At 71.8% G+C, this 55,374-nt stretch carries 55 protein-coding genes and 1 tRNA gene (2 of these 56 cut by a window edge); 28 read left to right on the plus strand and 28 right to left on the minus strand.

Annotated features, from left to right (window positions below):
• On the minus strand, positions 1-423 hold the 5' portion of the coding sequence (locus E5083_RS26455; protein WP_135788182.1) for a site-2 protease family protein. 954 nt of this gene lie to the left of the window's left edge; only the first 423 of its 1,377 coding nucleotides appear in the window; the start codon lies at positions 421-423; its stop codon lies beyond the left edge, outside the window.
• A 165-nt stretch (positions 424-588) separates the two neighbouring features.
• Here E5083_RS26455 and E5083_RS26460 point away from each other — a divergent pair, with 165 nt between their 5' ends.
• Positions 589-1,518, plus strand: a complete 930-nt coding sequence (locus tag E5083_RS26460) for a RecB family exonuclease (RefSeq protein ID WP_135788183.1) — start codon at positions 589-591, stop codon at positions 1,516-1,518.
• Positions 1,519-1,533: 15 nt separating this feature from the next.
• Positions 1,534-2,205, plus strand: coding sequence for a response regulator (locus tag E5083_RS26465; RefSeq protein WP_031180020.1), 672 nt, complete (start codon positions 1,534-1,536; stop codon positions 2,203-2,205).
• A gap of 62 nt (positions 2,206-2,267) precedes the next feature.
• On the opposite strand, the gene E5083_RS26470 is transcribed toward E5083_RS26465, so the two are convergent.
• From E5083_RS26470 to metH, 4 genes are all read right to left on the minus strand, one after another.
• Positions 2,268-3,842, minus strand: coding sequence for an ABC transporter substrate-binding protein (locus E5083_RS26470; protein ID WP_425276752.1), 1,575 nt, complete (start codon positions 3,840-3,842; stop codon positions 2,268-2,270).
• A 69-nt stretch (positions 3,843-3,911) separates the two neighbouring features.
• Complete coding sequence (locus tag E5083_RS26475; RefSeq protein WP_135788185.1) at positions 3,912-5,516, minus strand: ABC transporter substrate-binding protein; 1,605 nt, start codon at positions 5,514-5,516, stop codon at positions 3,912-3,914.
• A 436-nt stretch (positions 5,517-5,952) separates the two neighbouring features.
• Positions 5,953-6,654, minus strand: coding sequence for an HAD family hydrolase (locus E5083_RS26480; protein WP_135788186.1), 702 nt, complete (start codon positions 6,652-6,654; stop codon positions 5,953-5,955).
• Positions 6,655-6,793: 139 nt separating this feature from the next.
• Positions 6,794-10,312, minus strand: coding sequence for a methionine synthase (metH, locus tag E5083_RS26485; RefSeq protein ID WP_135788187.1), 3,519 nt, complete (start codon positions 10,310-10,312; stop codon positions 6,794-6,796).
• Positions 10,313-10,605: 293 nt separating this feature from the next.
• Between metH and E5083_RS26490 the strand changes: the two genes are divergently transcribed.
• From E5083_RS26490 to E5083_RS26510, 5 genes are all read left to right on the plus strand, one after another.
• The gene (locus E5083_RS26490) at positions 10,606-11,370 is read left to right on the plus strand and encodes an IclR family transcriptional regulator (RefSeq protein WP_135788188.1); all 765 of its coding nucleotides are present in this window, start codon (positions 10,606-10,608) and stop codon (positions 11,368-11,370) included.
• A 219-nt stretch (positions 11,371-11,589) separates the two neighbouring features.
• The gene (locus E5083_RS26495; RefSeq protein WP_135788189.1) at positions 11,590-12,381 is read left to right on the plus strand and encodes an MIP/aquaporin family protein; all 792 of its coding nucleotides are present in this window, start codon (positions 11,590-11,592) and stop codon (positions 12,379-12,381) included.
• Between the two features lie 89 nt (positions 12,382-12,470).
• On the plus strand, positions 12,471-14,009 hold the full coding sequence (gene glpK, locus E5083_RS26500) for a glycerol kinase GlpK (protein WP_135788190.1): 1,539 nt from the start codon (positions 12,471-12,473) through the stop codon (positions 14,007-14,009).
• A 53-nt stretch (positions 14,010-14,062) separates the two neighbouring features.
• Positions 14,063-15,679, plus strand: coding sequence for a glycerol-3-phosphate dehydrogenase/oxidase (locus E5083_RS26505; RefSeq protein ID WP_135788191.1), 1,617 nt, complete (start codon positions 14,063-14,065; stop codon positions 15,677-15,679).
• A gap of 153 nt (positions 15,680-15,832) precedes the next feature.
• A complete protein-coding gene (locus E5083_RS26510) occupies positions 15,833-16,828 on the plus strand; it encodes a PAC2 family protein (protein WP_135788192.1) in 996 nt (331 codons plus the stop codon).
• 57 nt (positions 16,829-16,885) lie between these two features.
• Here E5083_RS26510 and mshC read toward each other — a convergent pair whose 3' ends face one another.
• The 4 genes from mshC to E5083_RS26530 form a co-directional block, all read right to left on the minus strand.
• Positions 16,886-18,115, minus strand: coding sequence for a cysteine--1-D-myo-inosityl 2-amino-2-deoxy-alpha-D-glucopyranoside ligase (mshC, locus tag E5083_RS26515; protein WP_135788193.1), 1,230 nt, complete (start codon positions 18,113-18,115; stop codon positions 16,886-16,888).
• A gap of 111 nt (positions 18,116-18,226) precedes the next feature.
• Positions 18,227-19,072 (minus strand): SCO1664 family protein, encoded by an 846-nt coding sequence (locus tag E5083_RS26520; RefSeq protein ID WP_135788194.1) that lies wholly within the window; start codon positions 19,070-19,072, stop codon positions 18,227-18,229.
• Entirely contained in the window at positions 19,036-19,626 is a 591-nt protein-coding gene (locus E5083_RS26525) for a DUF3090 domain-containing protein (protein WP_031180007.1), read from the minus strand. Before E5083_RS26525 ends, E5083_RS26520 begins: the two co-directional genes overlap by 37 nt.
• A 105-nt stretch (positions 19,627-19,731) precedes the next feature.
• Positions 19,732-20,418 (minus strand): histidine phosphatase family protein, encoded by a 687-nt coding sequence (locus E5083_RS26530; RefSeq protein WP_135788195.1) that lies wholly within the window; start codon positions 20,416-20,418, stop codon positions 19,732-19,734.
• A 99-nt stretch (positions 20,419-20,517) separates the two neighbouring features.
• On the opposite strand from E5083_RS26530, the gene corA reads away from it, so the two are divergent.
• On the plus strand, positions 20,518-21,516 hold the full coding sequence (corA, locus tag E5083_RS26535) for a magnesium/cobalt transporter CorA (RefSeq protein ID WP_135788310.1): 999 nt from the start codon (positions 20,518-20,520) through the stop codon (positions 21,514-21,516).
• A 1-nt stretch (position 21,517) separates the two neighbouring features.
• Here corA and E5083_RS26540 read toward each other — a convergent pair whose 3' ends face one another.
• Together E5083_RS26540 and E5083_RS26545 are read right to left on the minus strand one after the other, a co-directional pair.
• A complete protein-coding gene (locus E5083_RS26540) occupies positions 21,518-22,306 on the minus strand; it encodes a ferritin-like domain-containing protein (protein ID WP_135788196.1) in 789 nt (262 codons plus the stop codon).
• 209 nt (positions 22,307-22,515) lie between these two features.
• Positions 22,516-23,571 carry an LLM class F420-dependent oxidoreductase gene (locus tag E5083_RS26545; RefSeq protein WP_135788197.1) on the minus strand — a complete coding sequence of 352 codons (1,056 nt, stop codon included), beginning with the start codon at positions 23,569-23,571 and terminating at the stop codon, positions 22,516-22,518.
• 161 nt (positions 23,572-23,732) lie between these two features.
• On the opposite strand from E5083_RS26545, the gene E5083_RS26550 reads away from it, so the two are divergent.
• Together E5083_RS26550 and E5083_RS26555 are read left to right on the plus strand one after the other, a co-directional pair.
• A complete protein-coding gene (locus E5083_RS26550) occupies positions 23,733-24,716 on the plus strand; it encodes an aldo/keto reductase (protein ID WP_135788198.1) in 984 nt (327 codons plus the stop codon).
• Complete coding sequence (locus tag E5083_RS26555; RefSeq protein WP_425276753.1) at positions 24,713-26,941, plus strand: helix-hairpin-helix domain-containing protein; 2,229 nt, start codon at positions 24,713-24,715, stop codon at positions 26,939-26,941. Before E5083_RS26550 ends, E5083_RS26555 begins: the two co-directional genes overlap by 4 nt.
• 57 nt (positions 26,942-26,998) lie before the next feature.
• Here the strand turns inward: E5083_RS26555 and E5083_RS26560 are convergent, their stop codons facing one another.
• Positions 26,999-27,694, minus strand: a complete 696-nt coding sequence (locus E5083_RS26560) for a hypothetical protein (RefSeq protein ID WP_130339587.1) — start codon at positions 27,692-27,694, stop codon at positions 26,999-27,001.
• 47 nt (positions 27,695-27,741) lie between these two features.
• Between E5083_RS26560 and E5083_RS26565 the strand changes: the two genes are divergently transcribed.
• Entirely contained in the window at positions 27,742-27,930 is a 189-nt protein-coding gene (locus E5083_RS26565; RefSeq protein ID WP_031179999.1) for a DUF5703 family protein, read from the plus strand.
• A gap of 77 nt (positions 27,931-28,007) precedes the next feature.
• Here the strand turns inward: E5083_RS26565 and E5083_RS26570 are convergent, their stop codons facing one another.
• The 3 genes from E5083_RS26570 to E5083_RS26580 all read right to left on the minus strand — a co-directional run bounded on the left by E5083_RS26570 (position 28,008) and on the right by E5083_RS26580 (position 30,675).
• Entirely contained in the window at positions 28,008-28,847 is an 840-nt protein-coding gene (locus tag E5083_RS26570; protein WP_135788199.1) for a chaplin, read from the minus strand.
• Positions 28,848-28,968: 121 nt separating this feature from the next.
• Entirely contained in the window at positions 28,969-29,202 is a 234-nt protein-coding gene (gene chpH / locus E5083_RS26575) for a chaplin ChpH (RefSeq protein WP_135788200.1), read from the minus strand.
• A gap of 147 nt (positions 29,203-29,349) precedes the next feature.
• Positions 29,350-30,675, minus strand: a complete 1,326-nt coding sequence (locus E5083_RS26580; protein ID WP_135788201.1) for a M20/M25/M40 family metallo-hydrolase — start codon at positions 30,673-30,675, stop codon at positions 29,350-29,352.
• Positions 30,676-30,863: 188 nt separating this feature from the next.
• Between E5083_RS26580 and E5083_RS26585 the strand changes: the two genes are divergently transcribed.
• Positions 30,864-30,951: transfer RNA gene (locus tag E5083_RS26585), tRNA-Leu, on the plus strand.
• A gap of 74 nt (positions 30,952-31,025) precedes the next feature.
• The gene (locus E5083_RS26590; protein ID WP_135788202.1) at positions 31,026-31,439 is read left to right on the plus strand and encodes a YchJ family protein; all 414 of its coding nucleotides are present in this window, start codon (positions 31,026-31,028) and stop codon (positions 31,437-31,439) included.
• Between the two features lie 17 nt (positions 31,440-31,456).
• Here E5083_RS26590 and E5083_RS26595 read toward each other — a convergent pair whose 3' ends face one another.
• On the minus strand, positions 31,457-32,158 hold the full coding sequence (locus tag E5083_RS26595; protein ID WP_135788203.1) for a FadR/GntR family transcriptional regulator: 702 nt from the start codon (positions 32,156-32,158) through the stop codon (positions 31,457-31,459).
• Between the two features lie 141 nt (positions 32,159-32,299).
• Between E5083_RS26595 and E5083_RS26600 the strand changes: the two genes are divergently transcribed.
• The 3 genes from E5083_RS26600 to E5083_RS26610 all read left to right on the plus strand — a co-directional run bounded on the left by E5083_RS26600 (position 32,300) and on the right by E5083_RS26610 (position 35,092).
• Positions 32,300-32,812 (plus strand): gluconokinase, encoded by a 513-nt coding sequence (locus E5083_RS26600; protein ID WP_135788204.1) that lies wholly within the window; start codon positions 32,300-32,302, stop codon positions 32,810-32,812.
• A 104-nt stretch (positions 32,813-32,916) separates the two neighbouring features.
• Positions 32,917-34,314, plus strand: coding sequence for a GntP family permease (locus E5083_RS26605; protein ID WP_135788205.1), 1,398 nt, complete (start codon positions 32,917-32,919; stop codon positions 34,312-34,314).
• Positions 34,315-34,327: 13 nt separating this feature from the next.
• On the plus strand, positions 34,328-35,092 hold the full coding sequence (locus E5083_RS26610; RefSeq protein ID WP_135788206.1) for an SDR family oxidoreductase: 765 nt from the start codon (positions 34,328-34,330) through the stop codon (positions 35,090-35,092).
• Between the two features lie 10 nt (positions 35,093-35,102).
• On the opposite strand, the gene E5083_RS26615 is transcribed toward E5083_RS26610, so the two are convergent.
• Genes E5083_RS26615 through E5083_RS26625 form a run of 3 tightly spaced genes read right to left on the minus strand, consistent with a single transcriptional unit; the run spans position 35,103 to position 37,470 of the window.
• Positions 35,103-35,729, minus strand: a complete 627-nt coding sequence (locus E5083_RS26615) for a cytochrome b/b6 domain-containing protein (RefSeq protein WP_135788207.1) — start codon at positions 35,727-35,729, stop codon at positions 35,103-35,105.
• A complete protein-coding gene (locus tag E5083_RS26620) occupies positions 35,713-36,447 on the minus strand; it encodes a molybdopterin-dependent oxidoreductase (protein ID WP_135788208.1) in 735 nt (244 codons plus the stop codon). Before E5083_RS26620 ends, E5083_RS26615 begins: the two co-directional genes overlap by 17 nt.
• 48 nt (positions 36,448-36,495) lie before the next feature.
• The gene (locus tag E5083_RS26625; RefSeq protein WP_425276756.1) at positions 36,496-37,470 is read right to left on the minus strand and encodes a hypothetical protein; all 975 of its coding nucleotides are present in this window, start codon (positions 37,468-37,470) and stop codon (positions 36,496-36,498) included.
• Between the two features lie 325 nt (positions 37,471-37,795).
• Here E5083_RS26625 and E5083_RS26630 point away from each other — a divergent pair, with 325 nt between their 5' ends.
• The 4 genes from E5083_RS26630 to E5083_RS26645 are packed head-to-tail and all read left to right on the plus strand — an operon-like array spanning position 37,796 to position 39,981.
• Positions 37,796-38,707, plus strand: coding sequence for a DMT family transporter (locus E5083_RS26630; protein WP_208754160.1), 912 nt, complete (start codon positions 37,796-37,798; stop codon positions 38,705-38,707).
• A 33-nt stretch (positions 38,708-38,740) separates the two neighbouring features.
• A complete protein-coding gene (locus E5083_RS26635) occupies positions 38,741-39,256 on the plus strand; it encodes an NUDIX hydrolase (RefSeq protein WP_135788211.1) in 516 nt (171 codons plus the stop codon).
• A 21-nt stretch (positions 39,257-39,277) separates the two neighbouring features.
• Positions 39,278-39,670 (plus strand): YidH family protein, encoded by a 393-nt coding sequence (locus E5083_RS26640; RefSeq protein ID WP_031179986.1) that lies wholly within the window; start codon positions 39,278-39,280, stop codon positions 39,668-39,670.
• Entirely contained in the window at positions 39,658-39,981 is a 324-nt protein-coding gene (locus tag E5083_RS26645) for a DUF202 domain-containing protein (RefSeq protein WP_425276754.1), read from the plus strand. Before E5083_RS26640 ends, E5083_RS26645 begins: the two co-directional genes overlap by 13 nt.
• On the opposite strand, the gene E5083_RS26650 is transcribed toward E5083_RS26645, so the two are convergent.
• Positions 39,978-40,916 (minus strand): NADP-dependent oxidoreductase, encoded by a 939-nt coding sequence (locus E5083_RS26650; RefSeq protein WP_135788213.1) that lies wholly within the window; start codon positions 40,914-40,916, stop codon positions 39,978-39,980. The genes E5083_RS26645 and E5083_RS26650 overlap by 4 nt on opposite strands.
• Positions 40,917-41,048: 132 nt before the next feature.
• Between E5083_RS26650 and E5083_RS26655 the strand changes: the two genes are divergently transcribed.
• The 3 genes from E5083_RS26655 (at position 41,049) to E5083_RS26665 (ending at position 43,770) form a co-directional block, all read left to right on the plus strand.
• Complete coding sequence (locus E5083_RS26655; RefSeq protein WP_030812582.1) at positions 41,049-41,348, plus strand: hypothetical protein; 300 nt, start codon at positions 41,049-41,051, stop codon at positions 41,346-41,348.
• Positions 41,349-41,490: 142 nt separating this feature from the next.
• Entirely contained in the window at positions 41,491-42,513 is a 1,023-nt protein-coding gene (locus E5083_RS26660) for a phosphotransferase family protein (protein WP_135788214.1), read from the plus strand.
• Positions 42,514-42,519: 6 nt separating this feature from the next.
• Positions 42,520-43,770 carry an acyl-CoA dehydrogenase family protein gene (locus E5083_RS26665; RefSeq protein ID WP_135788215.1) on the plus strand — a complete coding sequence of 417 codons (1,251 nt, stop codon included), beginning with the start codon at positions 42,520-42,522 and terminating at the stop codon, positions 43,768-43,770.
• 55 nt (positions 43,771-43,825) lie between these two features.
• Here the strand turns inward: E5083_RS26665 and E5083_RS26670 are convergent, their stop codons facing one another.
• Positions 43,826-44,419 (minus strand): TetR/AcrR family transcriptional regulator, encoded by a 594-nt coding sequence (locus E5083_RS26670; RefSeq protein WP_135788216.1) that lies wholly within the window; start codon positions 44,417-44,419, stop codon positions 43,826-43,828.
• A gap of 97 nt (positions 44,420-44,516) precedes the next feature.
• Positions 44,517-45,290 carry an SDR family oxidoreductase gene (locus E5083_RS26675; protein WP_135788217.1) on the minus strand — a complete coding sequence of 258 codons (774 nt, stop codon included), beginning with the start codon at positions 45,288-45,290 and terminating at the stop codon, positions 44,517-44,519.
• A 184-nt stretch (positions 45,291-45,474) separates the two neighbouring features.
• Here E5083_RS26675 and E5083_RS26680 point away from each other — a divergent pair, with 184 nt between their 5' ends.
• A complete protein-coding gene (locus E5083_RS26680; RefSeq protein ID WP_135788218.1) occupies positions 45,475-46,716 on the plus strand; it encodes an exo-beta-N-acetylmuramidase NamZ family protein in 1,242 nt (413 codons plus the stop codon).
• Positions 46,717-46,756: 40 nt separating this feature from the next.
• Here the strand turns inward: E5083_RS26680 and E5083_RS26685 are convergent, their stop codons facing one another.
• Positions 46,757-49,549 carry a penicillin acylase family protein gene (locus tag E5083_RS26685; protein ID WP_135788219.1) on the minus strand — a complete coding sequence of 931 codons (2,793 nt, stop codon included), beginning with the start codon at positions 49,547-49,549 and terminating at the stop codon, positions 46,757-46,759.
• 256 nt (positions 49,550-49,805) lie between these two features.
• Here E5083_RS26685 and E5083_RS26690 point away from each other — a divergent pair, with 256 nt between their 5' ends.
• A complete protein-coding gene (locus tag E5083_RS26690; RefSeq protein ID WP_135788220.1) occupies positions 49,806-50,408 on the plus strand; it encodes a hypothetical protein in 603 nt (200 codons plus the stop codon).
• Between the two features lie 14 nt (positions 50,409-50,422).
• Positions 50,423-51,148, plus strand: a complete 726-nt coding sequence (locus E5083_RS26695; protein WP_167513641.1) for a 3-keto-5-aminohexanoate cleavage protein — start codon at positions 50,423-50,425, stop codon at positions 51,146-51,148.
• Here E5083_RS26695 and E5083_RS26700 read toward each other — a convergent pair.
• Both E5083_RS26700 and soxR read right to left on the minus strand, forming a co-directional pair.
• A complete protein-coding gene (locus E5083_RS26700) occupies positions 51,133-51,816 on the minus strand; it encodes a hypothetical protein (RefSeq protein WP_135788222.1) in 684 nt (227 codons plus the stop codon). The two genes, E5083_RS26695 and E5083_RS26700, sit on opposite strands and share 16 nt — an antisense overlap.
• Positions 51,803-52,279: a redox-sensitive transcriptional activator SoxR gene (gene soxR / locus E5083_RS26705; protein ID WP_135788223.1), complete on the minus strand. Its 477-nt coding sequence runs from the start codon at positions 52,277-52,279 to the stop codon at positions 51,803-51,805. The genes E5083_RS26700 and soxR overlap by 14 nt, the downstream gene beginning before the upstream one ends.
• A gap of 106 nt (positions 52,280-52,385) precedes the next feature.
• On the opposite strand from soxR, the gene E5083_RS26710 reads away from it, so the two are divergent.
• Positions 52,386-52,847 carry a MaoC family dehydratase gene (locus tag E5083_RS26710; protein ID WP_031179974.1) on the plus strand — a complete coding sequence of 154 codons (462 nt, stop codon included), beginning with the start codon at positions 52,386-52,388 and terminating at the stop codon, positions 52,845-52,847.
• Positions 52,848-52,869: 22 nt separating this feature from the next.
• Here E5083_RS26710 and E5083_RS26715 read toward each other — a convergent pair whose 3' ends face one another.
• The 3 genes from E5083_RS26715 to E5083_RS26725 all read right to left on the minus strand — a co-directional run bounded on the left by E5083_RS26715 (position 52,870) and on the right by E5083_RS26725 (position 55,092).
• Complete coding sequence (locus E5083_RS26715; RefSeq protein WP_135788224.1) at positions 52,870-53,493, minus strand: TetR/AcrR family transcriptional regulator; 624 nt, start codon at positions 53,491-53,493, stop codon at positions 52,870-52,872.
• A 59-nt stretch (positions 53,494-53,552) separates the two neighbouring features.
• Positions 53,553-53,864 carry a YiaA/YiaB family inner membrane protein gene (locus E5083_RS26720; protein WP_135788225.1) on the minus strand — a complete coding sequence of 104 codons (312 nt, stop codon included), beginning with the start codon at positions 53,862-53,864 and terminating at the stop codon, positions 53,553-53,555.
• A gap of 76 nt (positions 53,865-53,940) precedes the next feature.
• The gene (locus E5083_RS26725; protein WP_135788312.1) at positions 53,941-55,092 is read right to left on the minus strand and encodes an acyl-CoA dehydrogenase family protein; all 1,152 of its coding nucleotides are present in this window, start codon (positions 55,090-55,092) and stop codon (positions 53,941-53,943) included.
• Between the two features lie 106 nt (positions 55,093-55,198).
• Here E5083_RS26725 and E5083_RS26730 point away from each other — a divergent pair, with 106 nt between their 5' ends.
• Positions 55,199-55,374: the beginning of a TetR/AcrR family transcriptional regulator gene (locus E5083_RS26730; protein WP_135788226.1), read on the plus strand. The gene runs 466 nt beyond the window's last position; 176 of the gene's 642 nt are visible here — the first part of the coding sequence; the start codon lies at positions 55,199-55,201; its stop codon lies off the right edge, out of view.

The following is a 55,374-nucleotide window of genomic DNA, read 5'->3' on the forward strand; positions in this document are numbered from 1 at the left end:
GACGAGGACGGAGGCGTAGAAGGCGACCGCGAAGAAGAGGGAGACGAGGTAGCGCAGGGCGCCGAGTTCGGGCAGGACGCGGTCGAGCTGGCCGCCGAAGACCCAGGTGATGAGGGCGGCGACGAGGAACCAGCTCGGGGCGACGTAGACGGGTACGCCGAAGGGGCGGCCCATGAGGATGCCGCCGCCGGGTTCCTTGGGCCGCTCGGGGGGCGGGTCGGTGGGGGCGATGCCGGCGTGGGCGAGGGAGCGGTCGTGCTCGGTGCGGTCGGCGGTGTCGCCGGGTTCGGGCTTGTCGGGCCGGCCCTGGTCGCGTGCGGGCTCGTGTTCGGGGTCGGGGTTCGGGGTCGGAGGCGCTGGGGGGTGCTCGGCCGGGTGGTTCTCGTCCGGCCGCGGCTGCCCGTTCCCGCCGGTCACGTCCACGGTGTCCCCTCGTTCGATGCGTCTTCCGCGCCTGGCCGGGCGGAAGGGTCTCGGGTCGATGGTATGCGGCCCGGGTGGCGCGGTCCGCTCCGGCACCCTGGTGTTCCGGGGGCGTGCGGTGCGCGGCTGGGTCGCTGTCGGTGCCGGGCCGTATGGTCTTGGGTCATGGAGAGCAGCGGTGTGGACAGTGCCCCCGAGGGTGTTTCGGGTGGCGGGGGCGGCGCGGAGGGTGTCGCGCGGGCCGTCGTGGGGCCGTCGTCGCTGTCTCCGTCGCGGGCGAGTGATTTCATGCGGTGTCCGTTGCTGTACCGGTTCCGGGTGATCGACCGGCTGCCGGAGAAGCCGAGCGAGGCGGCGACGCGGGGCACGCTGGTGCACGCGGTGCTCGAGCGGCTGTTCGACGTGCCGGCGGCGGAGCGTACGGCGCCGGCGGCGAAGTCGTTGATCCCGGCGCAGTGGGACCGGTTGCGGGAGAGCCGGCCGGAGGTCTCGGAGCTGTTCGAGGGCGATCCGGAGGGTGAGCGGCTGGCGCGCTGGCTGGGTGAGGCGGAGCGGCTGGTGGAGCGCTGGTTCTCGCTGGAGGACCCGACGCGGCTGGAGCCGGCCGAGCGTGAGCTGTTCGTGGAGACGGAGCTGGATTCGGGGCTGCGGCTGCGCGGGATCATCGACCGGGTGGATGTGGCGCCGACGGGTGAGGTGCGCATCGTCGACTACAAGACGGGGAAGGCGCCGCGTCCGGAGTACGCGGAAGAGGCGCTGTTCCAGATGAAGTTCTACGCGCTGGTGGTGTGGCGGCTGAAGCGGGTGGTGCCGCGCCGGCTGCAGCTCGTGTATCTCGGCAGTGGTGATGTGCTGACGTACGACCCGGTGCCGGCGGATCTGGAGCGGGTGGAGCGCAAGCTGCTGGCGTTGTGGGCGGCGATCCGGGAGGCGACGGAGTCGGGGGTGTGGCGGCCCAGGCCGACGAAGCTGTGCGGCTGGTGCGACCACCAGGCGGTGTGCCCGGAGTTCGGGGGTACTCCCCCGCCGTATCCGCTCGCGCTGAGGGCGGCGGAGTCGGGCGGGGAGGACGCGGGCAGAATGGGGCCGGTCTAGCGAAGGAGTTCTCAGGTGGCCATCCGCGTCCTTCTGGTCGATGACCAGCCGCTGTTGCGTACCGGGTTCCGGATGATTCTGGAGGCGGAGCCGGATCTGGCGGTCGTCGGTGAGGCCGGTGACGGTCTGCAGGCGCTCGATCAGGTGCGTGCGCTGCAGCCGGATGTCGTGCTGATGGACATCCGGATGCCCCGGATGGACGGGGTGGAGGCGACCCGGCAGATCACGGGTCCGGAGCGGGACGGCCCGGCGAAGGTGCTGGTGCTGACCACGTTCGATCTGGACGAGTACGTGGTGGAGGCGCTCCGGGCGGGGGCGAGCGGCTTCCTGCTGAAGGACGCGCCGGCGGACGAGCTGGTGCAGGCGATCCGGGTGGTGGCGCAGGGCGAGGCGATGCTGGCGCCGAGCATCACGCGGCGGCTGCTGGACAAGTACGCGACGCATCTGCCGTCGGGCGAGGAGCCGGCGCCGAGCACGCTGCACACGCTGACGGACCGTGAGGTGGAGGTGCTGAAGCTGGTGGCGCGGGGCCTGTCGAACGCGGAGATCGCGGCGGATCTGTTCGTGAGCGAGACGACGGTGAAGACCCATGTGGGGCATGTGCTGACGAAGCTGGGCCTGAGGGACCGGGTGCAGGCGGCGGTGTACGCGTACGAGAGCGGTCTGGTGCGGCCGGGCGCGCAGTAGGTACGACTCGAGGGCGCCTCTCCTGGCGGAGGGGCGCCCTCGGTGTGTGCGGACGACGGGGGTCAGCTCTTGTTGAGTTCCCAGAAGCGGAAGACGGTGGAGGCGTCGAGGCAGTACTCGAGGCCGTAGACGCCGTCCCGGACGACGGCGTACTGCTTGGCCTGCCAGACGGGCAGGAGGGGCAGTTCGTCGGCGACGATGTCCTGGACCTGCGCGAAGTCCTTGTCGGTGGCGGCGCGGTCGCTCAGGGCGGCGGTGGCCGGGAGCAGGGTGCCGGTGAGGCGGCTGTTGTCGTAGTGGTTGGAGAGCACGTTGCCCTTGCCGAAGAAGGGCGCGGTGAAGTTGTCGGCGTCCGGGTAGTCGGGCACCCAGCCCTTGACGTAGACGCCGTACTTGCCGGCGGCGATGTCCTTCTCGTACTGGCCGAAGGGGACGGACTTGACGTCGGCTTGGAAGAGGCCGCTGGCGTTGAGCTGGGCGGCGACAGCGCGCAGTTCGGCGTCGGTGGCGGGGCCGTAACGGGCCGGGGTGGACCACAGGGTGAGCCTGACCTTGCCGGTGATGCCGTCGGCGTGCAGGGCCTGGGCGGCCTTGGCCCTGGAGGGGCGGGCGCCGTAGGTGTCGAAGAAGGCGGTGTTGTGGCCGACGATGCCGGCCGGGATGATCGAGTACAGCGGGGTGGCGGTGCCCTGGTAGACGTTGTGGATGAGGGCGTCGCGGTCGAGCAGGTGGGCGATGGCCTTGCGGACGCCGAGCTTTCCGGCGACGGGGTCCTTCATGTTGAAGACGAGGTGCTGGACCTCGGCGCTGCTGCCCTCGATGACGTCGATGCCCTTGGTGCCTTCCTGGGCGTCGATGTCGGTGATGTCGCCGGCGCTCAGGCCGCGGTAGGCGATGTCGATGTCGCCGCCGAGGAGGGCCTTCTTCAGGGCCTTCTGGTCGCCGTGGAAGAACTTGAGGGTGACGCCGGAGTTCTTGATGTCGGCGGTGCCCCGGTAGTGGGAGTTGACCGAGAAGACGGCCTGGCCCTTGTCGAAGGAGTCGAGCTTGTAGGGGCCGGAGCCGATGGCCTTGTTGTCGGTGCGCAGGGCGCCGGCGTCGTACTGGCGGTGGTCGACGATGGAGCCGGCGCCGGAGGCGATCTTGCTGGGGAAGGTCGCGTCGGGGGCGTTGAGGCGGAAGACGACCGTCTTGGCGTCCGGTGTCTCGACCCGCTCCAGCGTCGGGAACATGACGGCCGGACCGGCGGGGTCGTTGATCTTCAGCAGGCGGTCGAAGGAGAACTTGACGTCCTCGGAGGTGAGGGAGTCGCCGTTGCTGAACTTCAGACCGGGTTTGAGCTCGCACTTGAAGAGGGTGGCCCGGGTGTCACCGAAGGCGCAGGACTTGGCGAGTTCGGGCTCGGGCTGGGTGCCGCCGTTGGGGAAGCTGAGCAGTGACTGGAAGACGTTGTTGAAGAGCAGCCAGGAGCCGGGGTCGTAGCCCGATGCCGGGTCGGTGGCCAGGACGTCGTCGGACATCCCCATCACCATGGCCCGACCGGTGCCCTCGGCATCGTCGGTCCCGGAGCCGCAGCCGGTCAACAGGCCGCAGGCCAGCCCCGCCACCACGGGCAGGACCGGCCACTGGACGCTCATCTTCACAGCAGTGCCTTGTCGTCGGTTCGTGGCCCGGAGCCGCCGTCGCGGCTCCGGGTACGGGAGACGTCAGCCGCTCACACCACGGCCGAGCTCCCAAAGCTGAAGCGTCGACGAGGAGTTCAGGGCGTACGAGGTGCCCGTGATGTCGTCCCGCGCGGCGACGTACTGCTTGCCCTGCCACAGCGGCAGTACGGGGACGTCCTCGGCGACGGTGTCCTGGATGTCGGTGAGGCTCTTGGCGGCGTCGAGGCGGTCGGCCTCGCGGCGGGACTCGGGGATCAGCGTCCGCTCGATCGTGCTGTTGGTGTACGGCGAGCCGAGGAAGTTGTCCTTGTCGAGGAACGGCGCCAGGAAGTTGTCGGCGTCGGGGAAGTCGGGGAACCAGCCCATGCCGTAGACGTCGTACTGGCCCTTCTGCTCCGCGGGGCGGAAGGTGGCCCAGGGGTGGCCCTGGATGGTGACGTCGAACAGGCCGCTGTCGTTGAGCTGCTTCTGCAGGACCTCGAACTCCTGCTTGGTGGCGGAGCCGTAGTGGTCGGTGGTGTAGTGCAGCGTCAGCTTGAGCGGGGCGGTGACGCCGGCCTTGGTGAGCAGCAGCTTGGCCTTGGCGGTGCTCGGGTCGCCGTACTTGTTGAAGAACGAGTTGGAGTGGCCGGTCAGGGTGGCGGGCACCAAGGAGTAGAGCGGCTCGGCCTGGGTGCCGTAGACCTTGGAGACCAGTTCGCCGCGGTTGACGACCTGGGCGATGGCCTGGCGGACGGCCTTGTCCTTGACCGTCTGCGCGTTGGTGTTGAAGGCGAGGTAGCGGATCTCGAGACCCGGCATGTCGACGAGGTCGGCGTGCTCGTCGGAGCCACCGTCGAGCTTCTGGATCTGGCTCGGCGACATGGTGCGGCTCATCACGTCGATGTCGCCGCGGTCCAGGGCGGCGCCCATCGCGTCGGCGTCGTCGAAGGAGCGGATCTCCACCTTGTCGTTGTTCAGCTCGGAACTGCCCTTGTAGGAGGGGTTCTTGGTGAACGTGGCGCTGACCATGGCGTCGCCCTTGAGCTGCGCCTTGAAGGTGTACGGGCCGGAGCCGTCGACCTCGAAGCCGTCGCGCAGCTTGTCCTTGGCGTAGTCCTTGGGGTTCACGATGCCCGCGACCGGGGTGGACAGCTTGAACGGGAAGGTGGCGTCGGCCGTCTTCAGGTGGAAGATGACCTCGCGGTCGCCCTGGGTCTCGACGGTGTCGACGGTGTTCAGCAGGGCGGCGACACCGCTGTCGGCCTGGAGCTTGATGGCGCGGTCGATGGAGAACTTCACATCGGCGGCGGTGACCGGGTCGCCGGAGGCGAACTTGAGGCCGCTGCGCAGCTTGCAGGCGTAGCGCTCGTTGCCGGTGTCGGTGAAGCTGCAGCTGTCGGCGGCCTCCGGGACGGGGCTGCCCTCGCCCTTGGGCTGGGTCATCAGCGTCTGCACGGTCTGACGCAGGATGTTCCAGGTGCCGACGTCGTAGGCGTAGGCGGGGTCGAGGGGCGCGGGGGCGTCGCTCGTGGCCGTGAACCGGTCCGTGGTGCCGACGACGATGGGGTCGCCGTTCTTGGCCCCACTGTCGGTTCCGCCGCACGCGGCGAGAACCGGCGTGAGCAGGCCGGCCACTGCCGGCAGCACCAGAGTCTTGCGGTTCATGCGGGACGTTCTCCAGAGCTGTTCGATTCCGTGAACCCGGCAAGCTTCGGATGGGCGCGGCGGATCACGGGGGTTGCTGCGATGTTGTCGCGACGACATTAGTCCGCGCCCGCAGGGCGCTTCGCGGTCCCTTGAGTTGAGGGCTCATCACGCAGTGAAACCGGGTGTGGACGCACCGAAAAACCGACAGCGGCAGGATTCGTACAACGGTCCATCAATCAGGACACATGGGCCCGCGGACGGGGCGTTCGGCGCCGTTTTCTGCACACGCGGGGGGGCGTTGTCGAGACCGGTTCGAGTGGCGAACGTCACAGTGTCAACTGCGGTCCGGGATACCGGAATTCAACCGGTTCGGCGGGCGGGGAATTTCCGCCGGGGCGCAACTCCGGGGAATTGCGCCCCTGGTCAGCATTGTTTTCGCACGCTGGGTGAACGCCTAGTGCGTGAGCGTCATCAGGCCGCGCAGAAAAGACAGGTCGACCTGTTCCAGCGAGGGTACGACGGTGCGCCGTTCGGCCGGGACGATGGGGGCGATGGAGGGCACGGCGACCACATGGCAGCCGGCGGCCTCGGCGGCGGCGACCCCGGTGGCGGTGTCCTCGATGACGGCGCACCGGGCCGGGTCGGCGCCGAGTCCGGCGGCGGCCAGCAGGTAGGGGTCGGGGTGGGGCTTGGTGCGGGAGACCTCGTCGCCGCCGATGGAGAGGGCGAAGTGGTGCGGGCCGAGCGCGGTCAGCACGCGGTCGATGATGCGCCGGTGGGAGGCGGAGACCAGGGCGGTCGGGATGTCGTGCTCGTGGAGTTCGGCGAGCAGCCGGGCGGCGCCGGGCATCAGCGGGAGGTGGCTGCCGATGCGGGCCTCGAAGCCGTCGTTGAGGAGGACGGAGAGTTCGGCGAGGGTGATGGCGGCGCCGGTGGCCTCGATGAGGAAGCCGGCGCTGCGGGTCATGGGGCCGCCGACCACGACGTGCCGCCAGGACTCGTCGAGGGCGTGTCCGAGGGCGGCGAAGACCTCGACCTCGACGTCCCACCAGAAGCCCTCGGTGTCCACCAGGGTGCCGTCCATGTCGAGGAGCACCGCTTGAAGGGCGGAGCCCTCGGCCGTACGTGTTCCGAGCGCGGGGACCGTGCTGGTCATCCGGGCGCACCTCCTTGAGGGACGATCAGGCCGGTTCCCGTGACGGGAACCGGCCTGCGGTGGACCGACCAGCATACGTCGCCCGCGCCCGGAACGCCTGTTGTGCGCGCGTGTCTGCTGACCGGCCTGGTCAGCACGGTCAGCGGGCGTTGAAGTACTTCGCCTCGGGGTGGTGGATGACGATGGCGTCGGTGGACTGCTCGGGGTGGAGCTGGAACTCCTCGGAGAGGTGGACGCCGATCCGCTCCGGCTGGAGCAGATCCGCGATCTTGGCGCGGTCCTCCAGGTTGGGGCAGGCGCCGTAGCCGAGGGAGAAGCGGGCGCCCCGGTACTTCAGGGCGAACATGTCCTCGATGTCGGCGGGGTCCTCCCCGGCGAAGCCCAGTTCGGCGCGGACGCGGGCGTGCCAGTACTCGGCCAGCGCCTCGGCCAACTGGACGGAGAGGCCGTGCAGTTCGAGGTAGTCGCGGTAGGCGTTGGCCTCGAAGAGCTTGGCGGTCTCCTCGCCGATGCGGGAGCCGACGGTGACGACCTGGAGGCCGACCACGTCCCGCTCGCCGGACTCCTCCGGGCGGAAGTAGTCCGCGAGACAGAGCCGGCGGCCCCGGCGCTGGCGGGGGAAGGTGAAGCGGGTGCGTTCGTTGCCGTCCTCGTCCAGGATGATCAGGTCGTCGTCCTTGGAGACGCAGGGGAAGTAGCCGTGCACGACGGCGGCCTCCAGCAGGTTCTCCGTCTGGAGCCGGTCGAGCAGGCCGCGCAGCCGGGGCCGGCCCTCGGTCTCGGCCAGTTCCTCGTAGGAGGGGCCGTCGCCGGTGCGGGCCTGCTTCAGACCCCACTGCCCCTTGAAGAGGGCGCCCTCGTCCAGCCAGGACGCGTACTCCTTGAGCTGGATGCCCTTGACGACGCGGGTGCCCCAGAACGGCGGGGCGGGCACCGGGTTGTCGGTGCGCACGTCCGAGCGGACGTGGCCCTCCTCCGGCTTCTCCTCGGGGAGGTCCGCGGCGGGGGTGGCGCGGACCCGGCGCTGCTTCAGCTCGGGGAGCTGGGCGCCGGGCAGGCCGCGCTTGACGCCGATGAGGGCGTCCATCAGGCGCAGGCCCTCGAAGGCGTCGCGGGCGTAGCGGACCTCGCCCTCGTAGATCTCGTGGAGGTCCTGCTCGACGTAGGCGCGGGTGAGGGCGGCGCCACCCAGGATCACCGGGTAGTCGGCGGCCATGCCGCGCTGGTTCAGCTCCTCCAGGTTCTCCTTCATGATCACCGTGGACTTGACCAGCAGGCCGGACATGCCGATGACGTCGGCGCGGTGCTCCTCGGCGGCGTCCAGGATCGCGGAGACGGGCTGCTTGATGCCCAGGTTGACGACGTTGTAGCCGTTGTTGGACAGGATGATGTCCACGAGGTTCTTGCCGATGTCGTGGACGTCGCCGCGCACGGTGGCCAGCACGATGGTGCCCTTGCCCTCGGCGTCCGACTTCTCCATGTGCGGTTCCAGATGCGCGACCGCCGTCTTCATGACCTCGGCGGACTGGAGGACGAAGGGGAGCTGCATCTGGCCGGAGCCGAAGAGTTCGCCGACGGTCTTCATGCCGTCGAGCAGGGTGTCGTTGACGATGTCGAGGGCGGGGCGGTCCTGGAGGGCCTCGTCGAGGTCGGCCTCCAGGCCGTTGCGCTCGCCGTCGATGATGCGGCGCTTGAGGCGCTCGTCCAGGGGCAGCGCGGCCAGTTCCTCGGCCTTGCCGGCGCGCAGGGACTTGGCGGTCGCGCCCTCGAAGAGCGCCATCAGCTTCTGCAGCGGGTCGTAGCCCTCGGCGCGGCGGTCGTGGATGAGGTCGAGGGCGGTCTGCACCTCCTCCTCGCTGAAGCGGGCGATGGGCAGGATCTTGGAGGCGTGCACGATGGCCGAGTCCAGGCCCGCCTTGACGCATTCGTCGAGGAAGACGGAGTTCAGCAGGATGCGGGCGGCCGGGTTGAGGCCGAAGGAGATGTTGGACAGGCCCAGCGTGGTCTGGACGTCCGGGTGGCGCCGCTTGAGTTCGCGGATGGCGTCGATGGTGGCGATGCCGTCCTTGCGGGACTCCTCCTGACCGGTGCAGATGGTGAAGGTCAGGGTGTCGATGAGGATGTCCTCCTCGCGGATGCCCCAGTTCCCGGTGAGGTCGTCGATGAGCCGTTCGGCGATCTCGACCTTCTTCTCGGGGGTGCGGGCCTGGCCCTCCTCGTCGATGGTGAGCGCGATCAGGGCGGCGCCGTGCTCGCGGGCGAGCCGGGTGACCTTGGCGAAGCGGGAGTCGGGGCCGTCGCCGTCCTCGTAGTTCACCGAGTTGATCACCGCGCGGCCGCCGAGCTTCTCCAGGCCGGCCTGGATGACGTCGACCTCGGTGGAGTCGAGCACGATCGGCAGGGTGGAGGCGGTGGCGAGGCGGCCGGCGAGTTCGGCCATGTCGGTGACGCCGTCGCGGCCGACGTAGTCCACGCAGAGGTCGAGCATGTGCGCGCCCTCGCGGATCTGCTCGCGGGCCAGCTCCACGCAGTCGTCCCAGCGGGCCTGAAGCATGGCCTCGCGGAACTTCTTGGAGCCGTTGGCGTTGGTGCGCTCGCCGATGGCGAGGTAGGAGGTGTCCTGCCGGAACGGCACGGACTGGTAGAGCGAGGCGGCTCCCGCCTCGGGGCGCGGCTGCCGCTCGGAGGGGGTGAGGTCGCGGACCCGCTCGACGACCTGGCGCAGGTGCTCGGGGGTGGTGCCGCAGCAGCCGCCGACCAGCGAGAGGCCGTACTCGTGGACGAAGGTCTCCTGGGCGTCGGCCAGCTCGGGGGCGGTGAGCGGGTAGTGCGCGCCGTTCTTGCCGAGGACGGGGAGGCCGGCGTTGGGCATGCAGGCCAGCGGGATACGGGCGTTGCGGGCGAGGTGGCGCAGGTGCTCGCTCATCTCGGCCGGGCCGGTGGCGCAGTTCAGGCCGATCATGTCGATGCCGAGGGGTTCCAGCGCGGTGAGCGCGGCGCCGATCTCGGAGCCGAGCAGCATGGTGCCGGTGGTCTCGACGGTCACCGAGACGATGACCGGCAGGTCGATGCCGAGGGCGTCCAGGCCCCGGCGGGCGCCGAGGACGGCGGCCTTGGTCTGGAGCAGGTCCTGGGTGGTCTCGATCAGCAGCGCGTCGGCGCCGCCGGCGACCAGTCCCTCGGCGTTTCGCTGATAGGCGTCGCGCAGGGTGGTGTACGGGGCGTGGCCGAGGGTGGGCAGCTTGGTGCCGGGGCCCATGGAGCCCAGCACCCAGCGGGGGCGGCCGTCGCGGGCGGTGAACTCGTCGGCGACCTCGCGGGCGACGCGGGCGCCGGCCTCGGAGAGTTCGTGGACGCGCTCGGGGATGTCGTACTCGCCGAGGGCGGAGTGGTTGGCGCCGAAGGTGTTGGTCTCGACGCAGTCGACGCCGACCGCGAAGTACTCCTCGTGCACCGAGCGCACGATGTCGGGCCGGGTGAGGTTGAGGATCTCGTTGCAGCCCTCGAGCTGCTGGAAGTCGTCGAGCGTGGGTTCCTGGGCCTGGAGCATGGTGCCCATGGCTCCGTCGGCGACCACCACACGGGTGGCGAGTGCCTGACGGAGCGCGGACGCACGGGTCCGGCTGTCGGCGGAAGGGGACGTCGGCGACGAGGCCATGAAGGGGCTCCCTTGGATGCGACGGCTGTCGGCTATGCGCCCGCTCCGGCCGGGGCCGGGCGTGGGGCACGGCGCCAGAGTAACCGCCAGTGGGCTTGGATGGGCACAGGCGTCCACGACACGGACGCGGATGGCGGAGTCCGGCCGGTGGGTGCGGTGGCCGGAACCCGACGGGTGTTCCGGCGCTGCCCCGCTCATTGGCGGGAGATCGGCATGGACCGGTAATGTTCGGCATTGCCGAACGCGTGTGGGATGGCTCGGCGGTGGCCGATGCGGACGGAGGCAGGACGTCGATGGCACGGAACATCCAGTCGCTCGAACGGGCGGCCGCGATGCTGCGCCTGCTCGCGGGCGGCGAGCGGCGGCTCGGCCTCTCCGACATCGCCTCGTCGCTGGGCCTGGCCAAGGGCACCGCGCACGGCATCCTGCGCACCCTCCAGCACGAGGGCTTCGTCGAGCAGGACGAGGCGTCGGGCCGCTATCAGCTCGGCGCGGAGCTGCTGCGCCTGGGCACCACCTACCTGGACGTGCACGAGCTGCGCGCGCGGGCCCTGGTGTGGACCGACGACCTGGCCCGCTCCAGCGGGGAGAGCGTCTACCTGGGCGTGCTGCACCAGCAGGGCGTGCTGATCGTGCACCACGTCTTCCGCCCGGACGACAGCCGCCAGGTGCTGGAGATCGGGGCGATGCAGCCCCTGCACTCCACGGCGCTCGGCAAGGTGCTCTCCGCCTACGACCCGGTCGCCCACAGCGAGGCGCTGGACTCCTCCCGCAAGGCGTTCACCGACCGTACGGTGTGCACGCCGGAGGAGTTCGAAACCGTCCTGGACCTCACGCGGGCGCGCGGTTACGCGGCCGACCTGGAGGAGACCTGGGAGGGCGTGGCGTCGATCGCCGCGCCGATCCACGACCGGCGCCGGATGCCGGTGGGCGCGGTGGGGATCGCCGGCGCCGTGGAGCGGCTGTGCCGGGACGGCGAGCCGCGTCCGGAGCTGGTCGCGGCGGTGCGGGACTGCGCCCGCGCGGTCTCCCGCGATCTGGGCGCCGCCCGCTTCTGAGCACGGCCTTCGCGCGGGGGCCGGTCTGCTGTGCCCCCGTCCGTAACGATCCGGCGTTCTGTGCTTTTTTTCGCCCCCGGAACTCTTGACGCGTGCGCGGGCCGAAAGCGAGACTCCCGTCCATCGGTCGGCATTGTCGAACACCTATCGGTATTACGCGTTAGGGTGGGGCAGCGCCAAGGGCCGGGTTTCCCTGGACCAATGACAAAGGAGTCGCGGGTGTCCAGCTCCGACATCTTCATCGGCGAGACCATAGGTACCGCCGTACTCATCCTGCTCGGCGGTGGTGTGTGTGCCGCCGTGACACTGAAGGCGTCCAAGGCGCGCGGCGCCGGATGGCTGGCCATCGCCTTCGGGTGGGGCTTCGCCGTTCTGACGGCCGTCTACACCTCGGCGCCCCTCTCCGGCGCCCATCTCAATCCGGCCGTCACCCTCGCGCTGGCGATCAAGGACCACGACTACGGCACGCTGCCCGTCTACTGGGGCGGCCAGTTGCTGGGCGCGATGATCGGCGCGACGCTGGTCTGGGTGGCCTACCTGGGCCAGTTCCGCGTCCACCTGACCGACCGGGAGATCGTCGGCGGGCCCGGCGCGCAGGACACGGTCAAGGCGGTCGAGGCCGAGGAGGCGGCCGCGGGCCCGGTACTGGGCATCTTCTCCACCGGTCCGGAGATCCGGAACGCGGTGCAGAACCTTCTGACGGAGATCATCGGCACGGTCGTGCTGGTGCTGGCGATCCTCACGCAGGGCCTGAACAACGAGGGCAACGGTCTGGGCGCGGTGGGCGCGCTGATCACGGCCCTGGTGGTCGTCGCGATCGGTCTGTCGCTCGGCGGTCCGACGGGGTACGCGATCAACCCGGCGCGTGACCTGGGACCGCGCATCGTGCACGCCCTGCTGCCGCTGCCCAACAAGGGCGGTTCGGACTGGGCCTACGCATGGGTGCCGATCGTCGGTCCACTGATCGGCGGCGCGATCGCTGCGGGCATCTACAACGTCGCTTTTGCTTGATGAGTAACGATTTGCGCGAAAAGCACCGATCATTCGAGTAAGCGCCGTACACACCGCCACCCTCACCTCGGATCTCCCAGGAGCACACAGTGACCGACGCCCACACCGCAGGCCCCTTCATCGCGGCGATCGACCAGGGCACGACCTCCTCGCGCTGCATCGTGTTCGACAAGGACGGCCGCATCGTCTCCGTCGACCAGAAGGAGCACGAGCAGATCTTCCCCAAGCCCGGCTGGGTCGAACACGACGCGAACGAGATCTGGACGAACGTCCAGGAGGTCGTCGCCTCCGCCATCGCCAAGGCGAACATCACGCGGGACGACATCAAGGCCATCGGCATCACCAACCAGCGCGAGACGACCGTGCTGTGGGACAAGAACACCGGTGAGCCGGTCCACAACGCCATCGTCTGGCAGGACACCCGTACCGACGCGCTCTGCCGCGAGCTGGGCCGCAACGTCGGCCAGGACCGCTTCCGCCGCGAGACGGGTCTGCCGCTGGCGTCCTACTTCGCCGGGCCCAAGGCCCGCTGGCTGCTGGACAACGTGGAGGGCCTGCGCGAGCGCGCCGAGGCCGGGGACATCCTCTTCGGCACCATGGACAGTTGGGTCATCTGGAACCTGACCGGCGGTGTCAACGGCGGCAAGCACGTCACCGACGTCACCAACGCCTCGCGCACCATGCTGATGAACCTGCACACCATGCAGTGGGACAAGAAGATCTGCGAGTCCATCGGTGTGCCGGAGCAGATGCTCCCCGAGATCCGCTCCTCCGCCGAGGTCTACGGCGATGTCACCGGCGGCAGCCTCGGCGACCTGCTCGGCGGCATCCCCGTCGCCTCCGCGCTCGGCGACCAGCAGGCGGCCCTGTTCGGCCAGACCTGTTTCTCCGAGGGCGAGACCAAGTCGACCTACGGCACCGGCACCTTCATGGTGATGAACACCGGCGAGAAGATCATCAACTCCTACGCCGGGCTGCTCACCACCGTCGGCTACAAGATCGGCGACAAGCCGACCGTGTACGCCCTGGAGGGCTCCATCGCCGTCACCGGCTCGCTGGTGCAGTGGATGCGCGACCAGATGGGCCTCATCTCCACCGCCGCCGAGATCGAGACCCTCGCGCTCTCGGTCGAGGACAACGGCGGCGCCTACTTCGTACCGGCCTTCTCCGGCCTGTTCGCCCCGCACTGGCGTTCCGACGCGCGCGGTGTGATCGCCGGCCTGACCCGGTACGTGACCAAGGCGCACCTCGCGCGCGCCGTCCTGGAGGCCACCGCCTGGCAGACGCGGGAGATCGCGGACGCCATGACGAAGGACTCCGGGGTCGAGCTGACCACGCTCAAGGTGGACGGCGGCATGACCGCGAACAACCTGCTGATGCAGCAGCTCGCGGACGTGCTCGACGCCCCCGTGGTGCGCCCGATGGTCGCCGAGACCACCTGTCTCGGTGCCGCCTACGCCGCCGGTCTCGCCGTCGGCTTCTGGACCGGCACCGACGAGCTGCGCGCCAACTGGCGCCGCGCCGCCGAGTGGACCCCCCGCATGGACGCGGAGACCCGCGACCGTGAGTACAAGAGCTGGCTCAAGGCCGTCGAGCGGACCATGGGCTGGCTCGAGGACGAGAGCTGACCGGGCCGGCGCAGCCGCCAGGTCCGGCTCCGACGAGGAGTTAAGTACCCGACATGACCAGTCCCACCACCCTGCAGTCCGTACCCGCCCTGGGCACCCACCCGGCCTCCGGCGCCAACCCGAGCCGGGCCGAGACCCGGGAGCAGCTCGCGCGGGCGTCGTACGACCTCCTTGTGATCGGCGGCGGCATCCTGGGCATCTCCACCGCCTGGCACGCCGCGCAGTCCGGGCTCAGGGTGGCGCTGGTCGACGCCGGCGACTTCGCCGGAGCCACCTCCTCCGCTTCCTCCAAGCTGCTCCACGGCGGGCTCCGCTACCTCCAGACCGGCGCGGTCAAGCTGGTCGCGGAGAACCACTTCGAACGGCGCGCGGTCTCCAAGCAGGTGGCCCCCCACCTGGCGAACCCGCTCACCTTCTACCTCCCGGTGTACAAGGGCGGCCCGCACGGCGCGGCCAAGCTCGGCGCGGGCGTCTTCGCCTACTCCGCGCTCTCCGCGTTCGGCGACGGGGTGGGGCACCTGCTCTCCCCGGCCAAGGCCGCGCAGGACGTGCCCGAGCTGCGCACCGACAACCTGAAGGCCGTGGCCGTGTACGGCGACGACCAGATGAACGACGCCCGCATGGCGCTGATGACGGTCCGCGCGGCCGTCGACGCGGGCGCGGTCGTGCTGAACCACGCCGAGGTCACCGGGCTGCGCACCACGCGCGGCCGGGTCACCGGCGCCGAGCTGAAGGACCGGCTCACCGGCGAGGAGTTCGGCGTCGACGCCCGCCTGGTGCTGAACGCGACCGGCCCCTGGGTCGACCACCTGCGCCGGATGGAGGACCCGCACGCGGCCCCCTCGATCCGCCTGTCCAAGGGCGCGCACCTGGTCCTGAAGCGCACCGCCCCCTGGAAGGCGGCGCTGGCCACCCCGATCGACAAGTACCGCATCACGTTCGCCCTGCCCTGGGAGGACATGCTGCTGCTGGGCACCACCGACGAGGTGTACGAGGGCGACCCGGCGGACGTCTCCGTCACCGAGTCGGACATATCCCAGATCCTGGACGAGGCCGCGTTCTCCGTCCGGGACCAGCAGCTCCGGCGGGACCTGATCACCTACTCGTTCGCCGGGCTGCGGGTGCTGCCGGGCGGGCCCGGTGACACCGCGAAGGCCAAGCGGGAGACCGTGGTCACCGAGGGTCCGGGCGGGATGCTCTCGGTGGCGGGCGGCAAGTGGACCACGTTCCGGCACATCGGCCGGACCGTGCTGAAGAAGCTGGAGGAGCTGCCGGGCCGCCCGCTCGGCGACGACTTCGAGCCGGTGTCGGAGCTGCCCAAGCGGCTGCCGCTGCCCGGTGTGGCCAACCCGCGCGCGGTCGAGCACCGGCTGCTGGTGGACCGTCCGGCGCCCGGTCCGCGCATGGGCGCCGACACCGCCCGGCACCTGGCCACCCACTACGGCTCGCTGGCCTTCGACATCGCCCGCCTGGCCAACGAGCACCCGGAGCTGGCCGAGCGGGTCCACCCCGACGCGCCGGAGATCTGGGCGCAGGTCGTCTGGGCCCGCGACCACGAGTGGGCCGAGACGGAGGACGACGTGCTGCGCCGCCGCACCACGCTCACCATCCGCGGCCTGGCCACGGACGAGGTACGTGCCCAGGTGCGCGAGGTGCTCGACAAGAAGTAGACGGCCTCCCCGGCCCGGCCCGCCCCTCGGGTGTTCCGGGCCGGGGTTCGGGGCAGTGATCCGTTCAGCCCCTTGCGAGGGGGCTGCTGAGGCTCCTGCCGGACGCCGTAAGGTTGGGTGGTCAGGCGAGAGCACGTCGGAAGGAGGCACTGGGTGATCGAGCTGGAGGGTGTTCCCGAGCTGATCGACCCAGTCATGGTGGCCGCGTTCGAGGGCTGGAACGATGCCGGTGACGCCGCCTCCACGGCGGTCGCGCATCTGGAACGCGAGTGGAAGGGCGAGGTGTTCGCGGCGCTGGACGCCGAGGACTACTACGACTTCCAGGTGAACCGCCCCACGGTCTTCATGGAAGGCGGCGTACGCAAGATCACCTGGCCGACGACCCGGCTGTCGGTGGTCCGCGTCGGCGGGGACAAGCCCCGTGACCTGGTGCTGGTGCGCGGCATCGAGCCGTCGATGCGCTGGCGCTCGTTCTGCAACGAACTGCTGGGCTTCGCCCATGAGCTGGGCGTGGAGCTGGTGGTGATCCTGGGCGCGCTGCTCGGCGACACCCCGCACACCCGCCCGGTCCCGGTCAGCGGGGTCACCTCGGACGGTGACCTGGCGCGCCGGATGAACCTGGAGGAGACCAAGTACGAGGGCCCCACGGGCATCGTCGGCGTCCTCCAGGAGGCGTGCACGCACGCCGGGGTGCCCGCGGTCTCCCTGTGGGCGGCGGTGCCGCACTACGTCTCCCAGCCGCCCAACCCCAAGGCCACGCTGGCGCTGCTGAACCGGCTGGAGGACCTGCTGGACCTGCGGGTACCGCAGGGCGAGCTGCCCGAGGACGCGCGGGCCTGGCAGACGGGCGTGGACCAGTTGGCGTCCGAGGACAGCGAGGTCGCGGAGTACGTGCAGACGCTGGAGGAGGCCCGCGACACCGCCGAGCTGCCCGAGGCGTCCGGCGAGGCCATCGCGCGCGAGTTCGAGCGGTACCTGCGGCGCCGGGACGTCGGCGGGCCCGGCGGCCACGCCACGGCGGACGGTTCGGAGAGCGGGCCGTACCGCCGGGACGCGCCGAGCGGCCGTACCCGTCCGCCCAAGCCGCCGAAGCCGGAGGCACCGGGCGCGTCCGAGGGCGGCGACGAGCCGGACGGCTCGGAGGACTGAACAGAGAAGTGGGGGCGGTACCCGGCCGGGTACCGCCCCCACTTTCGTGCTGTCGGCTCAGAGCGCCACTCCGAGCAGCGCGTCCACGGTGCGGCTGACCAGGCCGGGAGCGCCGATGTCGGTGCCGCCCTCCGCCTCCTGACGGGCGGCCCAGCGGTCCACGGCCGCGAGCGCGGCGGGCGCGTCCAGGTCGTTGGCCAGGGCCTCGCGGACCTCGTCCACCAGCGCGTCGGCCGAGGGGCCGTCCGGGCGGGAGACGGCGGCGCGCCAGCGGCCGAGGCGGTCCACGGCGTCCTGGAGCACCTGGTCGGTCCACTCCCAGTCGGAGCGGTAGTGGCGGGAGTGCAGGGCGAGCCGGATGGCGGCCGGGTCGACGCCGTCGCGGCGCAGCGCGGAGACGAAGACGAGGTTGCCCTTCGACTTGGACATCTTCTCGCCGTCCAGGCCGACCATGCCGGCGTGCACGTACGCCTTGGCCATGGGGAACTCGCCGGTGAGCACCTGGGCGTGGGAGGCGCCCATCTCGTGGTGCGGGAAGGCGAGGTCGGAGCCGCCGCCCTGGACGTCGAAGGTCATGCCCAGGTGGTCCAGCGCGATGGCGACGCACTCGATGTGCCAGCCGGGGCGGCCCCGGCCGAGCGTGCCGCCGTCCCAGCTCGGCTCGCCGTCGCGGGCCGCGAGCCACAGCATCGGGTCGAGCGGGTTCTTCTTGCCGGGCCGGTCCGGGTCGCCACCGCGCTCGGCGGACAGCACGCGCATGGCGGCCGCGTCGAGGCGGGAGACCTGGCCGAAGTGCGGGTCGGCGTCGACGGAGAAGTAGATGTCGCCGTCGAGGTCGTAGGCCGCGCCGAGTTCCCGCAGCCGTTCCACGAGCGGGACGATGCCGGGTATGGCCTCGACGGCGCCTATGTAGTGCTGGGGCGGGAGCATCCTGAGGGCGGTCATGTCCTCGCGGAACAGGGTGGTCTCCTGCACGGCGAGGTCGGCCCAGTCGACACCGTCGCGGGTCGCGCGCTCCAGCAGCGGGTCGTCCACGTCGGTGACGTTCTGGACGTAATGGACCTGCCGCTTGGTGTCGAGCCACACGCGCTGCACGAGGTCGAACGCGTTGTAGGTCGCCGCGTGACCCATGTGGGTCGCGTCGTACGGCGTGATGCCGCAGACGTAGATCCGGGCGACGGGACCGGGGTCGAGGGTGACCGGACCGTCGGTCGCGGTGTCGTGAATCCTCAGGTCGCGGCCCTGACCAGGCAGGGCGGGGACCTCGGAAGCGGGCCAGGCATGCATGTACATGAGCGTAACCGGCCATGAGCTGGGGCTACGAACCGGATCGCGCCCAAGGCGGCCGGATGGCCGGATGGGCGCTCTTGCGCGGGGCGCCCGGCTGTGCCGCTGGGCTCAGACCGGGGGCCAGGGGATGGCGGGCCACTCGCCGGTGGGCTCGGGGTGGCGCCCGGTGGCGAGGAGGCGGTCGACGCGGGCGCGGGTGGCGTCGATCTCGGCCGGAGTGAGCAGCGGGGCCAGCTTCGCGGCCAGGGTCCCGCCCTCGGCGAGGGTGTCGCGCAGGCCCGCCAGCACCGCGAGGGCGTCCTCGGTGAGGGGTTCGCCGGCCCAGCCCCACAGCAGGGTGCGCAGCTTGTTCTCGGCGTTGAAGGAGACGCCGTGGTCGATGCCGTAGAGGTGCCCGGCGACGGTGGGCAGGAGGTGGCCGCCCTTGCGGTCGGCGTTGTTGATCACGGCGTCCAGGACGGCGAGGCGGCGCAGCCGGTCGTCGTCGGCGTGCACCAGCAGCGCGGTCCGCCCCTCGCCGACCTCGGCGAGGCCGATCGCCTTCCAGCCTTCTCCGGCCTCCTCGCCCTCGGCGAGCGCGAGGAGTTCGGCGTCGGTGCTGACCTCGATCCAGAGCTGGCACATGCCCTCGCCGTAGGGTCCGTCGCGCAGCACGGTCGGGGGGACCAGGCCCCAGCCCGTGGCCTCGGACACCTCGTAGGCGGCGACCTCGCGGCCGGCCAGGGTGCCGTCGGGGAAGTCCCACAGCGGGCGCTCCCCGGCGACCGGCTTGTAGATGCAGGTGGCCTCCCGGCCGTCGAGGGCGACGGTGCAGAACAGGGCGGCGTTGGAGGCGTCCCGGATGCGGCCGCGTACCGTCAGCTCGCCGTGGGCGAGCAGTTCGGCGGCGTCCGCGACGGTTCCCGTGTCCGCGGCGCTCACGCTCCCCGGCGGTATCCGTTCTGGCGCGGACATACGTGTCCTTCCGGGTCGAGCGGGAGGCTGCACAGCGGGCACGGCGGCCGCCCGGCGTTGACGACGTCCAGGGCGCGCTTGGCGAAGGCCCTGGCCTGCGCGCCGGTGAGCCGGACCCGCAGCATCGGGGGCCCGTTCTCCTCGTCCTGGAGGAGGCGTTCCTCGGCCTCGGCGAGGTCCTCGGCGGTCTCGGCGTCCAGTTCCACCAGGGCCTGGGCCTCGACGACCATGCGCTGTTCCTCGCCGTCCCAGGCGAGCGCCATGGTGCCGACGCGGAACTCCTCCTCGACGGGGCTGTCCAGCGGGCCGGTGTCGGAGATCTCGACGGGGGCCACGGCGGGCACCGCCGCGTTGCCGCCGCTGCGCCGCACGACCTCGTCCAGGAGTTCGTCCATGCGTTCGGCGAGCGCGGCGACCTGGGCCTTCTCCAGGGCCACGCTGGTCACCCTGGGGCCCGCGGTGGCCTGGAGGAAGAACGTACGGCGTCCGGGCAGCCCGACCGTGCCGGCCACGAAGCGGTCCGGCGGGTCGTAGAGGAACACCTGACGGGACACGTCCTGTCTCCATTGGGTTCGGGATCGTTCGAGCGGTTCAAGCGGTCGGTACGGGCGTGCGGGCACACCGTGCGGCCGACCGCCTCACCCTACTGCGGGCGGCGATCACGGTGCGCCCGCACCGCCCCCGACCGGTGCGTCGTCGTCCGGGGGCGTCTCGCGGGGGGCCAGCGAGGCGAGGTCGCCGGTCTCGCCGAGCCGGACGAGATAGGGCCGCAGCCGGGTGTAGCGGATCGCGGTGACCGAGCAGGGCTCCACCGAGACGCGCTGGAAGAGGTCGAGGTGGAGACCGAGGGCGTCGGCCACGATCGACTTGATGATGTCGCCGTGCGAGCACATCAGGTACACGGCGTCGGGGCCGTGCTCGGCCTCCACGCGCGCGTTCCAGTCGCGTACGGCGGCGACCGCGCGGGCCTGCATCTCGCGCATGGACTCGCCGCCGGGGAAGGCGGCGGCGGAGGGGTGCGTCTGGACGACCTCCATGAGGGGTTCGTCCTTCAGCTCGGCCAGTTTGCGGCCCGACCAGTCGCCGTAGTGGCACTCGCCGATCCGGTCGTCGGTGCGAGGGGTGAGGCCGGGGCGGGCGTCCAGCAGCGGCCGCATGGTCTCCTGGCAGCGCTGGAGCGGGCTGACGACGATCTCGGCCAGCGGCAGGCCGTCGAGACGGCCCGGCAGGGCGGCGGCCTGCTCGGTGCCGCGTTCGTCGAGGGCGACGCCGGGGGTCCAGCCGGCGAGGAGCCCCGCGGTGTTGGCGGTGGAACGGCCGTGCCTAACGAGGATCAGGGTGGGCATGCGGCCCAGCGTAGACCGGCGCCGCCGGGTGGTGATCCGGGGCGCACAATCATGGGGCCCCGAGTGCGTTCGGGGCCGGAGGACGGGAGAATGCAGTCCGTGATCTTCGACTGTGCCATCTACCGTGACGGGCATCGGACCGATTCGTCCGACGACCCGGCGAAAGCCCTGCGGGAGGCGCGCGCGGCCGACGGCGCGTTCGTGTGGATCGCGCTGCACGATCCGACGACGGACGAGTTCGAAGAGGTCCGCAAGGTCTTCGGGCTGCACCCGCTGGCGGTCGAGGACGCCCTGAAGGCCCACCAGCGCCCCAAGCTGGAGACGTACGACGACTCGCTGTTCGTGGTGCTGAAGCCGGTGTTCTACGAGTCGGCGCGCGACACCGTGACCACGGGCGAGGTCATGCTCTTCCTCGGCGACTCCTTCGTGGTGACCGTGCGGCACGGCGAGTCCTCCCCGCTGCCGGAGGTACGGCGGCGGCTGGAGGACGACCCGGACAAGCTGCGGCACGGGCCGACCTCGGTGCTGTACGCGGTGGCGGACGCCACGGTGGACCAGTACCTGGAGGTCGCGACCGAGCTGGGCACGGACCTGGACGAGCTGGAGGCGGAGGTGTTCTCCCCGTCCGACGCCGGGTCGCGGGACACCGCGTCCAAGATCTACCTGTTCAAGCGGCAGGTGCTGGAGTTCCGCCGGGCGACGGTGCCGCTGACGGTGCCGATGACCCGGCTCGCGGGGATGGGGCAGTCCGCGACCCAGGTGCCGTTCGTGGACGCCTCCGCGCGGCCGTTCTTCCGGGACGTCAACGACCACCTGACCCGCGTCAACGAGTCGGTGGAGGGCCTGGACCGGCTGGTGTCCGACATCCTCTCCGCGCATCTGGCGCAGATGGGTGTCCGGCAGAACGACGACATGCGCAAGATCTCGTCCTGGGCGGCGATGGCGGCGATCCCGACGCTGATAGCGGGCGTCTACGGCATGAACTTCGAGCACATGCCGGAGCTGCGCTGGGTGTGGGGCTACCCCACGGTGGTCGCGGTGATGGTGGTGCTGGAGCTGCTGCTGTACCGGAACTTCAAGCGGCGCGGCTGGCTGTAGCTCACACGAGTTCGGTCGCCCTGGGGGCGGGTCCGCCGAGGGCGTCGCGCCGCTCGGGCATCTCCAGGGTGACCATGCGGCGCCAGCCGACGGCCCGCTCCCACGCGTACAGGGCGTGGATGCCGGCCGCGAGGAGCGCGTTCCGCGCGGCGGACCAGCCCAGTACCCGGCCCATGTGGGCCATGACGGCGAGGCTGACGTCCCGGTAGATCCGGATCTCCGCGAGCGCGCTCTCGCGCAGGATGCGCTGGATGGTCCGGCCGTGGCCCCGGTACGCCAGGCGCAGGAGTTCCTCGTGGCAGTAGGCGAGGTGGTTGTCCTCGTCGTGGGAGATCATGCGCACCGCGCGGCCGAGGTCGGGGTGGTCGCCGAAGTGCCTGAGGAGCAGCCGCATCTGCTCGGAGGCCCGCTGCTCGGTGACCCGGCTGTGCGCGAGGTAGGTGACGATGTCCCGCTCGGTCAGCGGCCGGTCGGCCTTGAGCTTGTCGTGGGCGAGGCCGATGCCGCGCCGTTCGAGGAGCATCGTGTAGTCGGTGTCGGGCGGGACTTCGACGGGCTTCAGGCCGCGCTTGCGCAGCAGGGCCTCGAAGATGCGGCCGTGCTTGTCCTCGTCGGCGCCGTGCCGGGCGATCCGGGGCGCCAGGCCGCGCGCGCTCTCGGGGACCAGGGCGGCGATCCTGCCGTTCTCCCAGCCGCCCTGGGACTCGCCGCTGGCGGCGATGGAGCAGAAGAGCCGGAAGGCCGCGTCGTCGTCGAGGATCTCCTGGAACAGGCTCTTGGCCGAAAGCATCGCGGGCCCCTCTCTGCACACGATTCCGCAGAGAAGTAGTCAAATGCGGGTCAAGGGGGCGCGCAACAGGAGGCCGTCCGCGCTGGGCCGAAGGAGGGACGCGTGGGGGCGTAACCCCGTCCGGTCCGGCGCGTTGTTCCCCGTGACGGCCGTGGCGGGGAAGACCCCCGAGCCCCCACCACGGCCGCGAACCTCTCCCCCGGTCCCCGTCAGGCGAGGCCGGCGCGCTCCAGGGCCTCGGCACCGCCGCGCAGGGCCGCGAGCCGCTCCTCCAGGGTGAAGCCGGCCGGGGCGAGCGTGAGGGTGGTGACGCCGGCCGCCGCGTAGGCCGCCATCCGGTCGGCGATGCGGTCCACCGAGCCGAGCAGCGTGGTCTTGTCGATGAGGTCGTGCGGGATGGCGGCCGCGGCGCCGTCCTTGTCACCGGCCAGGTATTTGTCCTGGATCTCGGCGGCCTCCTTCTCGTACCCCATGCGCTGGGCGAGCCGGTTGTAGAAGTTCTGCTTGCGGCTGCCCATGCCGCCCACGTAGAGCGCGGTGTAGGGGCGGAAGGTGTCGGCGAGCCGGGCCACGTCCGCGTCCTCACCGAGCGCGAGCGGCACGGTGGGACAGATGTCGAAGCCGTCCAGGGTCTTGCCCGCCTTCTCCCGGCCCGCGCGCAGATAGGAGACGGCGGTGTCCTCCAGGTGCTCGGCGGAGGGGAAGATCAGCAGGGCGCCGTCGGCGATCTCGCCGGTCTGCTCCAGGTTCTTCGGGCCGATGGCGGCGATGTAGAGCGGGATGTGCTCGCGCTGCGGGTGCACGGTCAGCTTGAGCGGCTTGCCGGGGCCGCCGGGCAGCGGCAGCGTCCAGTGCTCGCCCTCGTACGACAGGCGGTCGCGGGTCATCGCCTTGCGGACGATGTCCACGTACTCGCGGGTGCGGGCGAGCGGCTTGTCGAACTTGACGCCGTACCAGCCCTCGGAGACCTGGGGGCCGGAGACGCCGAGGCCGAGGCGGAAGCGGCCGCCGGACAGGGAGTCCAGGGTGGCCGCGGTCATCGCCGTCATGGCGGGCTGGCGGGCCGGGATCTGGAAGATCGCCGAGCCCACGTCGATCCGCTCCGTCTGCGCGGCGACCCAGGTGAGCACCGTGGCGGCGTCGGAGCCGTACGCCTCTGCCGCCCAGCAGACGCTGTAGCCGAGCCGGTCGGCCTCCTGCGCCACGGCGAGGTTGTCCCCGTCCATCCCGGCGCCCCAGTAGCCGAGGTTGATCCCGAGCTGCATGCCGATCCCCTTACTCGCAAGTAACGTATCTGCGGCCGACCTTAGCGATCCTTTCCCGCGCGGCCCACCCCGGCCGGGGTGTTTCCCGTGGTGCCAGGGGCTCGGGTCCCGTTGTCCACAGGCAACCCACGGCAGCAGCTCTGGCCAGTAATCTCGCGCTCATGGAGCAGAGGCATCTCGGCCGTACCGGCCTGCGCGTGTCCCGGATCGGGCTCGGCACCCTCACCTGGGGCCGGGACACCGAGGAGCACGACGCCGCGGACATGCTGAAGGCGTTCTGGGAAGCGGGCGGCACCCTGGTCGACACCGCGGATGTGTACGGCGACGGGGCTGCCGAGTATCTGCTCGGGCGGCTGACGGACTCCCTGGTGCCCCGCGAGGACCTGGTGATCTCCACCAAGGCGGGCAGCGTGCCCGACCCCGACCGCCCGGCCGACGGCTCCCGGGGGCATCTGCTCGCCGCGCTCGACGCCTCGCTGGAGCGGCTGGGCACCGACCATGTCGACCTGTGGCACATCCACTGCCACGACCCCGCCACGCCGCTGGAGGAGACGCTCCAGGCGCTCGACCTCGCGGTCAGCAGCGGGCGCGCGCGGTACGCGGGGGTGTCCAACTTCTGTGGCTGGCAGCTCGCCAAGGCCGCCACCTGGCAGCTTGCCGCGCCGGGTGTCCGTACCCGGCTGGCCGGGACCCAGCTCGAGTACTCCCTGCTCCAGCGGGGCGCCGAGCGCGAGGTGCTGCCCGCTGCGCTCGACCTCGGCGTCGGTCTGCTGCCCTCTTCCCCGCTGGGCCGGGGGGTGCTGACGGGGAAGTACCGGGGCGGGGTGCCGTCCGACTCGCGCGGCGCCTCCGAGCACATGGCGCCCTTCGTCGAGCCGTATCTCGACGACACCGCGAGCCGGATCGTGGACGCGGTCACCACGGCCGCCGACGGGCTCGCCGTCACGCCGCTCCAGGTCGCCCTCGCGTGGGTCCGGGACCGGCCCGGCGTCACCGCCCCGGTCGTCGGCGCGCGCAACGCACGGCAGCTCGCGGCGGCGTTGTCGGTGGAGGCGCTTAGTCTTCCTGACGAGATCTGCCGGGCGCTGGACGACGTGTCGGCCCCGGTGCACCGCTACCCCGATCACGACTGGAGCACCCTGTGACCACGGAGCACACGCCCACCGGCGACCCGGAGGAGGCCACCTCCGGCGGACCGACGGAAGCCGGGCCGGGGGTTGCCGAGGGCAGCGGGTCTGAGGTGTCCGTGGGCGGCGAAGAGCCCCACGACCAGACGGCCGAGGCGGCTGCCGCCGGCCGGGACGATGCCGGGGCGCCGGCCGCCGAAGGGGCGGGGCCCGGAGCCGACGGCGGGGCATCGGGCGCTGCTGGAGGCGCGGGCGCTCCCTCTGAGGCTGAGGCTGAGTTGGCTGCTCAGCGGGTGGAGCGGGAGCGGATTGCTCGGCGGAAGGCGGAGCGGCAGGGGCCGGTGGAGAGTGGGGGGAAGCTGAGCGGCAAGGCGGCTGATCTGCTGGCCGCCGTGCGGGCTGTGGAGAGTGGGGAGAAGGCGGGCGCGCCCGTCTTTGTGGAACCCGCCCCGGCGCCTCGGCGGCCCGCGCCGGAGCCGGTGCGGCGGCCGGAGCCGGCCCCGATGGTGGCCGCGCCGGATGCCGAGTCCGTGGGGGCCGTGCGGGCCGTACTGGGTGAGGGTGGGGCGCCGGAGGCGTTGGCGGCGCAGGTGGCTGCCGCGCTCGGGGACGGGGCCGAGGACACGCTGCGTGCCGATCCCTGGCAGTTGTTGCGGGTCGCGGGGGTGCGGCCGGAGCAGGCGGACGGGTTCGCGCGGGCCCTGCTGGGCGCGGAGTGCCGTCCGGACGACGAGCGGCGCGGGCGCGCGCTGACGGTGTGGCTGCTGGAGCAGGCCGCCGTCGCCGGGCACACCGCGCTGGACCTCCCTGCCCTCACCGAGGCCCTCGGCAAGCGGGCGGTGCCGGACCCGGACGAGGCCGTACAGAGCGCGCTCGCGGAGGGCGACGCCCTGGTCTTCCAGGACGCCCTGGAGGAACCCGGAGCCCAGCCGACGGCCGGCGAGAACGAGCAGGAGGTTCCGGTCCGGGTCCTCGCCGGTCTGGAGCGGTACGCCCTCGCCGAGGAGAGCCTCGCGGACGCGCTGGCCCGGCTGGTCAACTCGGTGCCCAAGGAGACCGAGGAGCCCTGGGAGGCGGCCGTGGCCGCGCTGACCAGGGGCGCGGCGGACCTCGCCCGCCAGGTCGCCGGGCACGGCCTGGTGCTGCACACCGGCGGCGAGGCGGCCCGTACCGAACCCGCCGCGCTGCTCGGTGCCGCCCGCGCGGCGGGCCTGCGCGCGTTCGCGGTCTGCCACACCCCCGACGGCGCCCGCCGCTTCGCCGCGCACCTGGGCGAGGAGCCCGGCGGCGCCGTGGGCACGGTCGCGGGCCTGCTGTCCGGCGCCTCGGGCCCCGGCCGGGACGCGGAAGGCGCGCTGGACCTGGACCTGCTGATCGTGCTGGACGCGCCCCAGTTGGACGTGGAGGCCGCCGCGATGCTGGCCGAGTCCCTGCCCGACGGCGCACGCCTCGTGCTCAGCGGTGACCCGGCGGTGCTGTGGTCGGCCGGTCCGGGCCGGGTCTTCGCGGACCTGCTCGCCGTCCCCGCCTGCCCCCAGGTCGCCTCCCGCGTCCCCGACCCCGGCCCGCTCGGCGAACTGGTCTCCGGCATCGGCGTGGGCGAGCTGGTCCAGGTCGAGGCGCCCGGCAAGGAGATCGTGATCGTCCCGGTCCGGGACGCGGGCGAGGCGGTGCACCGCACGGTGCAGTTGGTCGCGGACTCGGTGCCGCGCGCCTTCGGGGTCCCGCCCGAGGAGACGGTGGTGATCACGCCGGGCCACGGCGGCGCCGCCGGTACCCGCGCACTCAACACGGTCCTGAAGGAGCGCTTGAACCCCGGCCCCGGCCGCTTCGGCGGCTTCGACCCCGGCGACCGGATCGTCCACTCCCCCGCGCCGGGCCGTACGGTGCCGGGCCGCGTGGTCCGCGCGGACGCGGAGGGGCTGCACCTGGAGTGCGCGGGCGCGCCCGTGGTCGTCCCCAGGGAGCTGGTGGAGAGCCGGGTCAGGCACGGCTGGGCGCTCACCGCGCACCAGGCGGTCGGCGGCCGCTGGCCCGCCGCCGTGGTGGTGCTCCCCGGTGACGCGGCGGACGTGCTGACCAGGCCGTGGGTGTACACCGCGTTCGGCCGGGCGGAACGGCACCTGTCCGTCGTCCACGGCGTGGAGCAGGCGCTGCCGAAGGCGGTCGCGGAGAGCGTGGCCAAGCCGCGTACGACCCGGCTGCGCACGCTGCTGCGGGTGCAGCTCCCTCCGGCGGGCTGAGCCCGGACACGGCGATGCCCGTACCGGATCGGGTCCGGTACGGGCACCGCCGTGCGTTCACCGGTCGCGGTCGAGCGGCTCCAGATCGTCGTCGGCCAGCTCGTCCAGGAGCGTGCCCGGCACGTCGGCGTCGTCGTCGCTGTCGTCCCGGTCGAAGACCGCGCTGACGTCGAAGCGGCAGATCACCTGCTGCGGGTCGGCCTCCTCGAACGGGGCCTCCAGCCATTCGCCCGGCTCGGCCGCCTCCTCCGCCGCGGTCACCCAGAGCGTGGAGTCACCCTCCGCGAGACCGAACTCACGGTGCCGGGACGCGATCTCGTCCGGCTCGAACTCGCCGAACAGGATGCCCAGCGCGCCGGGGACCGTGTTCGCGGTGTCGTCCTCGGTGAGGGCGTCCTCGAACTCGGCGGCCTCCACCCGCTGGGCCTGCGCCAGCAGCCGCTGCGGCTCGGCCACCGTGTAGTCGCGGCGGATCAGGACGCTGACCGCGTGGGGCTCCTCCGGGCCCGTGTACGGCGGCAGCGAGTCGTCGGCTCCGGGGATCTCGAAGGGGGTGACTTCGTCGTAGCGGTCGTAGAGCAGCTCGTCGTACACCTCGCCGGCCGCCGCAAGCTGATTGAACGCCTCGTGGACGGCCGGGTCGTCGTCACCCGTCCTGCGTTCGACGGCCGCCAGGTGGCGGTCGAGCGCGGTCTTGACCGCCTCGGCGGCGGCGCGTACCTCGGCAGCGGTGGGCTGCGCAGCATCAGACATAGTGCAGACGCTATCCGTACCGGGCACCAGCCCGCACAATAGATGCGATGCCGGAATACGAATTCATCGACGTGTACGTCCCCCGCGGGGTCTCCCGCAACGAGGCGACGCGTCTCCTCACGGACCATGCCGAGTACGGACACTGGGAGTTGGACCGACTGAGCCTCATGCGCGACGGCAGCCGCAGGGTGCGGTTGCGCCGGCGGATCATCCGCCAGGTGCGGGCCACGTGGTGAGTGGGAGAACCTGACCGGAGCGGGCCCCGCCGTGTTCACGGCAGGGGCCCGCTCCGTCTTACGGGTGGTGCGTCGGGTCAGGCCGCGTTGCGCGCCTTGCGGTACAGGACCGCGCCCGCAAGGACCGCGCCCGCGCCGGCCGACAGCGCGAGGCCGAGGGGCAGGTCGTCACCAGTGTGCGCGAGCGTGCCGCCTGCGGCGTGGCTCGCGGCGCCCTGGTAGCCGACCTGGGAGGCACCCTGCGGGGTGTGACCACGGCCGGTGGAGGGGGTCGCGGGGGTGCTGGGCGTGCCGGGAGTGCTCGGGGAGCCGGGGTTGGTCGGGGTGCCGGGGTTGCTCGGCTGCCCGGGGTTGCCCGGCGTGCCGGGGTTGGTCGGCTGCCCGGGGTTGCCCGGCGTGCCGGGATTCCCAGGCTGACCAGGCGTCCCCGGATTCCCGGGCTGACCCGGATGCCCAGGCGTCCCCGGCGTCCCCGGTGGATTGTGCTGGTCGCGGCCGTGGTCGCCGTTTCCGCACCGATTGCCCCCCGCCGGATTCCCCACGCCCACCACATCGACGCTGTTGCCGCACAGGTTGACCGGCACGTCCACCGGCACCTGCACGGTGTTCCCGGAGCCCACTCCCGGTGAGTCGGTGGTGTGGGCGCCCGCGTGCGCGCCCCCTGACGCACCGCGCGCCCCGTTGTCGCAGGCGTTGCCGGCGGCCGGGTTGAGCAGGCCCACCACGTCGACGGTGTTGCCGCAGGCGTTCACCGGTACATGGACCGGGACCTGCACGGTGTTGCCGGACAGTACGCCGGGCGAGCGGGCGGCGGAGCCGGCCGCGCCCGCGTCGGCGTGTGCGTATCCACTGGCCGCCGCGATCACTCCGGTCGCGGCCGCCATCGTCATCAGGCCCTTACGGGTGCCCTGTCGCATGTTCTGATCCCCCCTGGGATGTCCCTGCTTCGACTGCGTGCGGAACCGGTCGGCCCCGGAGCGCGGGGATCGCGCGTCCGGGGCCGACGGTTCGCTGAAGACGCCTTGTGAACGGCTGACGTCAGTCGTTGACGCAGGTGTTGCCGAAGGCGGGGTTCAGGAGCCCGATCACGTCGACCGTGTTGCCGCAGACGTTCACCGGAACGTGCACCGGCACCTGGACGACGTTGCCGGACAGGACGCCCGGCGAACCCACGGCGGCACCGCTGGCACCGGCGTCGGCGGCGGCCATGCCCGCACCCGCGAGAACGAGTCCACCGGTGGCGACCGCAGCAGCGACGACCTTCTTGATCATTATTCCTCCTAGTTGGAAACGCGGCCCCAAGGTGCGGGGTCACATCACGAGTAACGAGGAGGGAGTAATCGGGCTACGAGCTTATCGTCGCATTCACTCTTCTCAGTTGATCTCGTACGTCTGCCCGATTACCCGTGAGCGGGCGGGTCAGGAGGCGTCGATGAACCGGTCGAGCACCCGCACGCCGAACTGGAGCCCGTCCACCGGAACCCGCTCGTCCACGCCGTGGAACATCCCGGCGAAGTCCAGCTCCGGCGGCAGCTTGAGCGGCGCGAAGCCGAAGCCGCGGATGCCGAGGTCGTCGAACGACTTGGCGTCCGTACCGCCGGAGAGCATGTACGGCACCGCACGCGCGATCGGGTCCTCGGCCAGCAGTGCGGACTGCATGGCCTCCACGAGGGCACCGTCGAAGCTGGTTTCGACAGCCTTGTCCGCATGGACGTCCGAGCGGCGCACGTTCGGGCCCAGCAGCCGGTCGAGGTCGGTGAGGAACTCCTCCTCGTGGCCCGGCAGGAAGCGGCCGTCGATGTGCGCGGTGGCCTCGCCGGGGATGACGTTGACCTTGTAACCGGCGTTCAACTGCGTGGGGTTGGCGGTGTTGCTGAGGGTGGCGCCGATCAGCTTGGCGATGCCGCCGAGCCGGGCGAGGGTCGACTCCATGTCCTCGGGGTCGAGTTCGGTGCCGAGCGCGTCGCCGAGTTCGTCCAGGAAGGCGCGGGTGGTCTTGGTGACCCGGACCGGGAACTTGTGGCGGCCGACGCGGGCGACCGCCTCGGACAGCTCGGTGATGGCGTTGTCGCGGTGGATCATCGAGCCGTGCCCGGCGGTGCCGGCCACGGTCAGCTTCATCCAGTGCATGCCCTTCTCGGCCGTCTGGATCAGATAGAGCCGCCGCTGCTCGTTCACCGTGAAGGAGAACCCGCCGACCTCGCTGATCGCCTCGGTGACGCCCTCGAACAGCTCGGGGTGGTTGTCGACCAGGTACCGGGCGCCGTAGGTGCCCCCCGCCTCTTCGTCGGCGAGGAACGCGACGACGATGTCGCGCGGGGGCTTGCGCCCGCTGCGCAGCCGGTCGCGGATCACCGCGAGGGTCATCGCGTCCATGTCCTTCATGTCGACCGCCCCGCGCCCCCACACGCACCCGTCGGCGACCTCGCCGGCGAAGGGGTCGTGCGTCCAGTCGTCCGCGTTGGCCGGTACGACGTCCAGGTGGCCGTGGATCAGCAGGGCCGGCCGGGACGGGTCCTCGCCCTCGATGCGGGCGACGGTGGACGCGCGCCCCGGATGCGACTCGAAGATCTTCGGCTCCAGGCCGACCTCGGCGAGCTTGCCGGCGACGTACTCGGCGGCGGCGCGCTCGCCGGGTCCTGAGTGGTCGCCGTAGTTGCTGGTGTCGAACCGGATCAGCTCGCGGCAGAGGTCCACGACCTCGTCCTCACCGGTGACGCCCTTGGCCGTGTCCGTCTCGCTCACGCTGCTTCCTCCCGCTGTCACTGCTGGTGGGTCACCCCCATCCTCCCCCTGCCCGGCCCGTTCGCGTCCACCCCGCCACAGGGCGTTCACACAGCGGGGACCGGGGCCGGGGGGTGATCGGACACCCTCGAAAGCCTGGTAATGTTTCCTTCGTCGCCGCGGGGAACACCCCGCACGACAGACACCTTGTCCGGGTGGCGGAATGGCAGACGCGCTAGCTTGAGGTGCTAGTGCCCTTTATCGGGCGTGGGGGTTCAAGTCCCCCCTCGGACACCACTGAAGGACCCCTGTCGATCAGGGGTCCTTCTGCTTTTCCGGACTCTGGGGCGCCGTCCGGCACAATGGCGCGCATGGCTCGTCGCACCTCTCGTACGCCCTCCCGTAACACCGCTCCCGCTGCCTGCCCCTGTGGGCTGCCGGGGAACTACGCCGACTGCTGTGGGCGGTTCCATTCCGGGGGCGTTGCCGCGCCGAGTGCGGAGGCGCTGATGCGGTCGCGGTACAGCGCGTTCGTCGTGGGGGACGTGGAGTATCTGGTGCGGACCTGGCATCCGGGGACGCGGCCCGAGCGGCTCGACCTCGATCCCGGGATGCGGTGGACGGGGCTGGAGATCCTGGAGACCGAGGGCGGGTCCGCCTTCCACTCGGCCGGGACCGTGACGTTCCGGGCGTCGTACCGGGGTGGTGCGCTGCATGAGCGGAGCCGGTTCGAGCGGGTGGACGGGGCGTGGGTGTACGTCGACGGGGAGTTCCTCGAGGGCTGAGACCTGAAGACTGAGACCTACGGCACCAGGATGTCCAGCTCCTGGAGCGCGCCCACCGTGATCTCCCGGGTCAGTTCCTCCGCGCGGACGCTGTCGCCGGCGCGGACGGCCTCGGCGACACGGACGTGCAGGGTGACGGCCGGCGGGTGGGGGTCGGCGAACATCACGTCGTGATGGGTGCGGCCTGCGAGGACCTCGGCGACGACGTCCCCGAGCCGGGCGAACATCTCGTTGCCGGACGCCGTGAGGATGATCCGGTGGAAGGCGATGTCGTGGATCAGGTACTGGTCCAGCTTGTGGCCGCGTGAGTTGGCGACCATCCCGAGGGCGCACTCGGTGAGTTCGGCGCACTGCTCGGCGGTGGCGTTGCGGGCGGTGAGGCCCGCCGCGATGGGCTCGATCGCGGAGCGCAGCACGGTCAGCGAGCGCAGTTGGTGCGGGCGGTCGGCGCCGGCCAGGCGCCAGCGGATGACCTGCGGATCGTAGACGTTCCACTCGTGCTTGGGGCGGACCGTGACGCCGACGCGGCGGCGGGAGGCGACCAGGTGCATGGACTCCAGCACGCGGACCGCCTCGCGCATGACGGAGCGGGAGACGTCGAACTGCTGGGCGAGTTCGTCGGTGCGCAGGACGCTGCCCGGCGGGTACTCGCCCGCCGTGATCGCGGGGCCGAGGGTGTCCAGTACGCGGCCGTGCAGCCCCCGGCCCGGTGTGCTCATGCGCTCAGCGTACGGCCTGGATCACAGCCATAAAAAGTCAGACTTATATGTCACAGCCACTTGAATTTGTCGTACCTAATGGGTTTCAGTACATCGACGCCGGAGTACGGCGTCGATGTCGAAGAAGACAGCGAGGCAGTCATGCGCACCCCCCAGGTCGTCGTCGTGATGGGCGTCGCCGGGACGGGCAAGACCACGATCGGTCCTTTGCTCGCCGCCCGGCTGGGCGTCCCGTACGCCGAGGGCGACGACTTCCACCCGCAGGCCAACATCGACAAGATGTCCGCGGGTACCCCCCTGGCAGACGCCGACCGGTGGCCGTGGCTCGATGCCATCGGGCGCTGGGCGCACGGCCGGGCGGGGCTCGGCGGGGTGGTCAGCAGCTCGGCGCTGAAGCGGTCGTACCGCGACCGGCTGCGGGCCGAGGCTCCCGGTGTGGTGTTCGTGCACCTGACCGGCAGCCGTGAGCTGATCGAGAGCCGGATGTCGCAGCGGCAGGGCCACTTCATGCCGACCGCGCTGCTGGACTCGCAGTTCGCCACGCTCCAGCCGCTCCAGGCGGACGAGGCGGGTGTCGCCGTCGACGTCAGCGGGTCCCCCGAGGAGATCACCGAGCGGGCGGCCGAGGCTCTGGCCGCGTTCGCCGCCGCGTAGCCCCCCTCCGCAGTACCAGTACCGCAGCACCGCAGTACCCCCTTTTCACCCCTTTTCTTCACCCCCTCATGTCCCCCGAATCCCCGTAACCGCAAGGGAATCCCGTGACCAGACTCAGCGTCGAGATGCTGGCAGCGGACACCGTCCAGCCGATCACCTCGGCCGGCCACGCCCAACTGGGCATAGCCGTCCTGGCGGGCATCGCCGTCATCGTTTTTCTCATCACCAAGTTCAAGCTCCACGCCTTCCTGGCCCTGACCATCGGTTCGCTGGTGCTCGGGGCGGTGGCCGGTGCCCCGCTCGACAAGGCGATCGTGAGCTTCACGACCGGCCTGGGCAGCACGGTCGCCGGTGTCGGTGTGCTGATCGCGCTCGGCGCGATCCTCGGCAAGCTGCTCGCCGACTCCGGCGGCGCCGACCAGATCGTCGACACGATCCTCGCCAAGGCGGGCGGCCGTGCGATGCCGTGGGCCATGGTGCTCATCGCGTCCGTGATCGGTCTGCCGCTGTTCTTCGAGGTCGGCATCGTGCTGCTGATCCCGGTCGTCCTGATGGTCGCCCGGCGCGGCAACTACTCGCTGATGCGCATCGGCATCCCGGCGCTGGCCGGTCTGTCCGTGATGCACGGCCTGATCCCGCCGCACCCCGGCCCGCTGGTCGCCATCGACGCGGTCAAGGCCAACCTGGGTGTCACGCTGGCGCTCGGCATCGTGGTCGCCATCCCGACCGTGATCATCGCCGGTCCGCTGTTCTCCAAGGTCGCCGCCCGCTGGGTGGACGTCCAGGCGCCGGACCGGATGATCCCGGAGCGCGCCTCGGAGAGCCTGGAGCGCCGTCCGGGCTTCGGCGCCACGCTGGCCACCGTGCTGCTGCCGGTGGTGCTGATGCTGGCGAAGGCCCTGGTGGACATCGTCATCGACGACCCGGCCGACATGACCCAGCGGGTCTTCGACGTGGTCGGCTCGCCGCTGGTCGCGCTGCTCGCCGCGGTGATCGTCGCCTTCTTCACGCTGGGCCGCCCCGCGGGCTTCACCAAGGGCCGCCTCCAGCAGACCGTCGAGAAGGGCCTGATGCCGATCGCCGGCATCCTGCTGATCGTCGGCGCGGGCGGTGGCTTCAAGCAGACGCTGATCGACTGCGGTGTGGGCCAGATGATCCTGGACATCTCCAAGGACTGGTCGATCCCGGCGCTGCTGCTGGCCTGGCTGATCGCGGTGGCGATCCGCCTCGCGACCGGCTCCGCCACGGTGGCCACGGTCTCCGCGGCCGGTCTGGTCGCGCCCCTCGCGGCCGACATGTCGACCACGCACACGGCCCTGCTGGTGCTGGCCATCGGCGCCGGTTCGCTCTTCTTCAGCCATGTCAACGACGCCGGCTTCTGGCTGGTGAAGGAGTACTTCGGCCTGAGCGTCGGCCAGACGGTGAAGACCTGGTCGGTGATGGAGACCATCATCTCGGTGGTCGCCGGCGGCCTGGTCCTGCTGCTGTCACTGGTGATCTAGGAGCGGTACGGCGATGACGGCTCACCCTCTCTTCGACATCAGCGGCCGTACGGCCCTGGTCACCGGTTCCAGCCGGGGCATCGGACTCGCCCTGGCCCGTGGTCTCGCCGAGGCGGGCTGCACCGTGGTCCTCAACGGACGGGACGGTGACCGCCTCGCGCGGGCGGCGGCGGAACTGCCCGGCGGCCTGGTGCACACGGCGGTGTTCGACGTGACCGACGGCCCCTCGGTGGCCGCCGGGATCGCCGGGGTCGAGGAGCGGGTGGGCCCGCTGGACATCCTGGTCAACAACGCGGGGATGCAACTGCGGGCGCCACTGCTGGAGTTCACCGACTCCGACTGGCACCGCATCCTCGACACCAATCTCACCAGCGCGTTCCTCACCGGCCGCGAGGCCGCCCGGCGGATGACCGAGCGCGGGCACGGCAAGATCGTGAACGTGTGCTCGCTGCAGAGCGAGGTGGTCCGCCCCGGCATCGCGCCGTACGCGGCGACCAAGGGCGCGCTGAAGATGCTCACCAAGGGCATGTGCGCGGACTGGGGTCCGCGGGGCGTGCAGGTCAACGGGCTGGGGCCCGGTTACATCGAGACCGAGCTGACCCGGCCGCTGGTCGAGGACGCCGAGTTCAGCGCGTGGGTGCGGGGGCGGACCCCGGCCGGGCGCTGGGGGCGTACCGAGGACCTGGTCGGCGGGCTGCTGTTCCTGGTCTCCCCCGCCGCCGACTTCGTCACCGGCCAGGTGCTGTACGTCGACGGCGGCATGACGAGCGTGCTCTGAGAGCGCGTACTTACGGGCGCCAGAGCGGGTGTTCCCGCTCCGCCCACTCCCGGCTCACGGTGCCGGTGCGCAGTCCCCGCCGGGCCTCCGGGTCGCCGAGGGCCTTGCCGATGTGTCCCGCGAGGACCACGCCGACGGTCAGGGCCAGCCAGTCGTGGACGAAGGTGGCCGAGGTGCGCCACAGCAGCGGGGTGAGGTGGGTGAACCACATCATCAGACCGGTGCCGAGCATCACCAGGACGGCCCCGGCGATCCAGGCCGTGTAGACCTTCTGCCCCGCGTTGAACTTGCCCGCGGGGCGTTCCGCGTACCGCCGGTCCCGGCGCAGGGCGGCGCGCAGCCAGCGCCGGTCGTGCGGGCCGAACCGGTTGAGCGCGCCCAGGTCGGCGCGGAACGCCCGCGAGACCAGGCCCAGCAGCACCGGCACGGGCAGCGCGAGCCCGGCCCATTCGTGGACGCGTACGACGAGTGCGCGGCGGCCGACCAGCACGGCGAGCTGGGGCACGTAGAGGCAGGCGGCCGTGATCACGCAGACGGCCATGAGGGCGGCGCCGGTGCGGTGGACCCAGCGTTCGGCGGGGGTGAAGCGGTGGACGCGGGCGCTGGTGGGCGCCGGGGTGTCAGCTCGTAGGGTCATCGGTCCGTCCGTTCGAGCGGCCGACCCAGGCGTCGACGTCGTAGCCGAGTCTCTCCCAGTAGCCGGGCTCGACATGGTCGCTGACGGTGATGCCGGAGAGCCATTTGGCGGACTTGTAGAAGTACATCGGGGCGACGTAGAGGCGGACGGGGCCGCCGTGGTCGTGGCCGATGTCCTTGCCCTGCATGCGCAGCGCCACCAGGACGTCGGGGCGGCGGGCCTGGTCGAGGGTGAGGCTCTCGGTGTAGGTGCCGTCGAAGCAGGTGAAGCGGATGGCGCGGGCGGTCGGGCGCACCCCGGCCGCGTCCAGCAGGGTGCTCAGCCGGACGCCCTCGAAGGGGGTGCCGGGCACGCGCCAGCCGGTGACGCACTGGACATCCCTGGTCAGCCGGGTGCGGGGCAGGGCGCGCAGGTCGGCCAGGGTGTAGGCGCGGGGGTGGTCCACCAGGCCGTCGACGGTGAGCTTGTAGTCGGCGGGGCCCTTGTGGGGGACGGAGGCGGCGACGGAGTAGTACCGGAAGCCGCCGCCGTTGGGGAGCAGGCCGCTCAGGCCGGTGGGGTCCTGGCCGGAGAGGGCGCCGAGGGCGCTCTCCGCGCCGCGTTGCAGCCAGGGCGCGGTGGCGACGCCGAGCGCGCCCAGGCCGAGGGTGCCGAGGAAGAGACGGCGGCCGATGGGCTTGCCGTGCGCGTCCGGATCTTCGGCGGGGTCGGGGGTCACGTCGTCATTCGAGCACGGGTGGGGGCCGTGGGGCCAGTGTCGCCGGGGTCAGCCATGGGCCAGGGCGTGGGTGCGGGCCTGGTGGAAGGCGGCCCAGGGGTCCTGGCCGGTGTAGGACCAGGGGGCGCGGGTGGCGTGCGGGCCGATGCGGTCGAAGAGGGCCGCGGCCTCGGCGGGGCGGCCCGCGGCGGACATGGCGAAGGCCAGGTGGTTGAGGTCGAGGTGGCGCCGGGGGTGTTCGTCGTGCTCCCACTCCAGCCACCAGTCGAACGCGGCGCGCAGCACCCGGCGGGCGCGGGGGCCGGTCCAGTGGGCGCAGGGGGCCGGGCCGGGGACGGCCGGGGCGAGACCGGCGGCGGCGAGGACGCGGTGCCGTTCGGCGTACGCGACGACCGGGAGGACGGCCAGCGGGGAGTCGGCGGGGGCCTCGGCGGCGGCGCGCTCGGCCGTGTCGTACGCCTCGTGGGACTCGGGGCCGCCGGGCGGGCGTTCGGCGAGGCCGGCGATGAGGAGGTGGTGTCCGTGGTGGTGCTCGGGGTGGCGGGCGCGCAGTTCCTTGAAGGCGGCGGTCAGTTCCGCCTCGGGGCCGAGGGTGCGGGCCAGCAGGAGCAGGCCGAGCCAGGGGGTGGGGTCGGCGGGCGCGAGTTCGGCGGCGGTGTGGCAGGAGGAGCGGGCGTGCTCGGGGTCCTCCTCGCCGCCGAGCGCGCGGTGGACCAGGGCGAGGGCGAGCAGGGTGGCCGCGTCGGCGGAGCCGGGTTCGGCGAGCAGCCACTGCCCGGCCCGGCTGTGGGCGCCGGGGTCGGCGGCGAGCACGGTGAGGCGGTGGCCCCGGCGGTCCCATTCGTCGCCGGTGTGCAGCAGCAGGGAGCGGGCGGACTGCCAGCGACCCTGGGCCAGGGCGGCGCGCGCGGCGAGGAGTTCGGCGTCGCCGAGGGCGGCGTCGAAGGTGCCGGAGTGCTCCGGGGCGAGGCCACCGGGCGGGTCCGAGGGGGCCCGGTCTGTGACGGGCGGGGGCGGGGTCAGGGGCACCGCGGGACTTCCTGTTTTTCGGGCTGCCATCGGCCGATCACTCACAGCAAACTCCCCGCCTAGGTTTGCGTCAAGCGGAATCGAAGTGTTGCTCCGTCCAACCACCGCGGCAGCAGAGGGACTTGGGGCACAGGTGCCCTGGTCGGCGCCGGTCAGTCCGGTCCGGGGACGCCGGGTGTGGCGTACGCCATGGCGCCGGGGGGCGGGGAGACGGAACATGACCGGGCGGTTCCCCCGAAACGTGTCCGGTTCCGGGCACTCTCCACAGTCCCGGCCTTGCGGGGCGCTACAGTCGGCCTACGCAATCGTGGCCCGGCCGATGATCGAGGTACGCAGCGTGTCCCTTCTGGTTCTCCTCCTCGCCGTGAGTGCGGCGGCGTGCCTGGGGTTCGGGTTCGTGCTTCAGCAGAACGTGGCGCGGGATGCGCCTCCGAGCGACTTCCTCTCGTTCCGGCTGCTGCTGGACCTGATGCGGGTGCCGCGCTGGCTGGGCGGTACCGCGCTGATGGTGGCCGGGATGGCGCTGGGCGCGGTGGCGCTCGGCAACGGTGAGATCTCGCTGGTGGAGCCGCTGCTCGCCACCAATCTGCTGTTCGCGCTCGCCCTGTCCCGCCGCCAGACCGGTCAGCCGGTGGGCCGGCAGGGCTGGGCGGGGCTGGTGCTGCTGGCGGGCGGGGTGAGCACGTTCATCCTGGCGGGCCGGCCGCGCGGCGGCACCGCCGTAACCGACCCGGTGCGGCACTGGCTGATCCTCGGCGTGATGGTGGGGGTGGCGCTGGCGCTGGCCGGCTGGGCGAAACGCTCGCGGACCACCTGGAGCCCGGTGCTGCTGGCGACGGCCGCCGGGCTCCTGTACGGGGTCCAGGACGCGCTGACCCGGGTGAGCAGCATCCGCTTCCGCGAGGGCGGCTTCACGGAACTCTTCACCGGCGGCCATCCGTACGCGGTGCTGGCGCTCGGGGTGACCGGGCTGCTGCTGGTGCAGAGCGCGTTCGAGACGGCGCCCTTGCGCATGTCGCTGCCCGCGCTGACCGCTGCCCAGCCGCTCGCGGGCATCCTGTGCGGGGTCGGCTTCCTCGGCGACCGGCTGCACACCGACACCGGGGCGCTGGCCTGGGAGGCGGCCGGGCTCGCGGCGATCGTCGGGGGCATCGTGCTGCTGGGGATGCACCCGGCGATGCCGTGCGGCACGGCCGAGGAGCGGCCGGTACGGGATCTGCAGCGGAACTGAGCCGTCGGCGGGCGGGGCTGCTTGGATGGCGGGATGAACCCCGCCGACGAGATCCTCGACATCGTGGACGAGCACGACCGTGTCGTCACCCAGGCCCCGCGCGGCGAGGCGTACGCCAGGGGGCTGCGCCACCGCTGCGTCTTCATCCAGGTCCGCGACGCCGAGGGCCGCCTCTTCGTGCACCGGCGCACCGCCGGCAAGCTGGTCTTCCCCGCGCTGTACGACCTGTTCGTGGGCGGGGTGGTCGGCGCGGGCGAGTCCTACGACGAGGCGGCGCTGCGCGAGGCGGAGGAGGAGCTGGGGGTGAGCGGGCTGCCCGAGCCTACGTATCTCTTCAAGTTCCTTTATGAGGACGAGGCGGGGCACGGCTGGTGGTCGGCGGTGTACGAGGTCCGCTGCGACCTGCCGGTGCGGCCGCAGGTGGAGGAGGTGCAGTGGCACGCCTTCCTCAGCGACGAGGAGGTCGCCGCCCGGCTCGGCGAGTGGGAGTGGGTGCCGGACGGGCTGGCCGCGCACGAGCGGCTGAGGGCGTTCCGGGCCGGCGGGTGACGCGCCGGTAGGGTCCGGCGTGTGAGCGAATTCGTACGCAACGTCCGCCTCTGGCTCGAACCCGGGCGGGTGCGGGAGCAGGGCACCACCCCGGACTACCGGTTCTCGCTGGCCAACGAGCGGACCTTCCTGGCCTGGCTGCGGACCGCGCTGGCGCTGATCGGCGGCGGTTTCGCGGTGGACCAGTTCCTGCCGCATCTGCGCTGGGCGTGGCGGGTGGGGCTGGCGCTGGCGCTGCTGGGCGCGGGGGTGCTGTGCGCGCTGCGGGCGGTGCACCACTGGGTGCGCTGCGAGCAGGCGATGCGGCGGGGCGAGGACCTGCCGGTGTCCCGGTTCCCGGCGGTGCTGAGCCTGCTGGTGGCGGTGGTGGCCGTGGCGATGGTCGTGGTGGTGCTGGCCGGATGGGCGGGATGACCGCTCCGGCCCGCGACGCGGGGCTCCAGCCGCAGCGCACCCGGCTGGCGTGGCGGCGTACGACCCTGTCGGGCACGGTGACCGCCGTACTGGCCATACGGGCCTCGGTCCGGGCGGCCAGCCCGCTGACCGGGGCGGTACTGGTCCTGCTCTGCTGTGTGTGCTGGCTGGCCTTCCTCGCCCTGGCCCACCTGCGCATCCGCACCCTGGCCGCGAGCCCGGTACCGCCCACGCTCACCCCGCGCCTGGCATGGGCGGCGACGGGGTGCGCGGTGGCGCTGGCGGTGTGCGCGGCGGTGCTGGTGAGCTAGCTGTCGGCCCCGGAAACGGTGACGACGATCTTGCCCCGGGTGCGGCCCTCCTGGCTGAGGCGCTGGGCGTCGGCGGTCTGTTCCAGCGGGAACGTCTTGTCGACGTGGACGGAGACGGCGCCCTGGTCGGCCAGTTGGGCGAGCTTGGCGAGGTCCTCGGCGTCGGGGCGGACGAACCAGTAGCGGCCGCCGTACTCGGTGACGTCCGGGTCGGCGATGGAGGCGAGGCGGCCGCCGGGGGCGAGGAGCTGGGCGGAGACTTTGAGGGTCTCGCCGCCGACGGTGTCGAAGACCGCGTCCACGCCCTCGGGCGCGATGCCGCGTACGCGTTCGGCCAGACCCTCGCCGTAAGCGACGGGTTCACCGCCGAGGCTGCGCACATAGGCGTGGTTGCGTTCGCTCGCGGTGCCGATGACGCGGGCGCCGAGGTGGGCGGCGATCTGTACGCCGAGGGAGCCGACCCCGCCGGCGGCCGCGTGGATGAGGACGGTGTCGCCGCGCTTGACCTTGAGGATCTGGACGAGGACCTGGTACGCGGTCAGGCCCGCCAGCGGCAGCCCGGCGGCCTCCTCGAAGGAGAGCGCGGCGGGCTTGCGGGCGATGGTGCGCACGGGGGCGGCGATGTACTCGGCGAAGGTGCCGAGCGAGAGCAGGTCCTCGCGGACGTACCCGATCACCTCGTCCCCCTCCTCGTACTCGACGACGGAGGCGCCGGGGCGGACCACGACGCCGCTGACGTCCCAGCCGGTGACGACGGGGAAGACGGTGTTGAGGAGCGGTTCGAGATATCCCTCGCGGCACTTCCAGTCGACCGGGTTGACCGCGGCCGCGCGCACCCGGACCAGCACCTGGTCGGGGCCCACCTTGGGCTCGGGGACCTCGCCGTACTCCAGGACCTCGGGGCCGCCGTAGCGGCGGTAGCTGATGGCCTTCATGATCTGGACCCTCCAGGGTGTTCATCCGCCGCGCAACCCCTGTGTCCCGATATGGGCGGTTCGCGGCGTTCGCACGTAGCCTGTCCGTCGTCACCCGCCCCTACCCCTCCGAGTCCCCCGGAAGTGAGCACCATGACCGAGTCCCACCAGGAACACAGCGCGCACGGCGGCCACAGCCACGGGCCGGGCTGCGGACACTCCGCGGTGCCGCACCACGACCACGTCGACTACGCGCACGACGGCCATCTGCACCGCGAGCACTCCGGCCACTGGGACGAGTGCGAGACCACCGGGCACACCACCCACCCGCACCACGAGCACCTCCACCACGAGGAGTGCGGGCACGCGCGCGTGGTCCACGGCGACCACGTCGACTATCTGCACGACGGCCACCGGCACGCCGAGCACGAGGGCCACTGGGACGACCACTGAGCCCGTAACCCCGCCGGACACACGCCGAGCGGCGTGTGTCCGGTCACGTCGGCGCACGCTTTACGGTGCACCCACTGGACGGCATACCGACCGGTCGGCATCATGTGACGCGTTCCTGTTCACCCGTTCGTAGGAGTGATGTATGAGCGCCGACCACCCGCCCGGACTCGATCTCGACCGGCTGCGCGCGCTGCTCGACCGTGAGCGGCCCGGCCTGGTGACCGGTCCGCTGACCGGCAGGCTGATCGAGGGCGGACGGTCGAACCTCACCTACGCCGTCACCGACGGCACCTCCCGCTGGGTCGTCCGGCGCCCGCCGCTGGGCCATGTCCTGGCCACCGCGCACGACATGCGCCGCGAGCACCGCGTGATCAGCGCCCTGCACCCCACCCGCGTACCGGTCCCCCGGCCGGTGCTGCTGTGCGAGGACGAGGAGGTGCTGGGCGCCCCGTTCTACGTGATGGAGTTCGTCGAGGGCACCCCGTACCGCACCGCGGACCAGCTCGCGCCGCTCGGCGCTGAGCGCACCCGGAACGCGGTGCTGTCGCTGGTGGACACCCTCGTCGAGCTGCACGCGGTGGACCCCGCCGAGGTGGGCCTCGCCGACTTCGGCCGCCCCGAGGGCTTCCTGGACCGTCAGCTCCGCCGCTGGGGCAAGCAGCTCGACGCCTCCCGCAACCGTGAACTGGTGGGCGTGGACGAGCTGCACGCGGCCCTCGGCCGCTCGCTGCCCACCTCCCCGGCGCCGGCCGTGGTGCACGGCGACTACCGCCTGGACAACGTGCTGATCGGCGAGGGCGACCGGATCGAGGCCATCCTCGACTGGGAGATGTCGACCCTGGGTGACCCGCTCACCGACCTCGGCCTGCTGGTGATGTACAGCCGGCCGCTCGGGATGGCCCACTCCCCCGTCTCCACCACCGCCGAGGCCCCCGGCCACCCGACGCCCGCCGAGCTGATCGAGCGGTACGCGGAGCGCTCCGGGCGCGATGTCTCGGACGTCAACTGGTACACCGCGTTCGCCTGGTTCAAGCTCGCCGTGATCCTGGAGGGCATCCACTACCGGTACACCCTCGGCCAGACGGTGGGCGGCGGCTTCGACCGCATCGGGGACCTGGTGCCCGTCTTCATCGACCACGGACTGACCACGCTTCAGGAAGGCTGAGAGCAGATGGACTTCGCGTTCGACGCGCGCACCGAGGAACTCCGCACCCGTCTCCTCGCCTTCATGGACGAGTACGTGTACCCGGCCGAGCAGACCGCCGAGGAGCAGCGGGCGCTGCTGGACTCCCCCTGGGACACCCCGGCGGTGGTGGACGAGCTGAAGGCCGAGGCGCAACGGCAGGGCCTGTGGAACCTCTTCCTGCCCGACGCCGAGTACGGTGCCGGGCTGACCAACCTCCAGTACGCGCCGCTGGCCGAGATCACCGGCCGGTCCCCGCAGTTGGCGCCGACCGCGCTGAACTGCGCGGCGCCGGACACCGGGAACATGGAGGTGCTGGCGCAGTTCGGCACCGACGAGCAGAAGAAGCAGTGGCTGGAGCCGCTGCTGGCCGGGGAGATCCGGTCGGCGTTCGCCATGACCGAGCCGGAGGTGGCCTCCTCGGACGCCACCAACATCACCACGCACATCGAGCGGGACGAGGGGGGCACCTCCCGCTCGAGCGGAGCCGAGAGTGGGGGAGAGTACGTCATCACCGGGCGCAAGTGGTACATCTCCGGGGCGATGAACCCGGACTGCAAGATCTTCATCGTGATGGGCAAGACCGACCCGGACGGCGCGGACCCGCGCCGCCAGCAGTCGATGGTGCTGGTCCCCCGTGACACGCCCGGTGTGACCGTGAAGCGGGCCATGCAGGTCTTCGGGTACGAGGACCACTCGCACGGCGGGCACGCGGAGGTCGTCTTCGACCACGCGCGCGTGCCGGTGACCAACCTGGTGGGCGAGGAGGGCGGCGGTTTCGCCATCGCGCAGGCCCGGCTCGGTCCGGGGCGCATCCACCACTGCATGCGGCTGATCGGCATGGCCGAGCGGGCGATCGAGCTGATGTGCCGGCGAGCGGTGTCGCGTACCGCGTTCGGCAAGCCGCTGGCGCAGCAGGGGGTGGTGCAGAACTGGATCGCGGACGCGCGGGTGACGGTGGAGCAGCTCCGGCTGCTGGTGCTGAAGACGGCCTGGCTGATGGACACCGTCGGCAACCGGGGCGCGCACACCGAGATCCAGGCCATCAAGATCGCCACTCCGCGTGCGGTGGTGGAGATCCTGGACCGGGCGATCCAGCTTCACGGCGCGGGCGGGGTGAGCCAGGACTTCCCGCTGGCCGACCTGTACGCGGGTGCCCGCACGCTGATGCTGGCGGACGGCCCGGACGAGGTGCACCAGCGCTCGCTGGCCCGGCGTGAGCTGAAGAAGTACCTGTAGCCGGAACGCTGTCGTAAGGGGCGCCTGCCATTGCGGGCGCCCCTTACGCGTGTGGTCAGGGGCGCAGGGCGCGCAGCAGGAGGTCGGCGAGGTGGTCGGCTACCTGCTGCGGGGTGAGCGGGCCCTTGGGGCGGTACCAGGTGGAGAGGTGGTGGACCGAGCCGAAGTGGTAGTCCACGACGAGGTCGGCCGGGGTGGCGGTGGAGAACACGCCCTCGCGCTGGCCCTCCTCGATGAGCGCGCGGAACCGTTCGTGGTAGCGGCGGCGTTCGGCGCGGACCTGCTTGTTCTTCTCCGGGCTGAGGTGGTGCATCGAGCGGAAGAAGATCATCGCGTCGTCGAGGTTGTCGATGGTGGTGACGACGACGTCGGCGGCCGCGTCCCGTACCCGCTTCTCCACCGGCTCGTCGGCGTCCGCGAAGGCGTCCAGGCGCTCCTGCTGGAGGCGGAGCACGCGCGCGTACACCTCGTGCAGGAGGTCGTCCTTGGAGCCGAAGTAGTGGTAGAGCGCGCCCTTGGTGACTCCGGCGGCCTCGACGATCTCCTGCACCGAGGTGCGGTCGTAGCCCTGGTCGGCGAAGAGGCGGGTCGCGGCGTCCAGCAGCCGCTGCGGGACGGGCGTGGCGTCTCCGTCCGTGGTCCTGGGCACTGCCGCCACCTGCCTTTCCGTCGGGTCGCCGACTGTCGTCACTCGCGCGGGAACGGTGTCCCGCCGGAGGATCTTCCCATCCCGCGCCGGGGCCGGGTCAGCGGGAGTCCTCCCAGGCGCGCTGGAGCCGGTTCATACCGCCCAGCCACTTGTCCGGGTGGGCCGCGCGGGCCTGGTAGTACTCGGCCACCTCGGGGTGCGGCAGGATCAGGAAGCGGTCCTCGGCCATGCCCGCGAAGAGGGCGTCGGCGACCTCGTCCGGTTCGATCGCGGTCGGCTGGAGCACCAGGTCGCCGGCGCTGCCGGTGGCGGCCAGCATGTCGGTGCGCACGCCCTGCGGGCAGATGGCGTGCACCTTGACGCCCCGGTGGCGGTAGGTGAGGGACAGCCACTCGGCGAAGGCCAGCGCGCCGTGCTTGGTGACGCTGTAAGAGGGAGCGCCGATCATGGTGAGCAGTCCGGCGGCGGAGACGGTGGAGACGAACCGGCCGCCGCCGTTCTGAAGCCAGTCGGGCAGCAGGTCGTGGGCGGCGCGGACGTGGGCCATCACATTGACGTCCCAGGACACCGCCCAGGAGCGCTCGTCCAGCGGGCCGCCGGGGGTGCCGTCCTCGAAGGCGACGCCCGCGTTGGCGCAGTACACGTCGATGGTGCCGCCGAGCGCCGCGCGGGCCTCGGCGACGATGCCGGAGGCGTCGCCGGGTACGGCGGTGGCGCCGATCTCGTCGGCCACCGCCTTGGCCTTGTCGGCGTCGAGGTCGTTGACGACGACCCGGGCGCCCTCGGCGGCGAACCGGCGGGCGAGCGCGGCCCCGATTCCTCCGCCCGCCCCGGTGACGACGACTCCGGCGTCCTGCACGGCTTCCACCAGCGGCCTCCTTCGAGCTGTGGCTGTGCGCGGCGGTCCCGCCGCCGCGGCGCCAGACTAACCAGTCGGTATGCCGGAGGGAAGGGGAATCCCCGACCGCCCCCCGGTCCGGCGCGTTCCCTGGCGGCCCGGCAGGCGCTAGCGTCCCCGTGGTCATGACACCCGCCGCGCTCACGGAGGTCCCCGTATGACGCTGTCCAGACGGAGCATGCTCGCCACCACCGCCACGGCCGCCGTCGGCGCCGGGGTCCCGGCCCCCGCCTCGGACGCCGGCGCCGGGCACCGGGTGCGCACCGGGTTCGAGCGGCTGGCCGCCGACGGCTACGCGCTGCTGGCCGGCCGGAAGGCCGGGATCGTCACCAACCCGACCGGGATCACCCGCGACGTCCGGCACATCGTGGACGTGATGCACGCCGACGACCGGGTGAGGCTGACCGCCGTCTTCGGCCCCGAGCACGGCTTCCGGGGCACCGCCCAGGCGGGCGGCTCGGAGGGCCGGTACGACGACCCGGCGACCGGGCTGCCGGTGTACGACACGTATCTGAAGAGCGGCCAGGCGCTCGCCGACGTCTTCACCGCCTCCGGCGTGGACACGGTCGTCTTCGACATCCAGGACGCGGGCGCCCGCTTCTACACGTACATCTGGACGCTGTACGACTGCATGGAGGCGGCGGCGCTCGCGGGCAAGCGGTTCGTGGTGCTGGACCGGCCGAATCCGGTGACCGGGCGGGCGGCTCTGGGGCCGGTGCTGCACGAGGAGTTCGCCACGTTCGTCGGCCGGCGGCCGATCGCGCAGGCGCACGGGATGACGGTGGCGGAGCTGGCCCGGCTGTTCAACGGGGAGTTCCTGGACAGGCCGGTGCCGCTGGAGACGGTGACCATGACCGGCTGGCGGCGCGGGATGTTCTTCGGCGACTGCGGGCTGCCCTGGGTGCCGCCGAGCCCCAACATGCCGACCCCGGACACCGCCCTGGTGTACTCCGGGACCTGTCTGTTCGAGGGCACCAACCTCTCCGAGGGCCGGGGCACCACCCGCCCCTTCGAACTCCTCGGCGCGGAGGGCATCGACGGGCACTGGGCGGCGGAGGCGAACAAGGCGGGGCTGCCGGGGGTGCGGTTCCGGGAGGCGTACTTCGCGCCGACGTTCTCCAAGTTCCAGGGCAAGACGGTCGGCGGGGTGCAGCTCCATGTGCACGATCCGGCCGCCTTCGACCCGGTGCTCACCGGCGTGGCGCTGCTGGTCACCGCACGGCAGGTGTGGGACGGCTTCGCCTGGCGGTCGGACAACTGGATCGACAAGCTCACCGGTTCCGAGCAGGTGCGCACGATGATCGACGCCGGGGCCGGGGCGGACGAGGTGGCGGCCGCCTGGCACGGGGAGCTGGCGGCGTTCCGGCGGACGCGGGCGAAGTACCTGATGTACCGCTGAGCGTGGCGGCCCCCGGACGGGAGCCGCCGCTCACGGGCCGTCAGCGGTGCGAGGTGTACTCCACGACCTGCTGGTAGGTCGGCCGGTTCTGCCAACTGATGGTGCCGTGCTTGATGCCGCCCAGGGTGCGCTGCTGGATCGAGTCGGCGCACCACTGGTCCCCGGCCGAGCACAGGTCGTCGCCCGGGTAGACCTGCGCGGCGGTGAGCCCGGCCGCCTGCTTCAGCGTGCCGAGCAGGGCGTCCCGGCAGGCGGCGAGGCTGCCGTCGCCGCAGTACTTGCGGGCCAGACCGCCCTGTACGGGCTCACCGAGCACCGCCCGTATGTCCTTGTCGACATAGCTCCACCAGCCGTACTGGAAGGAGCTTCCGGCGTGCGAGCCGGTCGGGCCGTGCCCCGCGGAGGGCGCCTCGTCCACGGGGAGGTTGGCGGTGAAGGCGCCGTACAGGTCACTGCCCAGGCCGGGTTCGAACTCGGCCTTCACCAGCAGGGGCCACCAGGCGTCCAGGATGCGGATCGCGTCGGCGTCGGCGTACTTCTTCGACCCCGCCGAGGTCTCGGTGCGCCTGGCACCCGCGGTCAGCCAGGTCTGGAGCTTGGTCGCGGCCGCCGCTGCCGTCGGGTCGCTCACCGGCGCGGAGTTGACGACCTTCAGCAGCCCCGGCAGCACGTCCTCGGCCCGCAGGTCGGCCAGGGCCGCGTCCGCCATCGCCTGGACCAGCTTGGTCCGGGTGACCCCGCCCTGCGCGACCAGCTTGCTCACCCGGTCGTCGAGGAGATCGCCCCGGTGCACCGAGCCCTCGCCCCAGGGCGCGGCGGTGTACGCCTCGGCCTGCTTGTTGTTCCAGGAGATGTAGTAGTCCTGGTCGATGGAGTTGGGGTGTTCGCTCGGCGGGGTGTAGTCGGCGGTGTTGGCGGCCGGGTCCCAGTTCCGCCACTCGTAGGCCGGCTGGGCCCACACCGGGAACTCGGCGTCGACACCGGCCGCGCGGACCGGGTTGTCGCCGCTGTTGTAGTACGCGGTGTGCGCGGAGTCGGCGTAGAACCAGTTGAAGGTGAAGTTGATGTGCTGGGCGGCCTTCTGGAAGTCCTCGGGGCCCTTCACATAGCCGGGGTCGTTGAGCATCTGGAAGCCGATGATGGAGTCGGCCTCGTGCAGGTAGGAGGAGCGCAGGGTGGTGTAGGCGACCTTCTTGCCGCCGACGGTCGCCCGGTACTGCACGGGTCCGTACTTGGTGCGCCACACGCGCATGGCGTACGAACCGGCGGCGGTGCCGTCGGCCACGGTGGGCTTCCAGGCGTTCTTCCGCTCGACCTGCTCCATCGCGGTGCAGGTGCCCCGGTAGAGGTAGTGGTGGTCGTCCTGGCACAGCTCGACGGCGTAGGTGTCGATGATGTCCTGGCCGGAGGTGGTGGCGCTCCAGGAGTAGTCCTGGCCGCGGCCGAGTTCGACGTACATGCTCAGGCCCGCGAAGGAGGCGCCGCGGGCGCTGATGCCGGGGCCCTGGATCTCCTGGAGCATCAGGAGCTGCGGGGCGAAGTAGCCGGTCTGCGGGCCGAAGACGGCGACCGGGTGGCCGCTCGCGGTGTGCTTGCCGCTGACCACGAGGGCGTTGGACATGCCGCGCCGGGCGGAGCTGAGCGTGTCCTTGGCGACGGCGGTGGAGGAGTTCTTGGCGCTCGCGCTGCCCGCGCTGCCGGTGCGGTCGTAGACCAGCGGCTCCTGGGTGACCGAGCCGGCGTCCGGCAGGGCCCGGCCCTGGGGGCTGTCGGGGCGGGTGGCGTAGGGGAAGCGCTGTCCGTCGTGGAGGGTGAGGACGGCCTCGGGGTCGTTCCGCTCGCGGAAGGACTCCCAGACGCGGGTGCCCTCTTCGACGCCGTACTTGGACTGGGCGGCGATCAGGGAGAGGGCGTTGTTCACCTCGCCGCCCCCGCCGGAGCCGAACAGGGTGCCGACGACCGAGGCGAGCGCCACCAGGTCGGTGACCTTGAAGTGGTCGATGGTGCCGGCGTTGGTGATGGAGTCCTTGTGGCCGGTGAGGACGTACTCGCCGGGGAAGTAACGGCCGCTGTCGGAGGCGTCGATGTAGGCGTTGATGCCGTCCAGGTAGGCGGTGACGTCGGCGAGGGCCTGCTGTCCGCGCTCGCCGTTACGGGCCACAGCGCCGTCGATCTGGGCCTGGAGGTCGGCCTCGGTGTAGGGCGCCTGGCGGTAGAACTCCTGCTCCAGGCCCTGGTTGGCGGGGGCACCGCCGGCGAAGCCGGTCAACTGGCCCCGGCCGACGTGCCGGAACACGTCCATCAGCCAGAGCCGGTCCTGTCCGGCCGCGTATCCGGCGCCGAACTCGGTGCCGTAGCGGGTGGTGCCGGTGATGTGGGGCACGCCGGTCTTCTTGTCCCGGACGATCGTGACGTCGGTGCGTCCGGCGGGCTTCTCGGTGGAGGCGATCTGGCCGGCGGGGACGCCGAAGGAGGCGTCGTTGAAAAAGTTGTTGATCTTCGCGTCGGTCAGGCCGGGGTGGCCGGTGGCGAGATTCGCGTAGGGGCCGAGCTGGTCCTCGGCGTGCGCCGGCTGGGTGCCGAAAGCCTGGTTGAGCAGGATCTGCGCCAGGGTGGCATTGCCGTTCTCACCCGGCGGAAGGATGTCCGAACACTGGCCGGAACAGTAGTCGTTCGCCGCGGTGGGAGCGCTGGTGGCGGCCGCCGCCTGACCGAGCGGTGAAAGACAACCCGCGATCAGGACGCATATCGAGGCCGTCTTCAGGAACCCGGAGAGTGTGCGAGGAGTTCTGAGTCTGTCGGACAACACGTTACGTGGGGTGCGCCGTGGCATGGCAGCTCCTCCCGACGGGGGTGGGCCGGACGTTACCGCCGGTATCCCCGCGAACGAAGGTGAACATGCGTCAAGTTCCGCGGCCACTCAGGCCGGTGCCCGGCGGTCAACACGGAACGCGTTATGGGAGGGCATCGGAAATCGGATGGAGCCGGATCGGCCCGCGACACGTCTATCCGGCGACGTCGCGCGACAGCCGTACGGCGACGCCGAGGTGACCGAAGAGCGGACACAGGTGTGACGGAGGTGCAGGGCGATGGCCGGATTCCGAAGTCTGGCGAGACAGGTGCGCGATCCGCGATGCGATCTGGCGCTGCGGCGCTACTCACTACGCAAGTGCCTGGAGCGGTTCGCTCCTTACGGGCACCGGGCGACCTGGGACCATCTGTGCGGGCGGGCCGGTTTCGGCCCGGAGGACCGCTCCCCCGACCCGGCGCGGCTCGTGGCCGCACTGGTGGAGCTGGAGCAGGCGCGCGCGGTGTGGCTGACCTATGAGGCCGATTTCGCGGAACGCCGGAAGAAGGAGAAGCACGACGGCCTGCGCAGGCCGGGCAGTGTCGACGACTGGCACCGGATGACCTGGGGCGGCTTCGGTGTCGCCTGGTGCGACGACCCGCGGCTGCACCCCCGTGAGCCGCTGGCCGACGTACTGCACCGGCTCATCAGTGCCCTGGAGCGCCGGCCGGGCTCGGTGTGCCCGGTGTGCGACGGCGAGCGGCTGGTGTGGCGGCACGGCCTCGATCACGAGCCGTCGGCCGGGCCCGTGTGCGCCGACTGCGGCATCCTGGTGCCGCGCCCGGTGCTCACCGAGGGCGCGCTGGCCTCGGCCCGGCGGGAGCGGCTGCTGATGTCGGCCTGACCGGGCACCATGGTGTGGTGCAGGTCTGTCTGAACGGGAGCAGAGCGGCGGCGGACGGGGCGCAAGTCCCGCTGACGCCGGATGAGTTGGCGCGGTCGGCGGCGGAAGCGGTCGCCGCCGGGGCCACGGAGGTGCATGTGCATCCCCGGACGCCGTGCGGGCGGGAGTCCCTGTCCGCACGCGTCGTCGGGCCCGTGGTGGAGGCGCTGCGCGAGCGGGCCGGGGTGCCGGTCGGGGTGACCACCGGCGCCTGGGCCGAGCCCGGTCCGGCCACGCGGCTGGAGCGGGTGCGCTCCTGGCCGGTGCTGCCCGACTTCGCCTCGGTCAACTGGCACGAGCCGGGCGCCGAGGAGCTGGCCGGGCTCCTGCTGGCCCGGGGCGTCGGCGTGGAGGCGGGCATCTGGTCCGGCACGGAGGGCCCGGCGCGCTTCGCGGCCTCACCCCTGGGGCCGCGCGTCCTGCGGGTACTGGCGGAGGTGACGGACACCGACCCGGCGACCGCCGAGGCGTCCGCCCACGCCCTGCTGACCTCCCTCGGCCCGGCCCACGGCCGCCCCGTCCTGCTGCACGGCGAGGACGGCGGCGCGTGGCCGGTACTGCGACTGGCCGGCCGGCTGGGGCTGGCGACGCGCATCGGGCTGGAGGACACGCTGCTCCTGCCCGATGGCCAACGTGCGCTGTCCAACGCCCAGTTGGTGGCGGCGGGGCTGGTGGAGCACGGGGGTCAGCGGGACCAGTAGGGGTCGTTCCAGCGAGTGTCGTACGGCAGGGCGAGGAGGGCCGTGCGGTCGGCGAGGTCGGTCAGGCCGAGGGGGCGGAGGCGGGCGGGGGCGTGGGCGCCGAGCCAGGTCTGGAGTTCGGTGAGGGTGGCGGCAGGGGGTTCCCAGAGGAAGCCCGGCCGGCGGTCCAGCATCAGGTCGTCCAGCCACTGCTCCACGCAGGTGGCGAGATGGGCGTCCGCCTCGGGGCCGGGTGACCAGTCGGCGAGTGGGCCGGTGACTTCGCCGAGGATCGCGCAGGCGGTCTCGAACAGGTCCGGGACCAGGTAGGGCGGCTCGGCGGTGATGAGCGTCGCCCGCCACCAGGCGCGTACGAACGTCTCGACCGCCCGTGCCTGCGGGCCGGGCCAGGACCGCCAGTCCGCCTGGCTGAGGCCGTGCGGCGCGTACCCGTCGTCCTTCAGGGTGCCGTCGGCCATGGCGTGTGCGCACTGGGGCAGCAGGCGGCGCATCGCGGCCTCGTGGTCGATGAAATGGTGCGCGCCCTTGTACAGGAAGCGGTTCAGCAGCTCAGGTGGCACAGGGGAGTTGGGGGTACGCAGGTGAGCGGAGTTCTCGGCCGGGCTCGCCTCGCCGTTGAAGACCACGTCGATCTCCGCGAGCGCGGCGGTGAGTTCAGGGGTGTGCACGCGGCCCCCGCTCCTCCCGCATCAGGCGGGACCCGGGGCCGCGCTCGCCGAACACGTCGTCCGGGTTGGACAGGACGCAGGTGGCCAGGGAGAGGCAGCCGCAGCCGATGCAGTCGGTGAGGTGGTCGCGCAGCCGGTTGAGCTGGTTGATCCGGTCGTCCAGCTCCGAGCGCCACGCCTCGGAGAGCCGGGCCCAGTCCGCGCGGGTCGGGGTGCGCTCCTCGGGCAGCTCGGCGAGGGCCTCGCGGATGGTGGCGAGCGGGATGCCGACCCGCTGGGCGGCGCGTACGAAGGCGACCCGGCGCAGGGTGTCGCGGGTGTAGCGGCGCTGGTTGCCGGAGGTGCGGCGGCTGCTGATCAGGCCCTTGGACTCGTAGAAGTGCAGGGCGGAGACGGCAGCGCCGCTGCGCGCGGACAACTGGCCTACGGTCAGCTCGTGGATCTTCTCGGGAAGCTGGGGCACCGTCCCGAGCCTACCGACCCACCGGGCCGGACGAGCCGTTGACAGGCGCCGCCCACCCCACCATGCTAAGCAGTTGCTTAGACTTACGACGCGAGAGGCCGGGATCATGGCAGAACCGAGGACCTTCCACTCCCCCGACGAGCTGAAGGCGGCCGTGGGCGAGCAGCTCGGCCACACCGACTGGCTGGAGGTCGACCAGAAGCGGATCGACCTGTTCGCGGAGGCCACCGGGGACCACCAGTGGATTCACGTGGACCCGGAGAAGGCGGCCCAGGGCCCCTTCGGCACCACCATCGCGCACGGCTACCTCACCCTCTCGCTGCTCCCCCTGTTCGGACCGCAGCTCATCGCGGTCGAGGGCGTGAAGATGGGCGTCAACTACGGCACCAACAAGGTCCGCTTCCCCGCCCCGGTGCCGGTCGGCTCCCGGCTGCGCTCCACGGCGGTGATCACGAACGTGGAGGACGTACCGGGCGGGGTCCAGGTGTCGGTCGCCTTCACCGTGGAGCGCGAGGGCGGCGACAAGCCGGTGTGCGTGGCGGAGTCGGTGTCCCGCTACTACTTCTGATCCCGGAGCGCGGGCGTCGGGGTCAGTGGGCCCCGACCATCCGCAGGACGAGGCCCGCGTACAGCTCGCCGACCTGCTCGGGGGTGCGCGGGCCGTCCACGTTGAACCAGCGGGCCACGTCGATGCAGAGCGACAGGATGGCGAGCGTGGTGCCCTGGACGTCGGGCACGTCGAACTCGCCGGCGGCCACGCCGTCCTCGATGATCCCGCGCACCTCGGCGTCCACCTGACGGCGCAGTGCGACGATCTCGGCGCGGGCGTCCGGGCCGAGCGCGTCCAGCTCGTACTGCACGACCCGCGCGGTGGTGCGGCGCCCCGCGTGCCAGCGGACGAAGGAGCTGACGCCGTCCGCGAGCCGCTCGGCGGCCGTGCCGTCGCCGCGTGCGGCGGTGCGCAGGATGTCGAGCGCCTTGTCGTGACCGATGCGGCTGATCCGGTGGAGCAGCTCTTCCTTGGTCTTGTAGTGGATGTAGAGCGCGGCCGGGCTCATCCCGGCGCGGCCCGCGATGTCGCGGGTGGTGGTCGCGTGGTAGCCGCGCTCGGCGAAGGCTTCCACGGCGGCGACGAGCAGCCGCCGGGCCGCGTCCGGGGTCACCTCGGCCCACGCGTCGGCCTCGCCGCCGACCGTCTCCTCCGCCGTACTCATCGCTCGCCCCTCCTCGGATGACAGGAGGCACCACCATACCGCCGAAGGTGAGCGCCCGCTTAGCGAGACTGCTGCCGGGGGTCGGGGGTCTTGCGGTACGGGTCGTGGGAGGTGAGGAGTTCCTCCATGCGGGCCTGGTCGACTCTGCTGACGATCTCGCCGGCCTCCTGTCTGTCCCGGATCACCTTGGCGAGGGTGAAGGCGGAGGTGACGAGGTAGAGGACGGCGATGGCGAGGAAGCCGCGCACCCAGGCGTTGGCGTCCAGCCGGTAGATGCCGATCGCGGTGGCCGTCATGGCGACGGCGAAGGAGGCGACGGCCTGTCCGTAGAAGGCGGCCGTGCTCTGCTGCTTGACGGGTGTGTCGCTCATGGCACGAGTCTCGGCGGAGGCGGCGCGGGCCACATCCGCCGAGGTACTCAGTACCCGTACTCAGAAAGGCTCAGCCTCAGAAAGCTGAAACACCGGTCAGCGCGCGGCCGATGAGCAGCTTCTGGATCTGGCTGGTGCCCTCGTACAGCGTCATCACGCGGGCGTCGCGCAGCAGCTTGCCGACCGGGTACTCGTCGATGTAGCCGTAACCCCCGAACACCTGAAGGGCGTTGGAGGCGGCGCGCACCGCGGCCTCGGAGGCGAACAGCTTGGCCTTGGAGGACTCGGTGGCGAACGGCTCGCCCCGGTCGATCAGGTCGGCCACCCGCCAGGTCAGCAGCCGGGCGGCGTCCACGTCCACGGCGATGTCGCTGATCAGCTCCTGCACCAACTGGTGCCGGGCGATGGAGGTGCCGAACTGCTCGCGCTCACCGGCATATTGCACGGCCGCGTCCAGGGCGGCCTGGGCTATGCCGACACAGCCCGCGGCGACCGACATCCGGCCCTTGGCGAGCGCGGACATGGCGACGGAGAAGCCCTTGCCCTCGGCGCCGATCATCGCGGAGGCGGGCACCCGCACGTCCTCCAGCACCAGTTCGGCGGTGGCCTGGCCGCGCAGGCCGAGCTTGCCGTGGATGGTGCGGCGGGTGAGGCCGGGGGTGTCGGTCGGGACGAGGAAGGCGGAGACGCCCTTGTGGCCGGGGGCGTCGGTGGAGCGGGCGAAGAGCAGCACGACGTCGGCCCAGGTGCCGTTGGTGATGAACATCTTGGTGCCGCTGAGTACGTAGTCCTCGCCGTCCCGTACGGCCCGCGTGCTCAGATTGCCCGCGTCCGAGCCGGTGCCGGGCTCGGTGAGGCCGAAGCAGCCGATCAGCTCGCCGGAGGTCAGCCCCGGCAGCCAGCGCCGCTTCTGCTCCTCGTTCCCCCAGGCCGCGACGGACTTGGCGACCAGGCCGAGGGAGACGGAGACGATCCCGCGCACGGAGGAGTCGCCGCGCCCCAGTTCCTCGGTGACCAGGCAGTACGCGAGATGGTCGCCGCCGGAGCCGCCGTACTCCTCGTCGATGGTCAGGCCGAGGAAGCCGACCTCGCCGAGCTTCTTCACGATGCCCCGGTCGACCTCCTCGGCACGGTCCCAGGCGGTGACGTGGGGGGCGATCTCGCGCTCCACGAAGTCACGGGCAAGCTGCCGTACGGCCGCCTGTTCCTCGCTCAGGCCCAGGTTCACCACGCGATCACCCCACACGGCCTCAGCGGGAACCCCTAAGGCCCTTGAAAGACGTACATTTAAATTAGCAGTGCTAGTTTCCGCTCGCAGCCCTACTATGTGCGCCATGGCCCGACCGCGCAAGCCCCTGCTCAGCACCGACCGGATCGTGCGGACGGCACAAGCCCTCGTGGACGCGGAGGGGCTCCAGGCCGTCTCCACCCGGCGGCTCGCCGCCGAACTCGGGGTGAGCGGGCCCTCGCTCTACAACCACTTCCGCACCAAGGACGAGATCCTGGAGGC

The sequence above is a fragment of the Streptomyces bauhiniae genome, from assembly GCF_004784475.1.
Classification (GTDB): Bacteria; Actinomycetota; Actinomycetes; order Streptomycetales; family Streptomycetaceae; genus Streptomyces; species Streptomyces seoulensis.

Coding starts and splice junctions, on each gene's coding strand:
- E5083_RS26540 (WP_135788196.1), bottom strand. CDS start 22,306: ATGCTTTCGGCCAAGAGCCTGTTCCAGGAGATCCTCGACGACGACGCG.
- E5083_RS26610 (WP_135788206.1), top strand. CDS start 34,328: ATGACGGCTCACCCTCTCTTCGACATCAGCGGCCGTACGGCCCTGGTC.
- E5083_RS26520 (WP_135788194.1), bottom strand. CDS start 19,072: ATGTCCGCGCCAGAACGGATACCGCCGGGGAGCGTGAGCGCCGCGGAC.
- E5083_RS26550 (WP_135788198.1), top strand. CDS start 23,733: ATGGAGCAGAGGCATCTCGGCCGTACCGGCCTGCGCGTGTCCCGGATC.
- E5083_RS26590 (WP_135788202.1), top strand. CDS start 31,026: ATGGCTCGTCGCACCTCTCGTACGCCCTCCCGTAACACCGCTCCCGCT.
- E5083_RS26685 (WP_135788219.1), bottom strand. CDS start 49,549: ATGCCACGGCGCACCCCACGTAACGTGTTGTCCGACAGACTCAGAACT.
- metH (WP_135788187.1), bottom strand. CDS start 10,312: ATGGCCTCGTCGCCGACGTCCCCTTCCGCCGACAGCCGGACCCGTGCG.
- E5083_RS26565 (WP_031179999.1), top strand. CDS start 27,742: ATGCCGGAATACGAATTCATCGACGTGTACGTCCCCCGCGGGGTCTCC.
- E5083_RS26595 (WP_135788203.1), bottom strand. CDS start 32,158: ATGAGCACACCGGGCCGGGGGCTGCACGGCCGCGTACTGGACACCCTC.
- E5083_RS26470 (WP_425276752.1), bottom strand. CDS start 3,842: ATGAGCGTCCAGTGGCCGGTCCTGCCCGTGGTGGCGGGGCTGGCCTGC.
- E5083_RS26560 (WP_130339587.1), bottom strand. CDS start 27,694: ATGTCTGATGCTGCGCAGCCCACCGCTGCCGAGGTACGCGCCGCCGCC.
- E5083_RS26615 (WP_135788207.1), bottom strand. CDS start 35,729: ATGACCCTACGAGCTGACACCCCGGCGCCCACCAGCGCCCGCGTCCAC.
- E5083_RS26545 (WP_135788197.1), bottom strand. CDS start 23,571: ATGCAGCTCGGGATCAACCTCGGCTACTGGGGCGCCGGGATGGACGGG.
- mshC (WP_135788193.1), bottom strand. CDS start 18,115: ATGCATGCCTGGCCCGCTTCCGAGGTCCCCGCCCTGCCTGGTCAGGGC.
- E5083_RS26460 (WP_135788183.1), top strand. CDS start 589: ATGGAGAGCAGCGGTGTGGACAGTGCCCCCGAGGGTGTTTCGGGTGGC.
- E5083_RS26715 (WP_135788224.1), bottom strand. CDS start 53,493: ATGAGTACGGCGGAGGAGACGGTCGGCGGCGAGGCCGACGCGTGGGCC.
- E5083_RS26645 (WP_425276754.1), top strand. CDS start 39,658: ATGGGCGGGATGACCGCTCCGGCCCGCGACGCGGGGCTCCAGCCGCAG.
- E5083_RS26655 (WP_030812582.1), top strand. CDS start 41,049: ATGACCGAGTCCCACCAGGAACACAGCGCGCACGGCGGCCACAGCCAC.
- E5083_RS26680 (WP_135788218.1), top strand. CDS start 45,475: ATGACGCTGTCCAGACGGAGCATGCTCGCCACCACCGCCACGGCCGCC.
- E5083_RS26650 (WP_135788213.1), bottom strand. CDS start 40,916: ATGAAGGCCATCAGCTACCGCCGCTACGGCGGCCCCGAGGTCCTGGAG.
- E5083_RS26475 (WP_135788185.1), bottom strand. CDS start 5,516: ATGAACCGCAAGACTCTGGTGCTGCCGGCAGTGGCCGGCCTGCTCACG.
- E5083_RS26490 (WP_135788188.1), top strand. CDS start 10,606: ATGGCACGGAACATCCAGTCGCTCGAACGGGCGGCCGCGATGCTGCGC.
- E5083_RS26630 (WP_208754160.1), top strand. CDS start 37,796: ATGATCGAGGTACGCAGCGTGTCCCTTCTGGTTCTCCTCCTCGCCGTG.
- E5083_RS26530 (WP_135788195.1), bottom strand. CDS start 20,418: ATGCCCACCCTGATCCTCGTTAGGCACGGCCGTTCCACCGCCAACACC.
- E5083_RS26690 (WP_135788220.1), top strand. CDS start 49,806: ATGGCCGGATTCCGAAGTCTGGCGAGACAGGTGCGCGATCCGCGATGC.
- E5083_RS26665 (WP_135788215.1), top strand. CDS start 42,520: ATGGACTTCGCGTTCGACGCGCGCACCGAGGAACTCCGCACCCGTCTC.
- E5083_RS26600 (WP_135788204.1), top strand. CDS start 32,300: ATGCGCACCCCCCAGGTCGTCGTCGTGATGGGCGTCGCCGGGACGGGC.
- E5083_RS26505 (WP_135788191.1), top strand. CDS start 14,063: ATGACCAGTCCCACCACCCTGCAGTCCGTACCCGCCCTGGGCACCCAC.
- E5083_RS26635 (WP_135788211.1), top strand. CDS start 38,741: ATGAACCCCGCCGACGAGATCCTCGACATCGTGGACGAGCACGACCGT.
- E5083_RS26710 (WP_031179974.1), top strand. CDS start 52,386: ATGGCAGAACCGAGGACCTTCCACTCCCCCGACGAGCTGAAGGCGGCC.
- E5083_RS26480 (WP_135788186.1), bottom strand. CDS start 6,654: ATGACCAGCACGGTCCCCGCGCTCGGAACACGTACGGCCGAGGGCTCC.
- E5083_RS26660 (WP_135788214.1), top strand. CDS start 41,491: ATGAGCGCCGACCACCCGCCCGGACTCGATCTCGACCGGCTGCGCGCG.
- E5083_RS26570 (WP_135788199.1), bottom strand. CDS start 28,847: ATGCGACAGGGCACCCGTAAGGGCCTGATGACGATGGCGGCCGCGACC.
- chpH (WP_135788200.1), bottom strand. CDS start 29,202: ATGATCAAGAAGGTCGTCGCTGCTGCGGTCGCCACCGGTGGACTCGTT.
- E5083_RS26720 (WP_135788225.1), bottom strand. CDS start 53,864: ATGAGCGACACACCCGTCAAGCAGCAGAGCACGGCCGCCTTCTACGGA.